Raw genomic sequence first — 57,671 nt, forward strand, 5'->3', positions numbered from 1 at the left:
AAGTACACCGAATGGAACAAATCGTCCACTTCTTGGAAATTTTAAATTAGCCATTGCTTACCCTCCTTTATATTTATAAAGCAGTCTACTCAAGAAATCCCAAGCCAATTGTACTTAACCGTCATAATTTCTGAAATCATCCTTAGATTCATAGATTGTATCCGAAGAAATGCTATTCTTATGACCACACTCTGTACATTTCCAAACATAGTGATGGTCATCAAAACCCGGCTGCTCGCTCAGGCAAGCATTGCAGCGATCGCAAAACCACACGATACCCGGAAATCTCTCCTGCATAATGTCCACCTCCTTGTTCTGAATTTGCCCCAAGTAATTAATATGCTCCTAATGCCATATGGTGTAATAGCATGGCGCATGGAGCACCTATGAATTAAGCAACACAGTATAAATCATACTAATATATTATATAATTATAGTAATATTTCTCTGAATATTTTATCAAATAATTTCAATTCAATTCGTTCTATCCTATAGTTCATTAATATATTTTCATTAGCAAAAATACTTCTCTACAATGGCATACATCTTCCTTTCCCTGAACAACTGGCAGTATTGTGGCGATTTGGCGCAAAACCGGGCAACCTTGTAAAGTCGAAAGACACATTGAAGTCCACCCCTAAAGTTAGAGTTAAAAAAACTAACTTTAGGGGTGTTTTATTTTGACTAAATACAGCGAATCATTTAAATACAAAGTTGTACAGAAGTACCTTCATGGACAAGTATTCCAAAGTATGTCCCATATGGGCAACTGCCTGGACAATTCACCGACGGAAAACTTTTTTGGCGTACTGAAACAAGAGATGTATTATGGAGAACCTTTATGTACCTATGAAGAATTAAAGAATAAGATTAACAAATACATTAACTATTACAATACAAAACGCATCAAGCAAGAATTGGTTGGTATGATTCCGGTTGAATACCGTCTTCATACCAGCCAACCAGTTGCTTCATTATAACTCTAACTTTTTGAGGTCACCTCACGTCTTTAATACGATAAGACCAGCTATTCGAGCTTTAGCAGTATGGTGATGTACCATTGCGTTTAAACACAATGTAGCAGGACAATTTATTTACCAGAACCTTGCATCTATGACTGTACTATTAATGCACACCTTACTATCCTGCCAATACCGGAGAAGACCCGATTATTAAAGAATTTCCCACTAACTTAACTACATATGTAGATACCGCATTCGATGGATTGTTGAACAAATTTACGTGAATGATTCATACGCATTTAGCTACAAACAAGTGGAAACAGACCTCTCAAGCATGATTGAAGACTTTCGAGAGGCCTCTTCGTTTAATTTACACACTTACATCCACAAACGTAAATGTATCAACATCTAACAATCCTTGATTTGTAAGCTTTAACGAAGGAATAACTGGCAAGAACAAAAAGGATAATGTCAGCAATGAATCAAAAAAACTCCCCTAGATTCAGATTGTTGCTGAATCTAAGGGAGTTTTTATGAAATCATTTATTAAGCTCTAATAAGCTGTTTTTTTTTCTAATCCCCAAGTCCAATTTATAACTTCCGGAATATCTACTCCATGCTCACGAATGTAGCTATGATGGAAGCTGATTGTTTCATCCATTTGTTTTGCGAAATCTGCTGCTCCCATACCATATACTGCATTAGCTGCATCTTTTGCAACATGGAAACGATCCATTTCAGAATAAACACGCATATCAAATGGTGTTGTAATGTCACCATTTTCACGATAACCATGAATATATAGTTTATGATTATGACGATCAAAGAAAATATCACGAATCATTCCTTCATAACCATGGTAACAGAATATAACAGGCTTATCTTTCGTGAAATACTGATCAAATTCTTCATCCGTTAGACCTCTTGGATCAATATCAGGATGGCGTAATCTTAAAATATCTACAATATTGATAAAACGAATTTTAAGTTCAGGGAATGCTTTATTTAGTATTGTAACAGCAGCTAAGGCTTCTAAATTAGGCTCTGTTCCTGCCGCTGCAATAATAACATCTGGATCTTCACCATCAATTTCAGTGGATGCCCAGTCAATTATTTTTAAGCCGTCCTTCACTAAAATTTCCGCTTCTTCGGCAGAATAGAATTGCGGACGTGGATGCTTTGAGCAAACAACCAGATTAATTAGTTCTTCTGAACTCAAAACCTCTGCCATGACAGCCATCATTGTATTAGTGTCCGCTGGCAAATATTCTCGAATGAATTCCGGTTTCTTTTCCGCTAAATGCGTTAACAATCCTGGATCTTGATGTGTATAACCATTATGATCCTGTTGGAAAACAGTTGAAGTGGCAATCAAGTTTAATGATGGATAGTTCTTACGCCATGATTGTTCCTTAGCCTTACGCAACCATTTAAAATGTTGGGTAATCATTGAATCTACTACACGCAAAAATGCCTCATAGCTTACAAAGAACCCATGTCGCCCAGTTAAAACATACCCTTCCAAGAAACCTTCACATTGATGTTCAGACAACTGTGAATCGATTACACGACCAGCCGGAGCGATCCATTCATCATAATCATTATGTTTGGCTTCTAACCATTGACGATTCGTTACTTCAAAAACTTTGTTTAAGCGATTCGATTTGGATTCATCAGGCCCAAATATCCGGAAATTATCTGGATTTGCCAGAACTAGATCTCTTGCAAAATTGCCGAATTCCACCATATCCTGTGCGACTACTGCTCCAGGTTTCGTCGTATCAATCGCATATTGCTTCCAATCCGTAATCTTCATTGGTTTTGGATCAATGCCGCCATTTGTAATTGGATTAGCAGACATTCTGCGATCGCCTTTTGGTGAAATCTCACGAATTTCCTCAACAATTGCACCTTTTTCATCAAATAACTCTTCTGGACGATAGGATTTCAACCAATCAATCAACGCATCAATGTGCTGCATATGATGAGCGTCTACTGGAATTGGCACTTGATGGGCACGAAATCCGCCTTCAATTGGTTCTCCATCCCACTCTTTAGGGCCTGTCCATCCCTTTGGTGTACGAACGATGAGAACTGGCCAGTTAGGGAGTTGGGCTACCTCAGCCTTTTCTTGGCGAGCTTCGGTTTGTATAGCTTTAATCTGCTCAATAGCTTTATCTAATTGCTCAGCCATTAATGGGTGGACTACTTCCGGGTCTGTTCCAGAAACAAAAATAGGATCCCAGCCTAAACCTTTAAAGTATTGCGCTAACTCTTCATCTGATTTACGCTCTAAGATAGTCGGATTTGAAATTTTCCCGCCATTTAGGTAAAGAATTGGCAAGACAGCTCCATCATTGACTGGATTAATAAATACATTTGAAAACCAGCCTGCTGCTAACGGGCCTGTTTCCGCTTCTCCATCACCAATAACAGTTGCTGCAATTACATCCGGATTATCTAAAATGGCACCTGTCGCATGTGCTAATGAATATCCAAGTTCTCCACCTTCATGAATAGATCCAGGTGTTTCAGGTGCTGCGTGTGATGCTATACCTCCTGGAAAAGAGAAGATTTTACATAACTCTTTTAAACCCGCTTCGTCCTGTGTAATTTCCGGGTATATTTCAGTGTAGCTGCCATCAATATACGAATTCGCTACCATCACTTGACCGCCATGTCCGGGGCCTTCTATGTAAAACATATTTAAATCATATTTATTGATAACACGGTTTAAATGTGCATAAATAAAGTTTTGACCAGAAATTGTCCCCCAATGCCCAATTGGGTGGGTTTTTATATCCTTTTCTTGAATTGATTCTCTAAGCAGTGGGTTATCTTTTAAATACATTTGTGCTACTGAAATATAGTTAGCAGCACGCCACCACGCGTCAACTTTTGCTAAATAATCTTTCGAATCAAAGTTTGTCATTTATAAGATCTCCTTCCAATTCCCATCAAACGTTAAACCAGTTCATCTTACTTGTTATACCTCAGACCTTATTTGCCAAAGTAACTATGACAAATCTCTTTTGTTCCTTCATATACTTTGCGATAACGCGCATAAACTTCTTTATATTTTTCTACATTCTCTGCTTTAGGTATGATTTCTTCTTTATAAGAAACAAAACGCGCTGCACAATCATTTAAATCAGAGAACCAGCCACAGCCAACTGCTGCCAGCATTACAGCTCCTAAACCTGGCCCTTGTTCTGTCGTTAAGTTAACAACGGCTGTATCAAAAATATCCGCCTGCATTTGTAACCAGTCATTATTTTTGGCTCCACCGCCCACTGACACAATACGATCGAATTTCTTATCTGCAATTTCCTCCATGATTATTTTTGAGTCCATCAAAGAGAAAGTAATACCTTCTAATACACTTCTTGCAAAATGTTTTAATTGATGATGTGTATCGATTCCAATAAAGCTTCCGCGAATCTGACTATCACTATACGGTGTTCTTTCACCAACAATATATGGAGCAAAAAGAAGCCCATCACTGCCAATAGCCACAGAATTAATATCAGCTAAAAGTTCCCCAAATGATTGATTTGGTGCAAAATTTTGTTTAAACCAGTTTAAACTATTTCCTGCAGCTAAGGTGACACCCATTGAATAGTTTGCATCATCCATAGCATGATGAAACATATGCAATTTTCCTTGATAATTCTTTTTGGCATCTTCTTCATATGAGAGAAAAACACCACTGGTTCCAATAGAGCACATACCAATACCCTCTTGCAAAATACCAGCTCCAACTGCAGCACATGCATTATCTGCTCCACCCGTAATAATCTTGACGTCACGAGAAAAACCATAATATTCTTGCAGCTCGGGCTTCAAGAAACCAACGACTTTAGTTGAAGGTACGACATCTGGTAAAATTGACTTTGGAATATCAAATCTGCTTAAAATATCATGATCCCATTCCTTTGTATCCTGATTTAACATCAAGGTACCAGCGGCATCTGAAAAGTCCATATGATATTGATTAGTTAACCAGAAACGTAAATAGTCTTTAGGTAACTGTATGCGTTTAACTTTTGACCAAATTTCCGGCTCATGCTTTTGAACCCATAGGATCTTAGGCAAAGTAAACCCTTCTAATGCAATGTTTTTAGTATGGGAAAGAATCAGTTCCCCTGCTTTTTCTTTAATTTCCTTACATTGTTCGGTGGTACGAACATCATTCCATAGAATGGCCGGACGTAGTGGCTTATCTTTCTCATCTAACAATACCAAACTGTGCATTTGCCCAGAAAAGCTAATTCCCTCTAACAACTCTTTCATATCAGGAACCTTTTCTAAAAGCTCAAGCATTACATGATTGGCAGCTTCTATCCAATGCTTTGGATTTTGCTCACTAAATCCTATTTGCGGGGTATCCAATGGATATGTTGCCGTCGCTTCTGCAACCAGATTTCCATCTTTGTTTACTAATAATCCCTTTATTGCACTAGTACCTAAATCTAGCCCTAAGACGTATGCCATTTTTTCACCTCTAAACGATCATTCTAATACATGAGAGATAAACAGTCTGTTTATCTCTCATTCTATTTATCTTCCAAATGACGAACTATGCTTATTATTCTGCATCGTCAGTAGAGCTAGTTTTTACTTTACTTTTTCCTTCTCCATATTCTTTCAAATCATCAGCTTTAACATATTTAACGTCAATTGGAATTGTAGAATCAATTTCTTCACCATCGATTACTTTTACTAGGTTTTCAATTACTTGATAACCAATTTGATAGGCATCCTGATCAACAATAGCAGTAATACGGCCATCTTCAATACCTTTTAACCAAGTATCAGTATAGTCAAATCCATAATGAAGAATTTTTCCAGCTTTTCCTTGTGATTGAATTGCACTCATAACACCTACATCTGGACCTTCAGAACCAAGTGAGAATACAGTTACTAAATCTTTATTCGCAGAAATATAACCTTCTAATTGCTTCTTAGATTCAGATGGTTGGTCATTATCCTGGATAGTAGCTAAGAATTTGAAATTCTTCGCGTCAGCTCCATAAACTTCTTCAAAGCCTTCTTTTATCCCTTTTTCACGGTCAATCATCGTCGGCTGTGCCACGTCTACACAAACAATTGCAATTGAACCGCTTGTAATCCCTTTTTCCTTCATTTCTGTAGCTGCTTGAACCCCTAATTCTTTACCGGCAGATACGTTATCTGTTCCAACATAAGCTGTACGATCTGCCTCATTTTCTAAATCTGCATCAAAAGTGATTACAGGGATATCTTTATCCATTGCTGCTTTGATTGGAGAAACAAATGCTTTCTTTTCAATAGGCGCAACTGCAATACCTGCAACGTCTTTTGCTGTTGCTTCCTTAATAAATCCAATATGTTTTTCTTTCTTACTTGGCTCAGCGGATGGGGAGGTTTTCGTTACTAATGTGTAACCGTATTCTTTCGCTGCATCCTCTGCTCCTTTTTTCATCGGATTCCAATAGGCACCCGTATCTACGATAGGAACAAAATACAAGGACTTATCCTCAGCTCCACTCGCAGTGTTTTCTTCTTTCCCACATCCAGCTAATAACAATGTTGCAATAGTGAGTCCAGTAACTAGTTTTTTCCCTTTTTTCAACATGATAGACTATCTCCTTTACCTTATCTATTTGAGTAGAAATAAACTCCAATTCTTATTTGTTACCCTTTTGCTCAAAACAAGATCAGCGACTTGCTTTACGTTTGAAGTAATCTATGATGATTGCCAGGATGATTACAAGACCTGTTACCGTATCCTGCAAGAAAGAATTCACTCCCATAAGAGTTAATCCGTTTTTGAATACCTGCAAAGTCATGATCCCAGCTACAGCTCCGCCAATAGTACCAATACCGCCACTAAATGATGTACCGCCCATTATCGCAGCTGCCATGGCGAATAAATCCAAACCATTGGCATCTTTTGAAGCACCGCCATCTAAATTAGACACAATCAATAGACCGGCAATTGCTGCTAGAATACCCTCAATAATGAAGACCTTGACAATATGAAGGTCCGTATTGATACCAGATAGGCGTGCTGCCTCCTGATTAGAACCAACAGCATATGTATTTTTTCCAAGACGTGTCTTTTTCATGATAAAGACAAATAATACGATTATCACAATGAATATCAATGTGTTACTTTTTACAGTTTCAGTACCAATAGGTGTTTTGGCCAATCCACTTAACCACTCTGCTTCTGAACCAATAAATTGTTCGTTCGTGAAAAATCCAAGCATACCTTTAATTACATAGCATGAACCTAAAGTCAAAATAAATGAAGGTAAGTCGAACTTTTTGATTAACAAAGCATTCATCGTTCCTAATATTGCACCTGTCATCAATGCAAGGAGGATCACAACAGGCGCTGGAAGCCCGCTATTAGCAGCATATAAACCTACCATACCAGAGGCCATTGCTACATAACCAATCGATAAATCAACATAACCACAAATCAGAATCATGGCATATGCAACAGTTAAGATTCCTACAGGTGGTATTTGTTGCAAGAAATTCTCAATATTGTATGAACTAAGAAAATCACTATTTGCGATTGAAAAGTATACCAGTAGAACGATTAAAACTATATACACTGAATAATTCATAAATAGGGATTTTAAGTCTATTCTTTTTCCCGCTTTTTCCATGTTTTTGCTCCTATCATTCATAGTAAGTATGATTTGATGAACGACTCCCTAGGATAAGAAATTTATCATTGACTCCCAGTTGCATATTTCATAATCAATTCTTGTGCTTCATCTTTTCTATTCTTATAATCAGAAACAATTAACTCACCCGTTATCTTTCCTTCATGGAAGACATGAATGCGATCGCAAGTACCCAATAATTCAGGAATTTCCGATGAAACAATCAAAATGGTTTTCCCTCGAAGAGCAAGCTGATTAATAATTGCATAGATTTCTGATTTTGCACCTACATCAATTCCTTTTGTCGGTTCATCGAAAATATAAATTTGATTATCCGCATTTAACCATTTAGCCAGTACGACTTTTTGTTGATTTCCCCCTGATAAACTAGAAACTGGATTATCGATGTCACTAACTTTTATATTCACCTCTTCAACGGAATCATTGGTGATTTTGACTAATTGCTTCTGATTGAGAAGGAATTGTTTCAAGCTAGTAATTGTGATATTGTCCTTAATTGATAGTCCCAAGAAAAGCCCTTGGTGCTTCCTATCCTCCGTCAATAATCCAATCCCATTCTTAATTGCATCTACTGGAGATTTTATGGTTACTTTACGGTTATCAATAGTGATTTCTCCGGATTTTAGGCGATCAGCTCCAAAAAGCAATCGCATCGTTTCAGTTCTACCACTACCAACCAACCCCGCAAATCCTACTACTTCTCCACGCTTTGCTTCGAAGCTCACATCATTTACTTTCCCGGCCTTACATGTGAAGTTTTTCACATGTAAGCGCACAGGTCCAATATCGGTAGGTTGTTTGGGATATAAATCCTTTATTTCCCTACCAACAAGCATGGATATAATTTGGTCTTCTGATAAACTCTTTACTTCCTCCGTCGCAATGTAATTTCCATCACGCATGATTGTAATCCGTTCACATAATTCAAAGATCTCTCTCATGCGGTGAGAGATATAGATACTCGAAAAGCCTTTCTCTTTTAGGCGACGGATAATAATAAATAATACTTCTACATCTTTATCAGAAAGAGACGTTGTTGGTTCATCAAAAATAATTACTTTAGCATTCAAGCTCAAAGCTTTTGTAATTTCAATCAACTGCTTATTTGCCGTAGAAAGAGAGCTTACAAGATCTGTAGGTTTCACCTTAGCTCCAACCATATTCAGCCAGTACTGTGTATCTTCATATAATTTTTTAAAATCAATTATCCCAAGAAACTTATTGATATACGGCAAACGTCCGATGAAGACATTTTCTGCAACTGATAAATCCTCTGCTAAGTTTAATTCCTGATGTACAAAAGCAATTCCTAATTCGGATGCAAGATCTGGTGTCATTTTGCTTATCTGTTTTCCTTCAAAAGTAATTTCACCAGCATCCTTATCTAATAGTCCCGCTAGAATATTCATCAAGGTAGACTTGCCAGCACCATTTTCACCCATCAATGCATGAATTTCGCCCTTACGGACTTCAAATTGAGTATTCTTTAATACATGAACCTTGCCAAAACTTTTTTCAATACCAGTCATTGAAAATAAAATCTCATCTTTCATGGTATCTTAATCCTCCTTTCTCAGAAAATAAGTAACTAAGAGCTACAATTTATTTATTTTTCTTGATACTTGAAGTAATCAAATTTAGCTTCTAGCTCATAACCAGAATAGTCTACGTTCACCATTCCTACAAATGCACCTGTAAAGAAACCGCCATAGCTTTGATTCACATAATCATCAGATAGGATCTTGGCATCCAATTGGACAGGAATATCTATCCACGTTAATCCGTCAAATGAATAAGCATATGTATAATAGCTCTTCTTCACAACCGTCTTAAAGTAAACATATTGAACTTCTTCTGGAATGGCAATTGCCCTTTCCTTTAAATAGCTAGTGAGTACACCACGATTATTCTCAGTCACTTCAATTACACGACCATTAAGCTCGTTCCAGGTTACTTGAACCATGGACCAATGCTGACTATTGTAGTAATTAGTCAGTCCAGCCATTTGTTGAAAAGTTGTTGGGTGATAGCTTAATTTTGTTTCTGCTTCAAATTCAAATGCCTGCCATCTTCTAGCCACAAGTGAATTTTCATGCAGATTAGTTAAGCTTCCAGAGCCCATCAATACAAGATGACCATCTTTGATTTTTCCAATTTGTTCTGTAAATGGTACACGTAGAGTGTTAAAGTGAATGTTTAACTCTGGTTGATCAAAATCATCCATCACCAAATAGTTAGAAGGATAACTATTTGGCACCACATTTTTAGGCGGTTCCACTTCAACGCATCCTTGTTTTCCACCAACAATCATTGGCCATAAATCTTTCGACCATTCAACTTTTTGAATCGCAGTTTCTCTTCCTAACGTACACCAGCCACGAGGATCATGGCTAGATTCGTAAGAATGGTGCCATGGACGTCCCGTTAAATGGGCGAAATACCATTCTCCATCCGGTGTATCCACTAAAGACCCATGCCCACATTTTTGCAAAGGATGATCAGGATGATTAAAAGCGGTCAGGAACGTATCTGGTTGACTTTCATATTCACCATAAATCGAAGAAGATCTAGCTACAACTTCTTGGTGTGTATAAGTTGTTCCGCCTTCGGCACAGAAAAGATAGTACTTTCCGAATAATTTATACAGATGTGGACCTTCAACCAGTTTTACATCCGTACCCTTCCATATAATCTTTGCGGTTTCTGGAAGTAAGCGTTCATCCTGCACAGAATACTCCGTGCACTTAATACCATTAAATGGATGATGGTATTCTCGATGATCCCATTCCATTTGCAGCAGATATTTCCGCCCGTCATCATCATGAAAAAGGGAAGCATCAAAGCCTACTCCATTTAATTTGATTGGTTTACTCCAAGGGCCATGGATATTTTCTGAGGTGGTCAGATAGTTTGTACAATCCTTAAACGCACCGTTTACCACTTTCACATCAGTATAAACTAACCAAAATTTCCCGTCAGCGTAAGATAGATCCGGCGCCCATATTCCCCCAGAATCCGCATTTCCTTTCATATCCAGCAATTCAGTAGTTGATAATGGATGCGAAACTAATTGCCAATGAATCAAATCCTTTGATTCATGAATCCTTACACCTGGAAACCACTCAAAAGTAGAAGTCGCAATATAATAGGTATCTTCTACGCGAATAATAGAAGGGTCTGCATTAAAGCCTTTTAAAATAGGATTTGTAATTTTCATGATAAACTCCATTCTTAAGTTCTTTATACGCTATTCCATAAAGACGGTACCCTGTTAAATCAATACTATATAATAGGTTTAAAAGATTAAGTAGCTTATACACTGTGACTGGAGATGTAAATCCTTTTTAGTATAGATAGTCATTTAAGCGAGATTTCACGTATTCAATATGACTGGATTCCAATTTGATGTCATCTAATTTTAATGCGTATTCTGTCAGGCTTTCTAAGTCTTCCTTGCCATTAACAATGGAAGCTCCAATTCCTTCATAGAAAGAGGCATAGCGTTTTTCTTTCAAACTATCAAAGAAGCGATCTTCTTTTAATTTAGCCGCTGCTTTTAGTCCTCTAGCAAATGTGTCCATACCGGCAATATGGGCTAAGAACAAATCTTCCATTTCAAAGCTGGAACGACGCACTTTAGAGTCAAAGTTAATACCACCTGGTGCAATTCCTCCATTTTCTAGTACACCATACATGGCCATCGTAACATCATAAACATTTGTTGGGAATTCGTCTGTGTCCCAACCTAGCAGAACATCACCTTGGTTCGCATCGAGAGATCCTAAGGCATTATTTATGCGTGCAACTTCAATCTCATGTTCAAATGTGTGGCCAGCAAGTGTAGCATGGTTTGCTTCAAGATTCAGCTTAAATTCACCAGTAAGATCATATTTTTGGATAAACTGTAATGCGGTAGCAGCATCAAAATCATATTGGTGTTTAGATGGCTCTTTTGGTTTAGGTTCAATCAAAAATTGTGGTTTATGATTAATCTTTTCTCCATAAGCTACAGCCATCTTGAATAAACGCGCAATATTATCTTGTTCAAGAGCCATGTCTGTATTCAATAGTGTTTCATAGCCTTCACGGCCGCCCCAGAACACATAATTTTCGCCGTTCAACTTTTTGGAAATATCAAGCCCTTTTTTGACTTGTGCCGCTGCATAAGCAAATACATCTGCATTATTAGTAGAAGCTGCTCCATTTACATATCTTGGATGACTAAACATATTTGCGGTATTCCACAGTAATTTGATTCCAGTTCTATCCATTTGTTCTTTTATCAAATCAGTAATTTCATCTAGATTTCTATAGAACTCTTCTAAAGAATTACCTTCCGGCGCAATATCCACATCATGGAAGCAAAAATATTCAACGCCTAGTTTCTCTAAAATTTCAAAGAAAGCGACCACACGGTTTCTAGCTGTATCCATTGCTGTTTCACCAAACCAAGTTCGTTGATTTGTAGGCAAACCAAATGGATCACTACCATCTTGTGTCATTGTATGCCAGTATGCGACCGCAAATCTCAAATGTTCTTTCATTGTTTTGCCGGCCACAACCTCTTCTGGATTGTAATAACGGAAAGCAAACGGGTTATCTGAGTTTTTTCCCTCATACTTGATTTTTCCTACATTCGGAAAATAAGTCATCTGAAATCCTCCTCCCAAACTAAGCAAGTTAGTTTGTTTATATGTTTTACTAACTTGATTGTAGTCGCTTTCATTTTAGTAGTCAAGCAATTTTCGCACTATAATAAATTTATACTAAATTACTACTTTTCCAACAAATGACTAGTAAATTACTACTTTTCCAACAAATGACTAGTAAATTTATGAAAAATCTATTAGTATATTAGTTAGTATGTTTAATAAATAAATTAACAAAGGAGGTGTTTATGATATGGAAAACTCTCATTATATTATACGTACTCAAAATGAATCCCTTTGTCTGGAGACGATTATTAATAATCTAGGTGTGTCACGAGCTGAACTGGCTACCATAACTGGTTTAACTAAAGCTACTGTCTCTAGCATCGTTAAGAAATTACTGGATGACAATTTAGTCACTGAAACAGGCAGTGGTCAAAGCAGTAATTTAGGCGGACGTAAACCCATCAAGCTACAATACAATGGAAAATCCGGTCTCTCTATCTCTATTGATGTTGGATATAATTACATTCGCGCCTTATTAACTTATCTTGATGGTGAAGAAATTTCCTACATTGAGAAGAAACCAATTACCTTAAATGAAGACACCGTCAGATCTTATTTTTCTGAGATATTCTCTTCTTTTGATAAGATAAAGCCTAAATCGCTCTACGATATTATTGGTGTAGTAATCGCTGTTCATGGACCTGTTTTTAATGGAAATATTATTTTTACTCCACATTACAATTTAGATAAGATTCGATTCCGTGAAATAACTGAAAGCCTAATTGATTACCCTATATTTCTAGAAAACGAAGCTAACTTATCAGCGCTAGGTGAGTATACTTTTACATCTGAATCCTCTAGTTTAATCAGTATTAATATTCATGGAGGTATAGGTGCCGGTATCGTCCGAGACGGAATTATACAAACTGGTTCGCATGGGTTCGCTGGAGAGATTGGCCACCAAATTATCTCTGCTGGCGGTAAGAAGTGCAAATGCGGGAATCTCGGGTGTTTAGAAGCCTATGCCTCAAATAAAGCTTCCTTTGAATATTTTGCACAATTAAAAGATATGGATTATGTCAATGCAATTATTTTAAGAGAATACTATAACAATGGGGATACTGATGCCAAAAAAGTCGTCAAGGAGAATACACGCTATTTAAGTTTCGGTATAAATAATATGATTGCCCATTACGACCCTGAGGTTATCGTTTTAAATAGTTCTCTTTACCGCGAAATTCCTGAAATGATGACAATGTTAAAAAATAATCTATATAGCACTTTTTCTAAATGTATAATTGTTCGAAACAGCAAACTTAATGAACGAGCTACTCTTCTAGGAGGCTTAGCCTTAAATCTCCAAAATTTCCTTGGTATTAAACATATGAAATTCAATACAAAGGCTTAGTGGAATTTTCAGATGGACCTAATGGATTTCTTTGCGTTTGCTCTCGTTCAAATGATTTTCCATAGGTAAAAATGCCCAAGTAGTCAACTATGCAGACTTGTTTGGGCATTTTCAATTAGATTCCCAGAACTTGCATGCATCAAGGCTCAAGCGACTTTACCATGTTCATTAGGCCACACAATGGATAACCAGATAAAAGAGCTGAAAATGCTATGAGGGCATAAATAAAACGTTCGCTTCCGATCCCTGTTAGCCATAAATTCCATGTACCGCAATTTTCATAATAATTGCCCTCGAATTTACTGACAAATCGTAAAGTTAATCTCATTTCACCCCTCTCTTCACTTCAATTTCAAATATTATATATAGCAAGGCCCTTCTTTTCACGTTTTCGCATGCAAAAAAGCCGGTGAAATTTTACTTATCGTAAACACTTCACCGGCTTGCCTTTTTGCTAAAACACAGTTACTCTCCGCTTTATATGTCCATTCATATCCCTTCGTTTCGAATTTACCAATCGAATAGTTTATAGCCACTTTTTCATAAGTTTGGATGGCACATTATTACAATCACAAACGAATGAAGGCAAAATTAAAAGACCTAAACCCGGTTGAATAACGGACTCAGGTCCTCAAAGCAGCATGACTATTTATTTCTAACTTTCTTGGGTCAGATCAAAAAAGGGCTGACTTCCTTATTTTAATATAAGCTTCGCTACACTTTCCACGTGTGTGGAGTGTAATTGACAACACATGGGATGTTGGTGATGTTTTTAAATAACCTAAAAGAATATATAGAAAGCGTAAGTTGGCTTCTAACAGCCAAATTATTTGCAAGTCCCAAATGTCTCTTATGTTGCTTCACCTTTAAATTGCCAATCTTACTTTCTATTGATCTTATTGATATAGCCGATTCAACAATATACTGAGTAAAATCTTTGAACTTTTCATTAGCTATATTAAAAACAGGTGTTAATCCTACTAAGCTTCGATAAAGGTATTATGTGAGTATATAAAAAAGAGGAAGGTCAAAATTGTAACTCTCCTTTTTTATAAGGTAAAATAAATATAGAACATACTGATATATTTTTTTGCGAAAGCAAAGGGTTATGGAAAGAAAAAATTATACAGGGACAGGAGGGGTAGAACATGCAACAGAAAAAGAAAAAAATTCATTTTGCTTGGTGGGTATTGTTTGGGTTAGCCATTATGATGGGTGTTGCACGTGGTGGCATAAATAATGCTGCTAGTTTATTTTTAACACCTGTGTCAGAAGATTTAGGCGTTGGTATGGGACAACTTACCCTATACTTGAGTGTCTCTTCCATTGCGATGATGGTATTCTTGCCGTTTGCCGGAAAGATAATGGGTAAATACGATATTCGTATGGTCTTGATTGTATCCATTCTGTTACAAGGTGGTGCATTTGCGTTATTTGGAATGATGAATTCGGTATGGGGCTGGTATTTATTAGCGATTCCGCTGTCTGTCGGTAGTGTTCTTGTGACACAATTGGCAGGTCCCGTTCTTATAAACCAATGGTTTAAAAAACGAAACGGACTAGCCCTTGGTATTATGATGGCAGCGAGCGGTATGTTTGGGGCGATCATTCAACCGAATGTAGGAACGTTAATTGCCTCACAAGGTTGGAGAACTTCTTACATCATTGTTGGGATTGCGGCGATTGTCATTGTAATACCAGTGGTTTTACTGTTCATTCGTATGTCACCACTACAAAAAGGTCTATTACCTTATGGCTTAGACAAGGTAGAAGCTAACGATTCGAAACAAGATGCACAAACGGTAGAAAACAAAGGTGTCACAGCCGCAGTGGCGAAAAAGTCATTGGCCTTTTATGCTCTATTATTCTTTTTATTCTTAATTACCGCGGTTGCAAGTTTTGCTCAATTTATTGCCCCTTACGCACAAAGCATTGGGTATGATGTCCAGTTTGCCGGAAATGTCATGGGTGTGTTCATGTTTGGTGTTTTAGTTGGATCATTGGTGTTCGGTTTCTTGACCGATAAAATGGGTGCAAAGAAAACCACCTTTTTCTCCATGTTCGTCGGATTGATTTCCGTTTTCTTATTGATCTTCATACCAGACAATCCAATGGTATTTTCAGTGGCAATCGGATTATTTGGATTTGTTTCTTCATCAGTTGGAACGCTAGGACCGTTATTGACTACTTCTATCTTCGGCACGAAAGAATATGGCGCCATTTATGGAACGGCAGCATTAGGATTAGCATTAGCAGGTATTACGGCGCTCCCTGCTTATGGGTTTGTATTTGATGCAACGGGCAGCTATCTATACGTGTTATATGCTGTTGCAGGGATGATTCTGTTAAGTGTCTTGTTAATCATCATTGCGTTCAAAGGTAAAGAAAAATTAGAAAAAGCGGGTCAATGGAATTAAGCGATATAGTTAAGGAGTAAGCGAAATCACATCTGTGGTTTCGCTCTTTTTGATACCCTCCTTTTTCACTTGTCTATTAGCAGTTTGCTTTAAACCCAAAGGGAACGTTTTCTTTAGAGCAAGGAAAACGGAAATATTCCCGAATAGAAATCAGCAAAGGGGAGCTAAGAATGAGAGTAGATATAAATACATAGAAAAATATAGCTTGCTTTTATGGGTCTGTATTGGACTTGAAAGGCGAAAGAATTATGAGGATACGACTACCAAATTTTTTTAAATAGTATTACCGATTGAAATCATTAAGAAAATTTTCTACTGCTATATATTGAAAAAGTACAGTACTTAAATCTAATTACAGGGAAAAGAAAAAAGCAGCGCCAAAGGGCAACTGCCTTATTTCAATACTAATTTTGCTACACTTTCCACGTGTGTGGAGTGTATGTGGCAACACAAGGGATGTTGGTGGGTTTATCAACATCTTTACCTGTTTTCGTAAGGATTGTTGCTTTTGTCTAATATTTATTCGAGATATGAAAACAGGCACCTTCAGAAAGAAAGTCGGTATACTTGCTCTTAAACAAACGCCCCCGATAGTTCAATAAGGAAAAGAGAAGCAATCTTATTCAACAATTGCGCCTTTTAATTGAATAACAATCAGCTTTTAAGCTCATTTTCTAATTTGTCTAAGAAAGTATTTTTTTATTTTCAGCAACGTAACGGAGGCTAGCGCTTTCTATTTCAATAATCAACTTTAACAGAGCTATTAATTTTAATAAAAAAACCTACGTTTAAGTAACGTAAGTTTGATTAACTATTAATTTTGCTGAATTTTATATTTGAAAATAAAAATCGAAAGACTAAAAAGGACAGCTGCATAAACTACCACAACATATAAATGGGGAAACATTGCGCTAAAGTCTTCTGCCACAATTGCTCGAACTAAATCAACAGCGTGGACGAATGGCAGGGCATAAGCGACTTTTTCAAAAGCTCCTCCAACTAACGATAAATCTAACCATGCGCCAGATAAAAATGCTGTTAAGTTAGTTAATAAAGCTCCGCATAAGCCTACTGCTGCCTTTTCGTTAAATAAGGAGCCACATAACAGTCCGATTCCTATGAAAATAGTAGATGTAATGAGTAAGGCAATAAATGCAAATACATGGTTGAAAGATAGCTCCAAACCTAAAAAGTAAGCGGTTATAAAACAAGTAATACTTTGAAGCACAGCAAATATCCCTAAAGGAAGCGTATATCCAATAATAAAATCACTTGCTTTCATAGGAGTAGTTAGCAATCTTATTAAATAAGAAGTAGAACGGTCTTTTCCTAACGTTTGTGCTGCAAAGAAAGCAATGAAAGAAAGGCTAAATACTGCGATGCCAGGTGTCAAATGTTCAATATTAAAAAGTGCTTCTGGAACATTGCGATTAATCGCAGTTAAAATCATAAGTAAAATGATTGGAAAGACTATACCAAAAAATAATGAAATCGGGTCACGTACAATTTCTTTCGTACAACGTCCAGCAAATGCCAATGCCCTCATTATAATTCGCCTCCTGTTACGAAATGCACAAATGCATCCTCAAAGTTTTCTTTACTTGCTGTTGTAAGGAGCTCGTCTACTGTACCTAGTGCCTTTATTTCGCCATCCCTCATAATACAAATGCGATCACACAATGCTTCCGCTTCTTCTAAATAGTGCGTCGTAAGTACAATTGTAGTCGTCTCTCTCAGTTTATTAATCATTGCCCATAGTTCCTGGCGGCTAATAATATCTAACCCTAATGTAGGTTCATCTAAAAATAAAATTTTTGGATCTGCAATGAGAGCCATTGCAATACTTAACTTTCGTTGCCAACCACCGGATAATTTTTTACCACGTTGATGTTCGTAAGGCTGTAGTGAAAACTGGCTAATTAAAGCCTCCGTTTTTTCAATGGACTCATCCTTCGAAAAGCCGTGAATGCGTGCCATTAATAATAAATTTTCGCGCACAGATAAATTTGGTGCAATGGACGTTTCCTGAGGTGAGACAGCGAGTAATCCCCGAATACTTGGCAACTCTTTACTAAGCGAATGCCCAAGTACAAGCGCATCTCCTGAAGTCGGTTTGGCAAGGCCACTTAACATATTGATAACTGTCGTTTTACCAGCACCATTTACTCCAAGGAGTCCGAATAGTTCACCTTGGTTAATCGTAAGTGTCATCGGAGAAACAGCAACTTTTTCTTTAAAGCGTTTTGATAAACCTTGAAGTTCAATTGCAGCACTCATTAATTTATTCCTCCTCTTTTTGATGATTTTTCACCATATTTAAAAACTGTTTAATCATTTTTTCAGGTGCTAACGCCAACCCACGATCCTCATCCCCTATAATAACGACTGAATCACCTGGGGTAATTTGAAAAATTTCACGGGCTTTTTTGGGAATTACAATTTGACCACGTTCCCCTACTGTTGCTGTCCCAAAAAAATGCTGGCCTTTGGGTGGAATATCTATACCCATTTCTTCTGGGTTATGGTTTACTAACGCATCTAAGGTTACTCCGAAGAAATTGGCAATATTCATACTATGGTGTAAATCTGGTGTCGATTCGCCTTTTTCCCATTTTGCAATTACTTGACGTGAAACATTTAATTCTTGGGCTAATTGCTCCTGAGTTAGATTATGACGTTTTCTCATCGAGCATAAATTCATATTAATCATACTTTTCATCCTCTCATATGTAATTATAAATACTATTTTAGTAGTAAATCTACCAACGGAGTATAACATTAATGTTATTATTCGTAGCAAAATGTAAAATGAAAATAGATGTGAATGATAAACCCCACATTCTAACAAACCGTAAAATTTTTAAGACTTTAGCTCTGTTAAAATTGAATGTTAAGAAAAAGAGGGATAGCCTCCTTTACGGCTATCTACAATTATTTAATAAGAAAATTAAATCTACTACTAATTACCACTTAAAATCTTCTCTCATTTTTCAACGTTGAAATTTAACATATCCTAATTAAAATATCTACCTGAGATGCTGACTAAACAGCATCTCAGGTAGATATTTTATAATTCCGTACTTACTTACGATACGGTCTTACCTGATGTAATGCTATACAAGTAAATATTTACTTGACAATATGGACCGATTGTTGAACATAAGTTTAATATCGATCTTCAACTAACCTGCCCCGTTTGTTCAATAAGAAATTCAACACAAAAAGGCATTAATCCTTCTTCTTGGATCAACGCCCCTGTTAGTTTAAGTACAAACATTCACAATGTTTATTATGTGAATTGGCATAATTCCATCATTTTTCTGTATAAAAAGGAAAGGCAGCTAAAATATAGCTGCCTTTAAATGAAAAGAGAGGTTATCCATAATCTTCAAAGAAAAATCCCTCTATTGAGGAGATTGTCCAAGACCATTCAGAATAAAAAATATGGCTTCCTCAATTTCATTTTCGCTAACCGAATGTTTATTTAACAATGCAAAATTAGAAATAAATAATCCACCTATTACAGTGCCTAGCATTTTTAAAATTATTTCATTCGGTATATCTCTAATTTCGCCCCGTTGTTTAAACGCTTCAATCACTTTTATTAAGTGATTGGATCCAACTTCTAAAACAAAGGGAAGGAATTCGTTTCTAAGTTCCTCTTTATAAAATATTTCCTTAATGAACACCTGAAATATTTCTCTATTTTCCGCAAGAAAAGCACTACGATTTGTTAAAAGAACTCTTAAGAATTCCTCAAAAGAACGCTTATCATTCATTAATTCCCTAATGAGTTCATCTGCCATCGTAGGAAAAAAATCTTTTAGAAAAGGAACCATTATAGATAACAATAAATTTTCCTTTGTTCCATAATGTTTGAAAATTGTTCCTTCTGCTACGCCTGCTTTTTTAGCTATTTCAGATGTTGATGTATTTGAATATCCTTTTTCCGCAAAAGAGGTGATAGCAACCTCAATAATTTTCTTTTGCTTAACCGTTTGTTTATTGGATTTTTCAAGTATTTTAGCCATTTCATCCAGTAGATTATTATTAACCATTTAAATCACCATCTTTGCGTAAAGCTGTATCGCTTCCGTATTATAGCTTACGATACTTTTTCAAAGCAAACAAATTTAAAACGATAAATACTGCTGCAAAAGCCAATAGAATATATAGATTACTACTAATTTCAGATAAACTTAAGCCCTCGTACATTACTCCTTTTAATGCATCTGCTGCATAATACAACGGCATAAAGTTTGCGAATACTTGTAGCCAATCCGCCATTCCCTCAATGGAGAAAATACCTGAGAAGAATATTTGTGGCACAATAATAATTGGTATGAACTGAATCATCTGAAACTCGGAACTTGCGAAAGAAGATAATAATATTCCAAGTGACAAGGCTACAAGGGCGATGATGACATTGATTAACATAACAGTCCAAATGGAACCAACTAAAACCATATCTAATACATTTATCGCAAACAAAACGATTATAACTGTCTGTATCAATGCCAGTAAACCATAGCCAACAAGGTATCCTGCGACAATCTCTCCTCTTTTAATAGGGGTTGCTAATAGTCGTTCCAACGTGCCAGTTGTTCTTTCGTTTAATAAGCCTATGCCAGAGATTAAGAAGACGAAGAAGAAGACAAAGAACCCGACTAAAATAGGACTAAAGGTATCAAAAAGCTCTGTTTCACTGCTGCCATAAACATAATTTGTGTTCAAGGAATCTTGTGAGAGCAATTCACTCTGTATTGCGTTAGTCCCCATCAATTTTAATTGCTTTGCTTGAGTATCAATTTGCTTTACTTTCATTTCTAAGCTTTTTGCTATTGTCGGATCATCATTCAGTAAAGTTAAGGTTGTTTGATCGCCTTCCACTTGTAAAAAACCATCTAAATCTTTATCAAGTATCATATCCTTAACATTAGAAACTTTGTTATATTCTTTTACTACAATATCTGCGTCTTCTAATTTTTCGATGATTTGCTGATTCCCATTAGCAACTCCTAAAACAGGATCAACGGTATTTCCATTAAAGACTAGGTTCATTAGTGTTAATACTAATAATGGAGCAACAAAGAGAAGAGCCAATGTACGCTTATCTCTAAGTATTTGCAATAAAATCCTCTTAATAAGTGCTACTGTTCTCATTGTACTTTCCTCCCAGCATCCAAAAATACCTCATCTAAACTATTGACATTATATTGTTCTTTCAATTGGCGAGGTGTGCCAGATGCTATGAATGAACCATCTCTAACCATTGCGATATAATCACATTTTTCGGCTTCATCCATTACGTGAGTCGTTACAATAATCGTTTTGCCTTCCTCGTTTTTCAATCTTAACAGCTCATTCCAAATACTTAATCTTAATTCAGGATCTATTCCCACAGTAGGTTCGTCTAATATCAAAACTTGGGGATCCTGAATTAAAGCGATTGCAAGAGATAATCGACGTTTCATACCACCTGAGTACGCTGACACTCTTTTATTAAGATCTGCGGTCAAGTTAACTAATTGTGCTGCATAGGCAATCCGTTTCTGTTTTTCAGTTTTGTTTAATTTAAAGAGCGATGCGAAAAACATAAGATTTTCTTTACCAGTAAGTGCTTCATATAAGGCATCTGATTGTGCCATATAGCCAATTTTTTGCAAGATGTTTAAATTAGGCATTTTTTCACCTAATAAATGGACGTAACCTTCATCAGGAAAATCCATTCCAACAATCAACTTTATCAAGGTTGTTTTTCCTGCTCCTGAAGGCCCTATAAAACCATAGATACTACCTTGTTTAATATCTAAGTTGATATCTTTTAATACCACTTTTTTGCCGAAACTTTTCGTTACTGCTTGTATTTGAATAGTATTAGTTTCATTCATTATGTAATCCTCCTTTCAAAAGTGAGCGTTTACTCACTTAGGTTGATTATAATTCCAAGTTAACTGGTTTTCAATAAAAAAGTGAGTAATTACTCACTTTTTTTAAAGGGTTTATATATTATATTTCTTATGCAACTAACCTGCCCTTTAGCTCTATAAGAGGTTCAACATAAAAAGGCATTAATCCTTCTTGGATCAATGCCCTTGATCGTATCAGAAAAACTTTTTATATAACTCCCTTCGCAATGCCCCACTTAAATAAGCGTAAATTTTAGTCGTTTCGCTCTTTTCGTGTCCCATCAAATTTTGAATGACTTCTAAAGGTGCCCCATTATTCAATAAAGTAGTGGCATAACTATGTCTCAACTGATGGGGGTGAATACTTTTATTGATGCCAGATCTTTTCGATATCTGTTTTATGATATATCTCATTTGAGCTATGCTCATACGATGAGGAGCACGTACGGTTACAAATAAAGCTTCTTGATCATCTGTTCTCTCATCCAGGTACCTCTTCAACCAGATATCACACCTAGTATTAAAGTAAACTTCTCTTTCTTTATTTCCCTTACCTAAGACAATTACGGACTGGTTAGAAAAATTAATAGATTGTCGATTCAAATTAACGGCTTCCCCAATTCGACAACCGGTTGAATACATAAACTCGAACAATGCATTTTCTAATGTTGTATCACAAGCTTCTCTTAAATGCTCAATTTCTACTTCAGTTAAAAACTTTGGTATGCGGACATCTAGTTTCGGTTCCTTAATTTTCGCGGCTGGATTACCATTCAGGACATTTACATCTTGAGCCCATCTAAACAACGACTTTATAAAACGTATCCTATGACTCAGGCTAGCAGCCTTTAATTGATCAGCAACATTCCCAAGATAAAGCTTTAATGAATCGGTGGTTATTTCATCAAGGGATCGATCACCGAGATTCCGGATTAACAAGTTTAATTGGACATTATAGGCTTTTAAAGTCTGAAATGAATATCCTTGGATCTGTTTATCAGCTTTATATAAATCCCACGCTTCAGATAGTATCATCCTATTACTCTCCTAATCTATTTTTATCAGTATAGACAAATAGAAAGGAAGTAATACTCCAATTTTATTAAATGATTTCTTATGAAACTTTTTTATAAAAGATAAGATTTATAAGGTTTTATTTAAAAACCACGAGGGCAATTCTATTACTTAACTCCACAGGTACTACAAATTTTTGTAGAAAAATTACTTGTAAATCTAGTGAGGAAATTAGGATTAAGTATCACTTCGTAATTCCTTTGTAAGAAACGAAAAAAGGCAGTGCCCCCTATTTAGAGGGCTTACTGCCTTATTTTAAAATAAGTTGCGAGACACACTCTACGTGTGTGGAATGTATGTGGCAACACAATGGGATGTTGGTGGGTTTATGTTCAACAGCTTCTCTCTGCAGACATTAATAGTTAAAAATTAAATTACAGAGATCTGCACTTATAGTTGAGTAAGGAAAGGTACAATAACAATCGTTACAGAAGAATTTAAATATAATTAACGAAATATATTAAATATAAAAATATTTTTGTCTATTTATTCACATAAGCTTGAAATTATATTATTCTAATATAGTAAAGGTGATTAGGTTTTTTCTTTTGTTGTTCTCAATACTTCCTACTATCACTTTAATAAAGTTACTAGCTCTTCTTTTGTTCAAACATATCCATTTAATCAGAATGGCCATTAGCAGGAACCTTACAAGTAATATATAGAAATCCCTACAGTTTGAATCTACTACTTAAGTAGATAGGAAATATTTCCTTTTTTATTCTAGCTTTCATTTCTTTTTTTCATTGTTATTTATTTTCTTCCCTTTAAGAATAAATATTTCACAACAAAATAACACCGCTCACTATAATTTAAAAACATCTATGAAAGGAAGAACATCGTGCCTAAAGTTAAATTATTTATTATTGGAGCAGCTTCTACAGCAATTCTTGTAGGATTATTTTTAGTGTTTTTCGGAGACTCTGAAGCAAAAGAAACGATTATAGCCCCACTAGGGAAAGACATCTATAAAATTACTGAATTAGAGGTTGGAGCTATACAAGATATCGTTAAAGAGACTTACATAGCAGGTAACCCAGTGACAACTACTATTAAACCTGTTGATAAACAAGGGAACTTTTTCTATAACGAGGTTATGGGAATGCAAAAGGTAGTTGAATTGAAATATAAGGCCATAGTTAGATGGGGGTATAAAGGTGAGTTTGATGAAAAAACAGTAGAATACAATGAGAAAGAGAAGATACTAACAATTAAAGAGCCTCAACTAACTGCATTTTACGCAAAAGAATTAGTTGAATCTGATGAAAATTTAGGCTGGGTACAATCCATACTCTCTCCGACTTCCTATGATGAAGCAAAAATATATGATGAACAAGCTAACACAGTTATCGAGCAGACAATTAGAGATAATATTCAAACAGGTAGAGAAAAAGTGCAAGGTCATTTAAAAGACGAAATAAACAAATTAATTGAAAATGAAACAATCAAAGTTCCTATCAGAGATATCAAGTTCGAAGAATCGGAAGAAGAGCTAGATTTAGTTAACAAAGAACTAGAAGATCTTTAAATCATTAACAAGAATCTGGATAAAAAACTGAATGAAAATAAGGATAATAAGGCAGTGCCCTGTGGGGCACTGCCTTATTTCAATACTAATTTTGCTACACACTCCACGTGCATCGTTTGCGGGAACATATCCACAGGCTGCACTTCCACCGTTTGATATCCATGCTCCTCCAAATACATTAAGTCACGTGCCAATGTTGCTGGGTTGCAGGAAACATAGACGACTTTTTTCGGCTTCATTTCTGCGATGGTGTTTAAGAGATTTTCGTCACAGCCTTTACGTGGTGGATCGACAACTAATACGTCTGCTGTGATTCCTTCTTCGTACCAGGCCGGGATGACGGTTTCAGCACTGCCTACCGAAAAGTCGACATTGGTGATGCCGTTTAGTTCTGCGTTCTTTTTGGCGTCTTCGATTGCTTCTGGGACGATTTCGACTCCATATACCTTTTTGGCTTTTTGTGCTAAAAATAAGGAAATTGTACCGATTCCGCAATAAGCATCAATAACCGTTTCGTTACCTGATAGATTCGCATACTCCAGCGTCTTATCATAGAGAACCTTCGTCTGAGTAGGATTCACTTGATAGAAGGAACGCGGAGAGATGGCAAATTTAACATCACCGATATAATCATAGATCACTTCTGCTCCCCATAATACTGTTGTTTTCGACCCAAGAATAACATTTGTCTTCAAGGAATTCACATTCTGAATAATGGATTTAACCCCAGGAACTGCATCAATAATCTCTTTGATGATTTCTCTCGCATGCGGGAGCTCAGGTGTTCTTGTTACAAGGACAACCATAATTTCACCAGTCACTTGTCCATGACGTACCATAATATGACGAAGCAATCCTTTATGATTCCGTTCATCATAGGCACGGACACGGTACTTTTCGCAAATATTCTTCACTGTGCGGATCGTATCGTCGTTTTCTGAAACCTGAATCAGACATTCATCCATATTAATAATTTCATGTGAACGTTTAGCATAAAAGCCGGCAACTAAGCCGCCTTCCATTTCTCCAACAGGTACTTGGGCTTTATTACGATAGTTCCATGGCTGTTCCATACCAAGTACTGGATGGACCGGTACATCAGGCAGTTTTCCGATTCTCGCCATAATTTCCCGAACCATTTTTTCCTTTGCTTTCAGCTGGCCTTCATAGGATAAATGCTGAAGCTGGCAGCCTCCGCACTGACGATAAATTGGACAGGGAGGCTCTACTCGATCAGGACTTTCTTCCAATAGCTCCATCAAGCGGCCAAAGGCATAGCCTTTATTAATTTTGGTCACTTTAATGCGGGCTTTTTCTCCCGGTAAACCAAACGGAACAAAAATAGGATACCCTTCCACTTTTGCAACTCCGGAGCCTTCATGAGTCAGATCTTCAAATACAACATCTATATAATCATTTTTTTGAATTGGCGCTTTTTTCTTTTCAGTCATTCTTTGCTAACCTCGATTTTTTATTGAGTACTCATGATTGTATCATAAAACAGGACAGACAGATAATCCATGGATTTTACCATAAAGTGAAACTTTGCTCAAACGGGTTTTCATTCATCTCCCATTGAGGAGTAATTGACTACTCGGGTTCTGCTGGCGCTTATCTTCCAATTTAACTTCTGCTTACGTTTAATATAGAGGTGTCTATGCTAGTTTGAACGGGATAAAAAAACCAACCTCTTAAAGAAGTTGGTTTAAATCTGGCTTCTCAAATACGGCATCGTCTGAAACAAGTATATGCCGATCTGTTATTTTCTGCTTTTCGTGTACGCTTTCCGGCACGAATACATCCAAATGACGATAGAGGTTAACAAATTCAGCAGGTGCCAAACCGCCAAACTCTCCATCTAAATTTAACTGCAGCTTTTCGGATGAATGTACTTTAATGCGGTTCGCCTTCACATATATCACAGACGGATCATGAATATGCTCTCCTCGTAAAGCCAACGCTGCGATCCGTACAAAATCTGGCAGGTTAATTTTCTTTAGAATTAAAAGCGTAAACATACCATCATTGAGGGAAGCATCTGGTGCTAAGCGTTCAAAACCAGCAACTGAGTTCGTGTTAGCAACAAGGAAAAGCATTGCATCACCTTCAAACAGTTTACCGTCATATTCTATTGACACCGGAGTCGCCTTAAGAGACGGAAGCAACATTTCCAACCCTTTCATATAATAGGCCAGCTGTCCCAGTCTGGTTTTCAGCTTGCTTGGCACTTCATATGAAAGCTCGGTTAAGCGGCCACCAGCTGCTATATTGATGAAATAACGATTATCCATTTTTCCAATATCAATTGGAATCGTAAGCCCTTCTGCAATAGTTTCAGCAGCTTCAAGTATCGATTTCGTTGATATACGTAAAGCGCGAGCAAAATCATTTGTGGTACCTACTGGGATAATTCCCAATTTAGGTCGGTATTCCTGTTCGGCCAATCCATTTACCACTTCATATATCGTTCCATCTCCACCCGCTGCAATAACCACGTCATAGCGCCTTTCCACAGCAATTTGTGCCGCTCTTGTCGCGTCGCCCGCTCCAGTAGTTGCATGACAGGAAGCTTCATATCCAGCCTTCTCTAAAATTTCCAAAACCTCAGGTAACTGTCTTTTAAATGCTTCTTTCCCGGAGGTAGGATTGTATATTATCCTTGCCTTTTTCATAATCAATCATCATCCTATATTACAAATTCGGAGTTAATATATCTGTCAAAAAAAATACCTCTACTATTATACATCCGTGATAAAACAATTGCTAATTTTACTTATCTTCGGGCAGATTTGATGATACACTGATCAAAATGGCATCCCCATTACTGCCGACTTTTATATTTGCATATTTAGCATTCTGTTCTACTTCTATCCCCGTGCCTTCTTCAATGAAAAAATTCTCAATGCCATAGGTAATCGTATTTCCATTTGCTTTTCCTGTAACAATCACTTGATGGTCATCTGTTCTTTCTTTTTTAGCTTCTTCTATAGTATCATATATCCCTTTCATTTGATAAATCCCTTTTGAATTCTTTTCCACAAGCACATATACACGATCATAACGTTCATCGGAATCTATCTGGCTAATATTATAGGATAATTGAACATAATCCCCCTGTATAATAGAACGCGGGTCAACCGGCTCTACTTTTAGGATAATATCTGTCCCATTCCGTAAGATCGTTTCCTTCTGAAAAATAATCACGATCAGGATGATTAGCTGAACGAATACAATTGGTACCCATTTACGCACACTCCTTAGGACAAATTCGAATCGCCCCGTGCTATTGTTTCTTTCTGTTTTCTTATCCAGATAAATTGCTATAAAGAAGAATATTGCTCCTACAATCGCAAAGGTAATCGACTTATGGAGCAGTGTCCAAAATAAATCATAGTATTTATAAGCGAGGTATCCGATCAGATAAAGAATAGCGGCATACTCTAACCAGTGATTTCTTTTATGTACAACACGGTATGTAAAATAAACCAGGAAGAAAAGATAACTGAAATTGTAAAGGTAGTAAAGCACACTGTTTTCCGAGAAAAATGTAAGAATGAGCCAAAGTGTCAGAATCGCAACCAGGTTCCATCCTTTTGTATATGGATTTTTTAGCCAAAAGTAAAGTCCAAAGGCTAATGCAATCAGTAGTATGACGACCAACTCACCTGATATTCCTGAGAATAATTCATAGAGCAGAAGTACCACTGCATAAATCGTCCCACCTAAACCCAATGGGTATATGATTCTCTCTCTTTCACGCCAGGTTGTATAGCCAATCAGGAGTAAATAGATGATTAGAACAACGCTTGAGTGATACCACAGAATCGAAGATGAAATAAGCCAGCCCGTCAACATCACTGTGTATCGAAGAATGGAATGCTCCCTGCCAATATGACTACCAATTGGAACGAGAATGACCATACTCACCATTAACCATGCGATATCCTCACCTAATCCAATCAAATAAAGCATACCGATTAAAGAGGAGGATAAAAGTAAAACTGCCAGGAAAACAAAGACTAGCTTAATAAGTGTTGGGAGAAAGTTATTTTCATCATTTGTTTTGGAAGCAGTGAATTTAGCCAGCCATTTAGAGCCCAAAATAATGAGGGTGATTGCAATAAGTAACCCAACAAAATATGCTAAGAATCCATTTATCCATGATGAAACCATGATAAACTGCGCTATGAGATTAATTGAAATTCCTAAAGAAACAATGACAATAACTACTTTATTCTGTCTGTTATTCATATAGTCATAGAAAATCCAGCCCGAAATGAGGGCAACTGCCAGATAGACAAAGATCCCGATATAAGAAAAAGCATGCTCCTCATTAAATAAATAGATAGATGTCCACCGGATAGTCAGTTCAATAGATAATAACTGAATCCAGGCGCTGGATAAATAAGAAATAAGCCTTGGTCCTCTTTTTGAGAAGCCATACAGACAAGCAATGTTTAACATAATGACTCCCAGAAGAATTAATGTGTGCTCTGTATCACTTCTATCAATCCAGCTATTTAAAGGAAAGAAATACGTGTATACCGTTATATTCAAAAGTATGTAGGATTGAACAAAAAATATCGGATATTGGGTAAACACAGCTAACAGAACAGAGGGAATCAGCCACACTAAAAATAATGTATAGCTATCAGCGTGTGAATTATATACCTGCCCCAAAAGTGCTACCACTACTCCAAATGCGATTGATCCTCCCCAGAATATCCAGGCTCCTACGTCCTGCTGATGCTGCTTCCATTTTGAAAAGCCATAGCTTACTCCGTAAAATAAAAGCATTAAAATTACGATTAATGCTATTTTCACATAGCGGTCCATTCCTCCCCAGTTGGCCGCAAAAAAATAAATGATCGCGCTCAACCCAAAGAGCAGCCCAATCAGGTAACTTGTTTTCGTCATCTTTTCATACTTCAATCCTTTCACCCCTTTTCTCTATCATGTATATTCTTTCTACTCATCAAAAAAACCTCCACCTTACCAAAGTTGTTAACACCTAAATAACTGACTAATCTGAAAATATGTATATATCTACCATATCAAACTTTCCGACAGAGAGGAACCTAAAAAAAGCCGACAAAGACTGTTGGCTTTCCAGTGATACTTAAAAAGCCTCCCATACATATAGGGAGGCTGTCAGTTACCATTTATCTTTTTTGAAGCTCTTCCATGATCAATTTATTGACCATTTGCGGATTGGCTTGCCCTTTTGTTGCTTTCATCATTTGTCCAACAAGGAATCCAACCGCTTTTTGCTTACCATTTTTAAAGTCCTCAATGGATTGAGGATTCTTATCCAATATTTCTGTGACGATTGTACGTAAGGCTCCCTCATCAGAAATCTGTACAAGGCCTTTTTCCTTTACAATCGTTTCAGGATTTCCACCATGCTCCACTAATTCTTTAAATACAGTTTTAGCAATTTTCGAAGAGATTGTACCATCCGTAATCAATTTGATTAAGCCAGCTAATCCTTCTGGAGTAAGAAACGTGTCATGCAGTTCTTTTTGAGACGTTTTTAAGTAAGCTGAAAGCTCACCCATAATCCAGTTGGAAGCCTGCTTAGGTTCAGCACCGGCAGCCGTTGTTGCTTCAAAGAAATCGGCTGTTTCCCTTGTAACAGTTAGCACACCCGCATCATATGCCGGCAGTCCGAAATCTTCTGTATAACGCTTGATCCTTGCATCCGGCAATTCAGGAATTTCCGCACGCACACGGCTTTTCCATTCATCATCGATATATAATTCAACTAAATCTGGTTCAGGGAAATAACGATAATCATCAGAGCCCTCTTTAACACGCATCAAAAGGGTAGCACCTGTCGCTTCATCAAACCTGCGAGTTTCCTGCTGGATTTCTCCGCCTTCATTCAGTACTTCCGCTTGTCTTTGTTGTTCAAACTCAAGTCCTTTACGAACAAAGTTGAAGGAGTTTAAGTTCTTCAATTCCGTCTTCGTACCAAACTCTTCCTGACCATATGGGCGTAAGGAAATATTCGCATCACAGCGTAAGCTTCCTTCTTCCATCTTACAATCAGACACACCTGTGTATTGAATTATCGTTTTTAGTTTATCAAGGTAAGCATACGCCTCCTCAGGTGTACGAATATCCGGCTCAGAAACAATCTCGATAAGCGGTGTTCCCTGTCTGTTATAATCACACAAAGAATAGCCATCAGCAGTGTGTGTCAATTTCCCGGCATCTTCTTCTAAATGAAGACGAGTAATTCCGATTTTTTTCTTCTCACCATTTACCTCAATTTCAATCCAACCATTTTCACCAATCGGTTTATCAAACTGTGAAATTTGATAAGCTTTCGGATTATCCGGATAGAAATAGTTTTTACGATCAAATTTTGTATCAGTCGCCACTTCACAGTTCAGTGCCATTGCTGCTTTCATAGCATATTCAACTGCTTTTTTATTCAACACCGGTAAAACACCTGGATATCCTAAGTCGATAACGGATGTATTCGTATTAGGCTCCGCTCCAAATTGGTTCGGAGAGGAGGAGAATATTTTTGATTCGGTTTTTAATTCAACATGGACCTCAAGCCCAATGACTGTTTCGTATTTCAAATTACTCCACCTCCTGTAGAGACGGTTTTTGTTTATGAAAATCTGTTGCCTGTTCATAGGCATGGGCAACTTTATAAACCGTACTTTCGTCAAAATGCTTCCCAATAATTTGTAAACCAAGCGGTAAGCCTTTACTAAATCCATTAGGAACGGAAATTCCCGGCACTCCAGCAAGATTGACAGGGATAGTTAAAATATCATTCATATACATCGTCATCGGATCATTTGTGTTTTCACCCAATTTAAATGCAGGTGTCGGTGTAGTTGGTCCTACAATGACATCATACTGATCAAATACGTTTTCAAAATCCCGTTTAATTAATGTACGTACTTTTTGTGCTTTCTTGTAGTATGCATCATAGTAACCGGAGCTTAATGCAAAGGTACCAAGCATAATCCGTCTTTTTACTTCATCCCCAAAGCCCTCGGCTCTCGATTGTTTATACATTTCAAGCAAGTTCTGTGGGTTTTCCGTTCTATGTCCATAACGAACACCGTCAAAACGAGAAAGGTTTGCAGATGCTTCAGAAGAAGACAATAAATAATACGTTGATAGAGCATATTTAGAATGCGGCAGAGATACCTCTTCATATGTTGCTCCCAATTTCTCCAGAACTGCCAATGAATCGAGGACTGACTGACGTACTTCCTCAGTCACGCCTTCGCCAAGATATTCTTTCGGAACAGCAATCCTAAGCCCCTTTACATCACCAGTTAATGCCCTTGTAAAATCTGGCACCTCAATATGCGCTGAAGTTCCGTCCATTGGATCCAGTCCGGCTATGGCATTTAATAAATAAGCATTATCCTCTACATTACGTGTAATCGGCCCAATTTGGTCCAATGAAGAAGCAAATGCTACTAAACCATAACGGGATACACGTCCGTATGTCGGCTTCATCCCTACAACCCCACAGAAGGAAGCCGGTTGACGGATAGAACCGCCTGTATCTGACCCCAGGCTAAATGGGACTTCACCAGCCGCAACCGCAGCCGCTGATCCACCTGAAGAACCTCCAGGCACACGTTCTAAATCCCATGGATTAGCTGTTTTTTTGTAACCTGAATTTTCTGTGGAAGAACCCATCGCGAATTCATCCATGTTCAACTTACCAATTGTGATGGTTTGCTCTTGTTTTAACTTTTCCACAACTGTTGCATCATAAATCGGGTTAAAATTGTCCAATATTTTGCTGGCACAGGTCGTGCGAAGATTCTTAGTTACAATATTATCTTTAATTCCAATTGGCATTCCAAATAAAGGACCGCCGATTTCTCCGGAAACTAGCTGTTCATCCAGTTTTTCAGCTTCTTTGTATGCATTTTCCTCATTTAATGTTAGAAATGCATTTACATTGTCTTCAACTTTTTTTATTTTAGAAAAGGATTCTGAAACTAGATCTGTTACTGATAATTCCTTTTTACGAAGCGACTCATGCAAGTCCGCTATTTTACGATCAAATAAAGACATGATTTTCCCTCCCTGACTACTCCATTATTCCCGGTACACGTATTTGTCCATCTTGATGGTCAGGAGCATTTTTCAGTACTTCTTCCCTAGGCAATCCTTTAGATGCCTTGTCTTCTCTCAAGACATTCTTCATATGTAAAACATGTGTAGTAGGTTCGATATTTTCAGTATCTAACTCATTCAATTGTTCAGCAAACGTAATAATTGAATCCAACTGTTTTTGTAACCTTTCAGTTTCTTCTTCTGTAATAGCTAATCTTGACAAATTAGCAACATGATTTACTTCTTCTTTTGAAATGCGAGTCATTTCATACACCTCCATTTTGCTACGTGCTCCAAATACAATTATTATGATAATACCAAACTTTCGCGCGTTAAAGCAATCGGAATTAACCACAGAAACTAGCTTATAGACAATTAAATAAAGAAAGATGGAATTATTCCCCTGATCACCGAATTATTGCCCGGGAAAAGTTTGTCGTGATTTGAAAAATCCATTAATCTCAATTGTTGATAAAATACGACATACTACACCTTTTTATAAATCAATCTTCCTTCTTTGACCAGTCACTTATACATTTCTTTCAAAGACCCGATAGATAACTCAACCTTTTTCCACCTATGACCTGTTTTTTGTCAGCAGAATAGCTCGAAAATACTTCGGTTATTCAAATAGTTTGGAGATTCATTTTCCAAATATAAAAAAAGGAATCTGAATAAGTTTCAGATTCCTTTTGTATATTAGGCTTCTTGGAATTGCTCTTCTTCCGTAGAACCTTTTAGGGCCGTTGTAGAAGAAGTTCCTCCAGTAATAACCTGTGCTACTTCATCAAAATAGCCAGTTCCTACTTCACGTTGGTGTCTTGTTGCTGTGTAGCCGTATTGTTCGCTTGCAAATTCATTCTGTTGCAGCTCAGAATAGGCAGCCATTCCGCGCTCTTTGTATCCTCTTGCTAATTCAAACATGCTATGATTCAGGGCATGGAATCCGGCAAGTGTAACGAATTGGAATTTGTAGCCCATTTTCGCGATTTCCTTTTGGAAGTTTGCAATGGTATCATCATCCAATTTTTTCTTCCAGTTGAAGGATGGTGAACAGTTATAGGCTAATATTTTATTTGGATATTTTTCATGGATGGCATCGGCAAATTTCTTCGCATCCTCAAGATTAGGCTCAGATGTTTCACACCAGATTAAATCTGCGTATGGTGCATAAGAAAGTCCCCGTGCAATTGCTTGATCAATGCCTGCCTTCGTACGATAGAATCCTTCAGGAGTTCTTTCACCTGTGATAAATTCCTTATCAGTAGGATCAATATCACTTGTGATTAAGTCAGCTGCATCCGCATCCGTGCGGGCAATCAGAATAGTTGGGACACCCATTACGTCTGCAGCAAGACGAGCTGCAATTAGGTTTTTCACTGCTGTTTGCGTTGGAAGAAGTACTTTACCGCCCAAATGGCCGCATTTCTTTTCAGAAGATAGCTGATCTTCAAAGTGAACACCTGCTGCACCTGCTTCAATCATGCCTTTCATCAGTTCAAAACAATTCAACTGACCGCCAAAGCCTGCTTCAGCATCAGCAACAATCGGTTGGAACCAATCGATATCTTCTTTACCTTCTGAGTAGTGGATTTGATCCGCACGTTGAAGCGCCTGGTTTATACGTTTTACGACAGCCGGTACGCTATTGGCTGGGTATAAAGATTGGTCAGGATACATATTTCCGGAAAGGTTCGCATCTGCAGCAACTTGCCATCCGCTTAAGTAAATCGCTTTTAATCCTGCTTTTACCTGTTGGACAGCCTGATTACCTGTTAATGCACCTAGCGCATTAATATAATCCTCTGTTTTAAGGTAATTCCAAAGCTTTTCGGAACCTCTTCTTGCTAAAGTGTGTTCAATTTGCATGGAACCACGCAGTTTTAATACATCTTCTGCTGTATAAGAACGTTCAATTCCTTCCCATCTTTCATCTTTCCACTCAGCCTCTATTTGTTTAATCAGTTCTTCTCTCATCTTTTGTACTTCCTCCTTTTATATGAAACCTAATGATTTGTTTTATAGAATTTCGTAGGCAGGTAAAGTCAAGAAGTCATAATACTCATCACTGATAATCAATTTATCAAAAAGCTCTGCTGCTTCGGTGAAACGCCCATTCTCAAAACGTTCTTCACCAAGATCCTGTTTAATCTTTTGCAGCTCTTCTTCTTTTAATGTTTTGTACATCTCCATATCAATCTTGCGTCCATCATCCAATACACCTTTAGGATGACGTAACCATTGCCACACTTGAGCTCGGGAGATTTCAGCAGTAGCTGCATCCTCCATCAGATTATTAATCGGTGCTGCACCTCTTCCATTAAGCCAGGATTCTATATATTGAATTCCAACATTAATATTAGTCCGAACACCTTGCTCTGTGATGGAGCCCTCTGGCACCTCGAGGAGATCAGTTGCTGTAACCTGAACATCGTCACGCTTTTTATCGATTTGATTCGGCTTCGGCATATAGTGGTCAAATACTTCCTTTGCCACTGGTACAAGAGCAGGATGGGCGACCCATGTTCCATCATGGCCATTTTTCGCTTCGCGTTCCTTATCAGCCTTTACCTTGGCAAAGGCCTCTTCATTTGCTTTTTCATCATTTTTAACCGGGATTTGTGCAGCCATGCCGCCAATAGCTGGTGCATTCCGTTTATGGCAGGTTTTAATGGCCAACTGGGAATAGGCAGACATGAATGGCACAGCCATTGTGACAACAGATCGATCCGGTAGAATGATAGAATCATGGTTTCTGAATTTCTTCAGATAGCTGAAAATATAATCCCATCTTCCACAGTTTAAACCGGCTGAATGATCCTTCAATTCATACAGAATTTCATCCATTTCAAATGCTGCAAGGATGGTTTCAATGAGGACAGTTGCTTTAATGGAACCTTGTGGAATACCTAGGTGATTTTGTGCATAAACGAAGACGTCATTCCATAAGCGTGCTTCCAGATGACTCTCTATTTTAGGCAAGTAAAAGTAGGGACCGCTTCCATTTTCGAGTAAGGTCTTTGCATTATGGAAGAAGTAAAGTCCAAAGTCAAAAAGTCCACCGGAGATCGGCTGTCCTTCCAACGTGACATTTTTTTCTTCCAAATGAAAACCTCTTGGTCGAATGATGGGAACAGCAGTTTCTTCATTTAATTTATATTTTTTACCGTTTGGATTTTCAAAAGTAATTGTACGGTTTACAGCATCGCGGAGATTAATATGGCCTTCAATATTGTTTTTCCATGTTGGGGAGTTGGCGTCTTCAAAATCAGCCATAAAGCATTTAGCGCCTGAATTTAAAGCATTAATCACCATTTTCCGATCTACAGGTCCTGTAATTTCAACTCTTCTATCCTGCAGGTCCTGTGGTAAAGGTGCAATTGTCCAATCACCTTCACGAACACTTTTTGTCTCCGGCAAAAAGTCTGGAAGTTTACCATTATCAATTTCTTCTTGGCGCTTGGTACGCTGCTCAAGCAATTCCTTTCGCCTTGATCCAAAGTGCCTTTCCAGATTCTCAATGAATTCAAGAGCTTCCGGAGTCAATATCTCATCAAAACCATTCTCCATTTTTCCAAGAATATTGATTCCATTCGTTTGTACTGCCATGTAAGACATTCACTTCCTTTACCTGTATGTTTTGTTATAAAACAGAAAAATTATTATATTTTGTATTATATAACAGTTTGTGGTTTTTGCAAACTATTTTGCAGTAAAATTTTGCATATTTTATAAAATAGGGTAAAACATCTCACAAACTAAGGAGAAATGTAATATTTAGAGATTACAGGTATAGTATGAATTTCATAGACAATAACCATTTTGATATTCTTAACTTTATCTTGAACACAAGACGACTGATTGATAATCTCGCTCAATCAAAGTAACAATCGCTAAAAAACTATGATTATCACTCATTAGGATCTATTTCCGCTCAATAAAAACCTATTCGCTCATAAATTTCTGTTTCCGCTCAATTCCTACCAAAATCCGCCCAATAAAGTGCTCTTTCGCTCATTTCTCCATTAAAAGTCTTAGTTTTCTTACCCAAGAAACTCAAAAGCTTATTATTTTTGATAGTTTGCTTAAAAAATTTGATTTCCCCCTCAATCAAATTTTTTATGTTAATAGACTCTTATTCCCCCTGTTAATAAAAAAGCTCCCCACCGAAAACAATCGGAGAGGAGCTTTAATATAGCCATATATATTAATAGGTTTCAGATGTAGTTTTAGCTTGCATATGCAATGTTAAGTAGTCAGGACCGCCTGCTTTTGAATCTGTACCGGACATATTGAAGCCGCCAAATGGTTGGTAGCCGACTATCGCACCTGTACAGCCTCTATTAAAGTATAGGTTTCCAACATGGAAATCTTCACGGGCTTTTTCTTGGTGTGCACGATTTCTAGTAATTACAGCGCCTGTCAATCCGTAATCTGTATTATTAGCTATTTCAATTGCTTCATCAAAGTTACGGGCTTTGCTGAATGCTACAACAGGACCGAAGATTTCTTCTTTCATAATTCGAGCATCAGGTGCCAAATCGGCTATAATGGTCGGTTGAACAAAGAATCCTTTGGAATCATCCGATTCTCCGCCTGTCATGAGGCGACCCTCATTTTTGCCAATCTCAATGTACTCGGTTATTTTCTTGAATGCAGAAGCATCCACGACTGGTCCCATAAATGTAGCAGAATCGGTCGGATCTCCTACAGTCAATTCTTTTGTCAATTCAATCGCTCTGTCCAGTACTCTATCATACACATCTTCTACAATAACAGCTCTTGAACAAGCAGAGCATTTTTGTCCGGCAAATCCAAACGCTGACGCAACGATTGACTTGGCAGCCAATTCAAGATCAGCATCTGAATCTACGACAATTGTATCTTTACCGCCCATTTCAGCGATAACACGCTTCAGCCAAATTTGGCCTTCCTGTACCTTAGAAGCTCTCTCGTAAATCCTGGTTCCAACTTCACGGGAACCTGTGAAGCTGACAAAACGAGTTTGCGGATGATCAACAAGATAGTCTCCCACTTCACTTCCATTTCCAGGTACAAAGTTAATAACGCCTGCAGGAAGACCGGCCTCTTCCATAACCTCTACGAACTTAGCAGCCACGACCGGTGTTGTGGAAGCTGGTTTTAGCAATACTGTATTACCCGTAACAACAGCTGCTACGCATGTACCGGCCATAATCGCAAATGGGAAGTTCCATGGGGAAATAATAATTCCCACTCCCAGTGGTATGTAGTCATATCTATTATATTCATTAGGACGGCTTTGTACCGGCTGCCCATTCTTTAATTTCAACATTTGTCTAGCATAGTACTCAAGGAAATCAATTGCTTCAGCTGTATCCGCATCCGCTTCAACCCATGGTTTTCCCGCTTCTCTTACCATAATGGCAGAAAATTCATGCTTTCTGCGGCGAATAATGGCAGCTGCTTTAAATAAAACATCTGCACGCACTTCAGGTTTCGTTTTACTCCAAGTCTTGTAAGCTTTTAGTGCCTCCTGCATTGCCTTTTCTGCTAAATCTTTATTTGCCTTGGAAACGCGGCCTACTACTACTTTTTTATCTGATGGGCTAATGGAAACAATTTTATCATCTGTAGATACTCTTTCTCCACCGATAATCAAATCATAGTCCTTGCCAAGATAGCTATCTACTAATCCCAAAGCATCCTCAAACGCTTTTTTGTTTTCGCTTACAGAAAAATCAGTAAGTGGTTCGTGCTTATATGCTTGTACCATTTGATTCCCTCCCTATATTTCTGTAGTAACCCCTTTTTATTCTACTCTATTGGAAGCTTGTAAGTCATCTAATATAGTTTATATTCAAAATCTTCACAAGAAACTAACTACATATCTATATCCACAAAAAAAGCTACCACAATGGGTAGCTCTGTTTATTCATTATATATATACACATCTGGTTCTTTGGAATTTGCCTTTTTCACAATGAGTGATTCCTGTCCATTGGAAGATGCAATTTTTGTCTCCACCGATAAATATTCAGGGAAACTCGATTTCACCAATCCAGCCACATATTGTGTAAATCCAATAACCTCTGTTTTTCCGTAAAACTGCATATCTATGGAGATGGTCAGCTTTTGCAATTCTTTATTCACATAAAAGGCTTTTCCAATTACTCCATTAAAATTAGGGAAGTATTCTTCAACATCCTGCTTAAAATTAGCAAAGGTCGTTGCATCATCACGGAAATCCTTTGTTGCTTTATTGGATGGGAACAAATAATACTCTTCTTGTACGTTTGTCCATTTGGAAATCTTATTACTTTTCTCTCCTACTTTTGTATAAGAAATAAAATTCCCAGGCACAACCGCATCCTTGCTTCCTTGTTCAAATAAAGCAACCATAATCGGAACGGTTTCTCCGCCTTCCATTGTTCTAATTCGTTTCACAACTTCAGCTGCAATTTTTTGACCTTCTTCAAGCAGTTTATCTTCTTCAATTTTTATTTCGTACGTTTCCCCATACTTTTCCTTTTGATAATAAAATACTGAATTCAAGGCAAGCCCTATCGAAATGCCGCCCAACTCAACTTTATTATCATCTGTTTTGATCAGATAATCATGCTCTAAAATATGGGCAAGATATTCTGGATTTTTCTCATATCTTTCCTCAATATCACCCTTCCCATCATCTAAAGGGTTTAAGCCGACGTTGTCCTCAGCAGTCAGTTTGTTCTCTTTCAACTGCCCTTTTGTATATTTACGATTCAGCCAGCTTTTAATCGTTTTCGTGTCCAATAACTGACCTTCTCTAAAAATATATTCCTCCGTTGAGAATGGGTCATGAGACAATCTCATCAGCCCTGTTTCAAACTCTTCCAAATCAAGTCGCGTATTAATGTTTGAAACCACAAGACCTCTGGAACTGCTTATCTGATAAGGCAGCATCGTTTGATAATAATTGTCGGAGATTTGATATTCGGGAATAATGGAAGACTCTTTCTTGGAATCTTTCTCGGTATTATCCTCTACTACCTCATCCTTATCAAATTGTGGTGCGCAGCCTACAAGCATAAGTGCCAGTACCATGGTTATTGCTATCAAACGCTTCATCCCTACACCTCTATCCCTGCTTGCCCAGTTCTTCCAGTAAATTGCTTTCATCCCATATTTCAATTCCTAAATCCTGGGCTTTTTTTAATTTTGATCCGGCATCTTCTCCGGCTATTACTAAATCTGTCTTTTTACTTACGCTACCCGTTACAGTTCCACCTAAAGCTTCAATCAACTCTTTTGCTTCAGTTCGTCCGTACTTTTCCATCTTTCCTGTAAGTACAATGGTTTTTCCAGAAAAATAACTATCTGTAGCTTCAGCGATATTTTTCTTTTTACCTTTATAGAGCATATTAACCCCAGCATTTTTTAATTCATCGATCAATTGCTGGCATTCTTCCTGATTAAAATAAGTCACAACCGCATCAGCCATTTTGTCCCCAATTTCATTAATAGCTGTCAATTCAGCTACATTTGCCGACATTAGACGATCCATGTCTTCAAATTCTTCCGCGAGGATTCTTGCAGCCTTAGCACCAACATGGCGGATTCCCAGTCCAAATAAAAGGCGCTCCAATGAGTTGCTCTTAGATGCTTCAATAGCGTTCAAAAGATTGTTCGCTGATTTATCCCCCATACGCTCCAAATTAATCAGCTGGTCATATGTCAATTTATAAATATCCGCTACATCCTTAATTAACGATTCATCGAATAATTGAATGATGACTTTTTCACCCAGACCATCAATATTCATGGCATTTCGTGAAACAAAGTGAATCATCCCCTCTTTAATCTGAGCTGGACACTTTGGATTGATGCAGCGCAAAGCTACCTCTCCTTCCAAACGAACAAGCTCACTATCGCAGTCAGGGCAATGCGTTGGCATATGGAATTCCTTTTCTTCCCCTGTCCGCTTATCAAACAGAACATTGACAACCTCCGGAATAATATCACCGGCTTTTTTGACGACAACATGGTCTCCAAGCCGAATATCTTTTTCACGGATTAGGTCCTCATTATGAAGGGAAGCCCGTTTAACTGTTGTACCTGCTACTCTTACCGGGTCCAATAAGGCGGTTGGCGTAATAACGCCTGTACGACCGACAGTCAATTCAATATCGCGAAGAATAGTGATGACTTCCTCTGCAGGGAATTTATATGCAATCGCCCATCTTGGACTTTTTGCAGTATATCCTAATTCCTCTTGTTGAGAAAGTGAATCGACTTTGATGACGATTCCATCAATATCATAATCAAGCTCAGGCCTTTTGGCTGACCATTCCTCAATATACTCTAATACATCTTCAATCGTAGCACATCTTCTGCGATGCGGATTGGTTTTCAATCCTAATTTTTGAAGAAAGTCAAGTCCTTCACCATGGGATTCAACACCTGTTTCTCCTGTTTCACCAATCCCATAAAGGAAAATATCCAAATTCCGCGAAGCAGCTATGCGTGGATCAAGCTGACGCAAGGATCCTGCTGCTGCATTTCGTGGATTGGCAAATGGCTCTTCCCCATTTTCTTCCTTCTTTGCATTTAAGGAAACAAACGATTTCTTTGGCATATATGCCTCACCGCGTACCTCAAATGTAACTGGTTCATTCAATCGGAGTGGGATGGAACGAATGGTTTTAAGATTAGCAGTAATATCCTCACCAATTGTTCCATTTCCTCTTGTAGCCCCTTTAACAAATAGCCCTTCTTCATAACGCAGGGAAACTGCCAGTCCATCTATTTTCAATTCACATATATAAGAATATCGGTCTGTACCAAGCCCTGAATTTACTCGGCGGTCAAAATCGCGCAAATCACTTTCGTTAAAGGCGTTACCAAGACTTAGCATCGGTGTAATATGTTCTACTTTTGCAAACGTATCAAGCACTTGTCCACCAACTCTTTGAGTAGGTGAATCTGGGGTTTGCAGCTCCGGATATTGACTCTCCAATTCCACCAACTCTTTATACGTCTGATCATATACAGAATCAGGAACTGATGGCTGGTCGAGAACATAGTATTCATATCCATATTGGTTTAATAGTGATTGAAGCTCAGCCACTCGTTTTTGCGCTTCTTTTATATCCATATTTCCAGCCCTCTCTACTCAATGTTTCTCTTGCGGACTATTGTTTTGTGATTGGTGCAAATTTGGCAAGGAGTCGTTTGATACCCATAGATGGGAATGCAATATCCAGCTCCAGACCGTCTCCGCTTCCTTTTACGCTGACAACTGTACCTACGCCCCATTTACCATGGGCCGCTTTATCGCCAACCTGCCAGTCGAGTTTTTCTCCGCCGGACTCATTCATCATCGATCTTCCGACAGTTTTAGGTCTTGCTGCACCATTGATTCCTGAATTGTTAAGACCGGCACCATTTATACCCGTTCTAGTTCTTGTACCTGAACCTGAATGCATAAAGGAAGGTCTTGACTGCCTTTGCTCTTCAGGCGGATTTAACAGTTCAATTAAATCCTGTGGAATTTCTTTAATAAAGCGAGATACAGGGTTCAGATTAGTACGTCCATATAATGTACGCATCTGTGCATTCGTAATAAATAATTCACGTTCAGCCCGTGTGATCCCAACATAAGCAAGCCGTCGTTCTTCTTCCATTTCCGCTTCTTCCATTAAGGCACGGCTATGCGGGAAGACACCTTCTTCAAGTCCAATAAGGAATACAGCAGGGAATTCCAGCCCTTTTGCCGAGTGAAGTGTCATTAATACAACGCCATCTGTCACGGCTTCATCCTCATCCATACGGTCAATGTCCGCAACAAGAGCAAGGTCTGTTAAGAAGGCAACCAGGCTCTTATCATCACTGCCCTTTTCAAAGTTTTTCGTAACAGATAAGAACTCATCAATATTCTCTAGGCGTGTTTCTGCTTCAATCGTCTTCTCAATTTCCAACGACTTTCGATACCCTGATTTTTCAATGACTTCTTCTATTAATTCTGTAACAGACAGGAATTCCTGCATTTGCGTATAGTTTTTAATTAGGTCCCTGAATTCAGCAGCCCCATTATAAGCTTTACCGCTAAGTCCAATAAATTCAAGCTCCATCATAGCCTGATACATAGAAATATCATGATCGGCAGCATAATTAGCAATTTTATCAACTGAGCTTGCTCCAACTCCACGCTTTGGAACATTGATGACCCTGCGCAAGCTAATATCATCGTCCGGATTGGCAATGAGTCGCAGATAAGCAAGAATATCTTTAATCTCTTTACGATCATAGAACTTAATACCGCCAACAATCGTATATGGAATATTGGATTTAAGCAGAACTTCCTCCATTACCCTTGACTGAGCATTCGTACGGTACAAAATGGCAATATCAGATAGCTTCTTCCCTTGCTGTTCTGTCAGCTCTTTAATCTTTCCAGCAACGAACTGCGCTTCACCTTGTTCACTGTCCGCACGGTAATATGCCAACTTATTCCCTTCCAGGTTTTCTGTCCACAAATTCTTTTCCTTACGATTCAGGTTGTTGTTAATTACTCCATTGGCAGCCGCTAAAATCCGTTTTGAGGAGCGATAATTCTGCTCAAGCAAAATAACATTGGCATCAGGATAATCCTTTTCAAAGGAGAGAATGTTGGCAATATCAGCACCACGCCAGCGATAGATGGACTGATCGGAATCACCAACTACACATAGGTTTTTAAAACGCTGTGCCAATTTCTTTACAAGCATATATTGTGCACGGTTCGTATCCTGATACTCATCCACGTGAATATATTGAAACTTTCTTTGATAGAATTCCAGTACTTCCGGAACCTTATCAAAAAGTTCAAATGTCTTCATAATCAAATCATCAAAGTCCAATGCCTGATTTTTACGGAGTCGCTTCTGATACTCTGTATAAAGATCAGCTACTGTTTGCTCATAGTAATTGCCTGCACTGTTCGCAAATTCCTCATAGTTGATCAATTCATTTTTGGCAGAGGAAATGGACCCAAGAATCGTCTTAGGATCGAATTTCTTCGTATCAATATTCTTCTCTTTCATTATTTGCTTAATAACCGTTTGCTGATCACCTGGGTCAAGAATTGAGAAATTGCGATTCATACCAATTCGGTCAATATCACGGCGCAGGATTCGCACGCACATTGAGTGGAAAGTAGAAATCCAAATATCCTCTGCAGCGCCGCCTAGGATTCCCTGAATTCTTTCCTTCATTTCTCTTGCTGCCTTATTGGTAAACGTAATGGCAAGAATATTCCACGGTGCTACTTCTTTTTCTACAATTAGAAAGGCAATGCGGTGGGTAAGTACCTTTGTCTTCCCACTGCCCGCTCCGGCCATAATTAGCAAAGGTCCATCCGTAGCTTGTACAGCCTCTTTTTGTTTATTATTTAATCCCGTTAACAGTCGATCTGTTAAGAATTGCATTATGACACCACCCTAACGAACATTTGTTCTTATTATACTTCATCCAATGGCTTTAACGACAATTTTATTTATTCTTTTTGGCAGAATCTACTGTCAAGAGAGCCGTTTTTAAATCCTCATAGACGAGGTTTCCGACTACAATTACATCTGACAAGCTGGACATTTCCTCAGCTTTTTCGATGCTTGTAATCCCTCCGCCGTAGAATAGCGTTGTATTCATCAATGTATTTTTAACGGTCTTGACAAGTGCTGGATCCCCATACTTTCCGCTGTATTCCAAATAAAAAATAGGCAAATTTAATACTTTTTCTGCCACAAGAGCATAGGCTGCCGCATCTTCTTCCGTCAAATCGGTATTGGCATCCGTTAAATCTGCTGCCTTACAATCAGCATTCATGATGCAATATCCTTCCACATGCATTTCGTCCCAATTAATCATGTGGCCAAATTCTTTAATTGCTTCTTTATGCAAACCAAGAATCCAATCCGGATTCCTGCTATTTAAAACAGATGGTATAAAATACAAATCAAATCCCGGGGTTATGGATTCTATATTTGATACTTCAAGCACACAAGGCAATGTATAACGCCTAACGCGGGCCATTAAGTCCAGAACATTTTCTAGTGTAACACCATCTGTTCCTCCGACAATAATAGCATCCGTACCCGATTCACAAACCTTTTCGAGTGCTTCATCTGAAATTTCCTTATTAGGATCGAGTTTAAACACATGTTTCCACTCGCGAAAATCGTACATGCAAAACAGCCCCCATTCTAATTTCCATTTAACCATTATAGCATTCCTTTTAGAGTTCCCAAAGAGTTAGAAAATTCATATGCACAACTGTTATCTAACTGGTTATAAATATGTGTTCTACTCTGGTGCGCGCCTACTTAATTGTCAATTAGATGATACGTTCCCAGCCTGAGTACATATAAAAAAGCAAGCAACCGATGTGCATATTCCACGCGGTCTGCTTGCTTTTATTTATTTCAGGCATTATCTTCTTTTAATCTTCCCAGTGCCATTGAGTACGCATCATTCCCATAATTCAAACAACGTTTAACCCTTGAAATAGTTGCAGTGCTTGCTCCGGTTTCAGTTTCAATCATATGATACGTTTTACCTTCTTCAAGCATTCGGGCAACCTCGAGGCGTTGGGCAAGAGATTGTATTTCATTCACCGTACATAAATCATCAAAGAAACGATAACATTCATCGAGATCTTTCAAGGATAATATCGCGTTGAATAATTGATCCAACTCTTTCCCTTTTAGTTTGTTAATTTGCATATATCCAGGTTCCTCCTAATCATTTGAGAGTTTGACACTATTATTTAAGCCCGGTTGATCCGGAATAATATTAATCCATGTTTTTCCCTGCACCAATTTTACTTCCGTTTCACCGGATACAGGTACAATTCGACCATCTTTACTTACCCATTGAATCTCCAGGCGTTTACCTTTTTGCAGTAAGTATGCATCTCCGCCCGCAGTTAAATCAATACTCCTGCGGCCTTTATCATCAATCACCTTATGAATAGCTTCCACAATAAGGATATTATCCAGTAGAACGGGATCTTTCGTATCTTGATCTTCCGTGCGTACTCCCGCTGTATGGCGTGTATACTTTTCACTCGCCGAATCATACTTATAGGTCACATCATAATCTAGAGATCCATAAGATAGAGCAGCAACTTTATAGTCCTCACCGGAAATTAATCCTGTTTCATCGTCGGAAAAAAAGCTATACGGCGGGGTATTCTCTTCCATTGAATAACCTTCTTTTTGTGCACCCTCTAAGATATTTTCATAGGTGATATAGGAATTATGCGGCGCTTTTCGATCAGAAGATCGTTTGAAGAGTGTCCCGTCATGGTTAAGTCCGTTCAAGTGGTCTATATAATCAGATTGAATCAGCTTTTTCGCATCAGGACTCCAGCCATGAAAAATATACAGGCTTTCATATCCTTTGGCAAGCTCTATATAATAATCTCTCGCACTTCTAATTGGCCCAATGTTTTCGGGAAATTCGCTTTGGTAGATAGCCAAAAACCTAGTTATATTACTTTCAGCTAAAACCTCATATACGACATCTGCTTTAGATAGGCCAGACTGTGGTCTTGCTTTGGGATGATTATTGACCATAACCGATACAGCCCTGTGGTTGACCTCTTCGTCCGTTCCCACACCCGTTAACGGATACGTATTCACCGGCTTAGCAGCTACCTCTTCTTTATCAGTTTGAGGTTTATCAATAATGGTTTCTTCCTTATTCCCTGAACACCCTGCCAGAAGGACAAAAACTAAAGCCACCATGAACCCAGCTTTCCTCAACATGCCCTACACCCCTTAAAGTGAAATTAACCCACCATGATCTACCTTTTATTTTTCTCTATTCTTTATTATTTTAACGCATTATAGTCGGAAAGAGTACAGATTTATTCATAACGTCATATAATCCTGCCTGTGTTACCCTTATATAAGGTAAATGAGTAGAGGAAAAGAACAGTAAAGAATAAATCGGATCCTCGAATGGGTATCCCTTTTCAGTCAATATTTCTCGCAATCTAGTTTCTTCTTCTATTAAAATCGGGAGTTCTTGATTAGACATCATTCCTTGCAGCTCCAGAGGCATTTCGAACAATATTTCACCTTTCTCTGCAATCACAATTCCCCCACCGATTTCTTTCATTCGGTTAAAAGCCAGTCTCATATCTTTCTTACTTTTTCCAATCAACAATATATCCCCAGAGTTAGAAAAGGATGAAGCAAATCCATACAAACGGTTGGCAAACCCCTTTAATATCGTATTGATTCTGAATTTACCATCTCTTGTTAGGTACGTAAAAAAGCTCTCATCATGGTCTTCATCCAAAACTTCTCTTGAAATATCAATATGAATCGAATATGGCTTAGTGATGACGCTATTTTCCATATTGATGCCAAATGGCATTGAGTATTGGAAGTCGTAATCTGTAAGCTCCCAATCAAGCTCCAGAGGGCTAAGGCCAAAGTCTTTCCAGGCGATCGATGTTCGATTCGTTTCAACCTGTCTTCCATCCCTTTTCACCCACTGCCCTTTTGATAAAACAGAGTGAGGAGTAGGCTGATCCTTGGCAGACAGGAAGTTAATATTGGCTACTCGTCCTGTCGCAATATTTCCGTGTAAATAATCGATATTATAATAGCGGGCTATATTTAAGGAAGCCATATTATACGCATCAATAATAGGCACACCTTTTTCAATTGCTATCGAGATTAATTGATCCGTAAATCCATCTTTATAAAATCCAGGTGTTGAACCATCTGTATTAAAAAATAATCGATCATAGGAGTTCAATTCGTATTCTTTTAAATCATCCAAAATACGGGGTAAATCCGGACGAATGGATGAATGCCTCAAGGACACATCATATCCCTGCATCAGTCTGCGAATGACTTCTTCTCCTGTCATAGCCTCATGATCACAATCCGCACCAAGCAGCATTAATTTAGATAATGTTTTTTCAGAAGCGCCCGGGAAATGTCCTTCAATTTTCTTTCTCATTCTTTTTGCTTCCTGTATCCAGTGAAGCATCATGTCATCTCCATCAAGAAGACGCGGCCATCCTGTTAGCTCTCCAGCCTGCAGGACTCCATCGTGCTCAAGCCAGCTCTTTACATTAGAATGCGAGAATACCATCTCTTCATTTCTCAGCTCAGTTTGAGAATCCAATCTGGCCCACCAATACATGCTGATTGGAAGATGACGTAATTCCTTCAGCAGTGCAAACGCTTGTCTATTGTCCAAAAGAGTAAACAAAAGCATGTTATCATTGATTAAGGTGGTTGTTCCATATTGAGCAGCATGCATGCCAAGAGTAGCCGGATTATATAATTGATATGGATGGGCATGCGGTTCAATATAACCTGGTACCAGGTATTGATCCGTACAGTCTACAATCTCATACCCGTCCTGTATAACAGGCATGTTATCCCCGACATATACAATTCGATCTTCATAGATCCATATATTCGCCTTCATCCACTTTTTAAACACCTGATTCAAATACACGGCATTCGTTAAAACAAGAGTTGGCGCTACTTTACCATCTATCACATGAACATGCTCGCGCAGTTGTTTATTTTTCCATCTATATCGTTGTCCAAGCATAAAAATACCCCCTTCGCAAAACATCATTTCTTATATTTAAAAAAACGGAAGCATCGCCCTTCCATTTTTAAAATTAAAATGTAAGCCTTTTCAATATACTAACATATTTTTATTATTTAGAGCATTAAAGAATGAAATTAATTTGTAATTCTTTACATTTCAGCATTATTAAATAACTATAAGTATTTTTGGATATATGACTTTTACGTATAATCACATTAAAAAGTTCCCTTTAATAAAGGAAAAAGATTGGACAACCCCCAAATAGACTCTTCCCTTGCCCCTTTAAACTAAACCTGTAAAGCCGCATTATTTATTTTATCGCTCTCAAGATGCAGGAAGAAAAAACATGTGGATAGGAACTATCCTATATTTCTTCAGAAAACATCATTTCTATTTAAAAGATGATATCTTTTTAGTGATTTTTGTCGCAGAAAATCAATTAATGATTTTTCTAGTCTAATATTTAAGAATATTATTGTTTTTTAAAGGTATATGAGCGAAATTGTTAAACTATTGAGCGATTTTAAAAATAAATGAGCGAAAACAAAGATTATTGAGCGATTTTAGAGGATTTATGAGCGAATTTCAGAGAATAGAGCGAATTATACTGTGATTGAGCGATATTAATAGATTTTACGCGAATTCCCTTCTGATTTGTTGAAGTTTGTTTGAAGCGATTTAAAATTTATCTTATTACTAAACATAAAGTGATTGGATCACTTTTTGCCAATGTTAACCATGCTCCTCTGCATACCTTTTTGGCATATGAAAAAGGCCGACCTCTTCAGGTCGACCAGTAGCCAATTTAATGTTCCTTGCATTACTAACTAGCTAATAAACAGCCTCTAACCGTTATATTTTTCAATAGCACGCTCTCCAATATCATGGCGATAATAGAGACCATTACATTGAATTCCCTCTAGCTCCCGATAAGCCTTTTTCTGGGCAATCTCCAGTGTTTTACCGAGTGCAGTTAGTAAGAGGACTCTTCCTCCATTTGTCAAAAACTCACCCAGTTCATTTTTATTTGTCCCTGCGTGATAAATATGTGTATCGATATCAACATACTTTAAGCCTTTTATAATACTGCCATTTTCATACTCACCTGGGTAGCCATTAGCTGCCATGACGACTCCAAGGGCGCTTTCTTCAGACCATTCCAAATCCATATCGACAGAATTCAGAACGTTTTCAACCACATCCATAAAATCTGACTTTAACCTTGGTAGGATGACCTGTGTTTCCGGGTCACCAAATCGGGCATTAAACTCAATCACCTTTGGACCCTCAGCAGTAGCGATTAATCCGGCATAAAGGACCCCGGTGAATGATTTACCCTCTTTCACCATTGCCTTTGCTGTCGGTATCAGAATTTTCGCTAACGCCTGGCTAACCATGTCTTGACTGATGTGCGGAACAGGAGAGTAAGCTCCCATTCCACCTGTGTTCGGACCTTTATCACCATCAAAAGCACGTTTATGATCCTGAGCAATTTCCATCGGATAGACCTTTTCTCCATTTACAAAAGCCATAAAGGAGAACTCCTCCCCAATCAAAAATTCCTCAATCACAACTTTTTTAGAAGACTCTCCAAACCTTTGATTGAGCAGCATTTCTTTCAAGGCACTGAGCGCATCCCCTTCCGTCATTGCGACGACTACACCCTTGCCTGCTGCAAGACCATCCACCTTAATAACAATTGGTGCACCCTTTTTCTTTACATATTGGACTGCCTTTTCATAATCCGTAAATGTTTCATATTCTGCTGTAGGAATATCATATTTTTTCAGCAAATCCTTCGTAAAAGACTTACTTCCTTCTATTATGGCGGCAGCTTTGGTGGGTCCGAATACGATTAGGTCATGGTCCAGAAATTCATCTACAATTCCGTTCACTAAAGGAGTTTCCGGACCTATAAATGTTAGTTCTATTTCATTTTCTTTCGCAAAATCAACTAATCTGGTATGATCTATCTCCTGGATATCCACAATCTCAGCAACATCTGCCATTCCGGGATTGCCTGGTGCTACAAATACTTTTGTAACGCGCTTGCTCTCAGCAAATTTTCTGGCCAATGCATGTTCGCGACCTCCACGCCCTATAACAAGTACTTTCATCATCTCGTGTCTCTCCCTCTTAATGTTTGAAATGCCGTACTCCGGTAGTAACCATCGCAATACCATACTCATCTGCTTTTTTTATAGAGTCCTCATCTCGCTTTGATCCGCCTGGCTGAATGATAGCGGTAATCCCGGCTCTGGCCGCGGCTTCCACTGTGTCATCCATTGGAAAGAATGCATCTGATGCGATAATGGCGCCTCTCGCTTTTTCACCAGCCTGTTCTAAGGCAATCTTCGCAGCGCCGATACGATTCATTTGACCAGCACCTACTCCCAGTGTCATTTGCTCATCTGTTACGATGATTGCATTTGATTTAACATGCTTTACGAGTTTCCATCCAAATTGAAGAGCTTTCCATTCAGCTTCAGTAGGTTCTCTTTTTGTAACAACCTGAAGCTCTGCATCCTGTATAGTTGCCTCATCTGACTCTTGGACAAGTAAACCGCCTGTAATGGAAGATAGTTTTTTCTCCCTTTTCTCTCTTCCCTCAAATTGAATAGTAAGTAAGCGAATATTTTTCTTAGATGTTAAGACCTCTAATGCCTCGTCAGTAAATGATGGGGCAATCACAATTTCCAAGAAAATTTCATGAAGCAGTTTCGCCGTTTCAGCATCTACTTCCCGATTTAACGCAACAATACCGCCAAAGATAGATGTAGGATCCGCTTCATATGCCTTTTGGAATGCTTCATAAATAGTGTCTCCAGTTCCTGCGCCGCAAGGATTCATATGCTTCACAGCAACAGCAGCCGGCTGTTCAAATTCCTTCACGATTTGCAGGGCAGCATCTGCATCATTGATATTGTTATAGGATAATTCCTTACCATGCAGCTGCCTGGCTGCTGCAATTGAAAAAGTAGAGCCAAGTGGTTTTGCATAAAACGCAGCTTTTTGATGAGGGTTTTCACCGTAGCGAAGTGGTTGCTTTAACGTGTATGTAACAGTATAGTTTTCAGGCTGATCCTCTTCTGCCAAATTTGTCATGTATTCAGCAATCAGGGCATCATAAGCCGCTGTATGGCGAAAAACCTTTGCCGCCAGCTTTCTTCTATCCAATAAGGAAAGTTCTCCATTACGGAAACCATTAAGTACTTTTCCATAGTCAGCAGGATCCACCACAACTGCTACAGACTCATGGTTTTTAGCAGAGGCCCTCAGCATTGCAGGACCGCCAATATCAATATTCTCGATTGCCTCTTCAACTGTCACGCCTGGTTTAGCAATCGTTTCTTGGAATGGATAAAGGTTCACACAAACTAGCTGAATAGGAGCAATCCCTTGTTCTTCAAGCTGAGCCATATGGGATTCATCGTTTTGTTTTCCAAGGAGACCCCCATGAATATAGGGATGTAAAGTTTTTACGCGCCCATCCATTATTTCCGGAAAACCTGTCACGTCACTGACGCTGATAACTGGAATACCATGATCCGACAATGTTTTTTTGGTTCCACCTGTGGAAATAATCTCAAAGCCCAGCTCCGTAACTCCTTTGGCGAATTCTACAATCCCCTCTTTGTTTGATACACTGATCAATGCCCGCTTTTTCATACTTTCTCCTCCTGTTCGTTGCTTAACTGCTCTATAATGCGTGGATATAGGTTATGCTCTACCTGCTGAATTTTCCTGTGGATCTCCTCCACGCTCTCCCCTTTATGTATCGAGACGGCTCTCTGTGCAATAATCGGTCCCGTATCCATGCCTTCATCTACATAATGAACCGTAACCCCCGTCACTTCGACGCCTGCTTCTATCGCCTGCAAAACGGCATTTTTTCCTGGAAAGGCTGGCAATAAAGAAGGATGAATATTAATAATGTGATTAGGATAGGCCCTTAACAGCACTGAGCCAATTAATCGCATATAGCCTGCCAAAATAATCATCTCGACTTCTTTCGCCTGCAACTCCTGTAAAATTTGCTGTTCATAATCCTCTTTCAAAGGAAAATCCTTTGGAGAAAAGGATAATACCGGAATATTTAACTTTTCCGCCCTATCTATACAGTAAGCACCTGGATGATCACAAATCAGCAATTCTATCGAGGCATACAATTTTCCTTTTTCCACCGCTTCTGCTATCGCTTGAAAGTTACTGCCATTACCTGATGCAAATATAGCAATTTTTTTCATAGCTTCTCCCTTAGTCTTATATGATTTCAACTTAATAAGCTACTAAATTGTCTTTGCCTTTTTGTAAATCAACGGAAATGCACGCCTTCTTTTTGAATCACCCGACCGATTCTTTTTGCGTCTTCCCCCAATTGATTCAGGGTACCAATTAGCTCACTCGCTTTTTCAGCCTGTACAGCTAGAACCATGCCAATCCCCATATTAAAAATCGAATACATGTCATCCTCTTCAAGTGATCCTTTATCCTTTATAAGGTTGAAAATCGGATTAATTTCCCATGTTCCTTTTTTAATTTCCGCCCCAAATCCATCCGGAAACATGCGCGGTATATTTTCGATAAATCCTCCTCCGGTAATGTGGGCGATTCCATGAACTGAGCCGGACTTCAAAACTTCAAGGATGGGTTTTACATAAATCTTAGTTGGACGCAGTAATTCTTCTCCAAGCATACAATCCAACTCTTTGATAAATTGATCCAATTTCATTGACGATTCATCAAGTAATACCTTTCTCACTAGCGAAAACCCATTGCTATGAATCCCACTTGAAGGCAGCCCAATTAATACATCGCCATCTCGTACAAGGCTTCCATCAATCAGCTTCCTTTTTTCTGCCGCACCAACCGTAAAACCAGCCAGATCATATTCATCTACAGAATACATTCCAGGCATTTCAGCCGTTTCACCGCCAATTAAGGCACAGCCTGCCTGCTCACATCCATCCGCTATTCCTTTTACGATTGCCTCAATTTTTATCGGTTCTGCTTTTCCGCAAGCAATATAGTCAAGAAAATATAATGGTTCTGCACCTTGGGCAATAATATCATTTACACACATGGCAACGCAGTCAACACCAATTGTATCGTGCTTATCCATCATCATAGCGAGCAACAATTTAGTCCCGACTCCATCTGTTCCCGAAACGAGTACAGGCTCCTTAAGGGACAATGCCGACAAATCAAACATACCTCCGAACCCGCCCAAAGCACCGAGTACCTCTGGTCTTTGTGTACGGCTTACATGCTTTTTCATACGTGAGACGGATTCATAGCCTGCTTCAATATCCACTCCTGCACGTTTATATGCGTTCGCCAAAGTGACCATCCTTTCATACTTCCTGTCAATAATCTATTGCCGTTACTTTATTTTTTCATATGCCTGATCATCGGTGGCATAAATTTCAGTTGGATAGTTCCCCGTAAAGCATGCCATGCATTGACCTCGATACTCGCCACCAAAAGGCCTGCCAATTGCCTCAACCGTCCCCTCCACACTTAAAAAGGTCAGAGAATCTGCTCCGATCATCTCCCTGATTTCCTCAACCGAGTTAAACCCGGCAATCAGCTCTTCTTTGGACGATGTATCAATTCCATAAAAACAGGGATTTTTGATTGGAGGAGAGCTAATGCACACATGTACCTCTTTTGCGCCGGCTTCTTTAAGCATCGTCACAATCCTCCTGCTGGTCGTTCCCCTTACAATCGAATCATCCACCATGATGACCCTTTTGCCCTCGACCACACCGCGCACTGGGGCCAGCTTCATTTTCACCCCTTGCTCACGTAGAGATTGGGATGGCTGTATAAAGGTCCGTCCCACATATCGATTTTTAATTAACCCCATCTCATATGGAATCCCGCTTACTTCGGCATAACCGATAGCTGCCGATATACTTGAATCCGGTACACCTGTGACAACATCCGCTTCAATTTGCGCTTCAATAGCCAGTTGTTTCCCCAGGTTCTTCCTGGCCGTATGAACGTTAATACTATCTATATTGCTATCGGGTCTTGAAAAATAAATATACTCCATACTGCACATGGCTCTGCCCTGTGATTCAGCAAAATACTCTGATTGGATGCCGTCATCATTAATCGTCACCAGCTCTCCGGGCCGAACATCCCGAATATAATCAGCACCTATTAAATCGAAGGCACATGTCTCAGATGCAGCTACATATCCTTCACCGATTCGTCCGATGGAGACAGGACGCAATCCATGTGGGTCCACAGCAATCATCATTTCTGTTTCTGTCATGACCAGAAATGCATAGGCCCCTTGGACGAACGATAAAGCCTGCTTTATTCGCTTCTTAAAACAAGCTGAACCAGAGCGCCTAATTAAGTGGGCCAGGACCTCTGTATCCGAGGTTGTATGAAAAATGCTCCCATCTATTTCAAGCTGATTTTTTAATTGGGTTGCGTTTACCAAATTTCCATTATGAGCGAGAGCAAAACTACCGACAGTCTGAGAATTAAACAAAAATGGCTGAACATTTGCCACTCCGCCTCCTCCTGCTGTCGCATAGCGAACATGGCCGATTGCGCTCCGTCCCTTCATATCCTCAATGATCTTTTGATTGAAAACTTCATTCACAAGTCCTTCTGCTTTATGCGATTTCAATACTTGGCCATCTGTAACGACCATTCCCGCTCCTTCCTGTCCACGATGCTGCAGACTGTGTAAACCATAATAGGTTAGTTGAGATGCTTCAGTATGTCCCCAGATTCCAAACAATCCACATTCTTCATTTAGTCCACGGATTTCAGCAAGCATGGTATGGCTCCCTTCCAGGCTATCAGTAGTTGTTTTGCTTCAATATCAATAACTGTCTCTTCCTGGCCGGCATGAATAACGTATTTTTCTGTATCTGTTACAATACCTATTTGAACCGCTTCCGGAATAATTTCTTTGAAAGGTCCGACTTGTTCAGGCGATACAGTCACAAGGAAACGGGATTGTGATTCTGCAAACAACCGGGTGGCCAAATCCCCCTCTAAATTCACTTCAAAACCAAGGTTTTCTGCGCCAAACAATCCTTCTGCAAGTGCTATGGATAATCCTCCTTCTGCCAGGTCATGAGCTGACTTTATTACACCTGCCTGAATCGCTTTCAACAGCTTTTCCTGCCGGTCTTTTTCAACCTGAAGATTCAGATGGGGCGCTTTACCAAAAATCCGTCCATCATTCATGAATTTTTGCAGCTCACTACCGCCGAATTCAGCATATGTTTCTCCTATTAAGTAGATTAAATCTCCCTTTTCTTTGAAGGATTGAGTGGTGATATGCTTGAGATTATGAACAAGTCCAACCATGCCAACGACCGGTGTCGGGTAGATCGCTTCTCCATTTGTTTCGTTATACAAGGAAACATTCCCACCAATCACCGGTGTCCCTAGTACACGACATGCTCCACTTAATCCATCTGCCGCTTTTTCGAGCTGCCAGAAAATTTCAGGCTTCTCCGGATTCCCGAAGTTCAAACAGTCTGTAATCGCCAACGGTTCACCGCCTGAACAAATAATATTACGTGCTGCTTCAGCCACCGCAATTTGACCGCCTGTTTCCGGGTCTAAATAGAGATAGCGGGAATTGCAGTCTGTTGTCATCGCCAACGCTTTTTCCGTGCCGCGAATACGAACGACGGCTGCATCAGAACCTGGCCCTACAACCGTATTCGTGCGTACCATATAATCATACTGGTCATAAACCCATTCCTTACTCGCTATAGTCGGTTGTGCCAATAACGATAGCAGAGTTTCTGTATAGTTGTTGATGACAGGTGGTACTTCATCTTCCATCGCTTGAAACTCTTGAAAATAATTAGGCTCTTTGGACGGTTTATAGTAAACTGGCGCCTCCTCAGCTAGTGCATCTGCTGGTACATTTGCCACCACTTCGCCTCTATATGTTAAGCGAATCATTTTATCTTCCGTTACAGTGCCCACATCGACCGCTTCAAGGCCATACTTTCCAAACAGCTCTTCGATTTCTTGCTCCCGTCCTTTTTTGGTTACAATCAGCATTCTCTCCTGTGATTCAGATAACATCATTTCATAAGGTGTCATTCCTGTTTCTCGCTGAGGAATCCTATCTAAATTCATTTCAATTCCGGATCCCGCTTTGGAGGCCATTTCTGCAGAGGAACTGATTAATCCAGCTGCGCCCATATCCTGTATTCCTACAAGTGCATCCGATTTTACAAGCTCCAGGCATGCTTCAAGTAAAAGCTTTTCCATGAATGGGTCCCCTACTTGTACGGCTGGCCGTTTGGAATCAGAATCATCTGTTAATTCCTCCGAGGCGAAGGTTGCTCCATGAATGCCATCACGACCTGTTTTTGCCCCGACATACATAACTGTATTTCCAACTCCATGCGCCTGACCCTTCTTAATATCCTCATGATTGATTAAGCCGACACACATCGCATTTACAAGAGGATTCCCCTCATAGGAAGGATCAAACTGAATCTCACCACCAACAGTTGGTATTCCGATACAGTTTCCATATCCGGCAATCCCAGCTACAATTTCCTCAAACAAATACTTCATCCGTGGAGTTGTTAATTCTCCAAAACGCAAGGAGTTCAGCATGGCAATCGGTCTAGCCCCCATGGAAAAGACATCGCGGATGATTCCACCCACGCCTGTGGCTGCACCTTGATATGGTTCGATTGCGGAGGGATGGTTATGGCTTTCAATTTTAAAAACAACCGCTTGCCCGTCACCAATATCCACAATACCCGCACCTTCTCCGGGCCCTTGCAGTACACGTTTACCTGTTGTTGGGAACTTCCTTAATACAGGCTTTGAGTTTTTATAGCTGCAATGCTCAGACCACATAACTGAAAACAAACCAGTTTCTGTATAGTTTGGCAAGTGCCCAAGAATTTTTTCTATCTTGGCAAACTCATCATCCGTCAATCCCATTGTGGCATAAATTCGTTCTTCTTTAATCATGGTTGGACTTGGCTCAAGCATTAACGACATTTGTTTCCCTCCAGTATTGAACAATCGATTTGAATAACTTGATTCCATCGGCACTGCCAAGTAAGGAGGAAACAGCCCTTTCCGGATGGGGCATCATCCCAAGAACATTGCCTTGCTTATTCATAATTCCCGCGATATCCTGATGACTGCCATTTGGATTTCTATCATACGTAAACAGAATTCGATTTTGTGTCTTTAACTGTTCCAGCGTCTCCTCATCACAATAGTAATTTCCCTCGCCATGAGCAATCGGGATAGTGATTTGTTCATTTTTGGTATAGGAGCTCGTAAAAGGAGTTTCGTTGTTCACAACATTCAACTTTTGCGGT

At 38.6% G+C, this 57,671-nt stretch carries 44 protein-coding genes and 1 pseudogene (2 of these 45 cut by a window edge); 4 read left to right on the forward strand and 41 right to left on the reverse strand.

Going from position 1 to position 57,671, the window contains the following annotated elements; translation table 11 throughout:
- Positions 1–54, reverse strand: partial view of a hypothetical protein gene (locus A8L44_RS15565; protein WP_066108394.1) — the 5' portion only. It extends 192 nt beyond the left edge of the window; 54 of the gene's 246 nt are visible here — the first part of the coding sequence; its start codon is at positions 52–54; its stop codon lies beyond the left edge, outside the window.
- A gap of 60 nt (positions 55–114) precedes the next feature.
- Entirely contained in the window at positions 115–297 is a 183-nt protein-coding gene (locus A8L44_RS15570; RefSeq protein WP_066108395.1) for a Sec23/Sec24 zinc finger-containing protein, read from the reverse strand.
- Between the two features lie 383 nt (positions 298–680).
- Here A8L44_RS15570 and A8L44_RS15575 point away from each other — a divergent pair, with 383 nt between their 5' ends.
- On the forward strand, positions 681–980 hold the full coding sequence (locus A8L44_RS15575; protein ID WP_066108397.1) for an IS3 family transposase: 300 nt from the start codon (positions 681–683) through the stop codon (positions 978–980).
- A 352-nt stretch (positions 981–1,332) separates the two neighbouring features.
- On the opposite strand, the pseudogene A8L44_RS19405 reads toward A8L44_RS15575, so the two are convergent.
- From A8L44_RS19405 to xylA, 8 genes and pseudogenes are all read right to left on the reverse strand, one after another.
- A pseudogene (locus tag A8L44_RS19405) lies at positions 1,333–1,449 on the reverse strand (adenine deaminase C-terminal domain-containing protein); the annotation flags it as partial.
- 66 nt (positions 1,450–1,515) lie between these two features.
- Complete coding sequence (locus A8L44_RS15580) at positions 1,516–3,894, reverse strand: phosphoketolase family protein (RefSeq protein WP_066108398.1); 2,379 nt, start codon at positions 3,892–3,894, stop codon at positions 1,516–1,518.
- A gap of 68 nt (positions 3,895–3,962) precedes the next feature.
- Positions 3,963–5,456: a xylulokinase gene (gene xylB / locus A8L44_RS15585; protein ID WP_066108401.1), complete on the reverse strand. Its 1,494-nt coding sequence runs from the start codon at positions 5,454–5,456 to the stop codon at positions 3,963–3,965.
- A gap of 94 nt (positions 5,457–5,550) precedes the next feature.
- Complete coding sequence (locus A8L44_RS15590; RefSeq protein ID WP_066108405.1) at positions 5,551–6,579, reverse strand: sugar ABC transporter substrate-binding protein; 1,029 nt, start codon at positions 6,577–6,579, stop codon at positions 5,551–5,553.
- 82 nt (positions 6,580–6,661) lie between these two features.
- On the reverse strand, positions 6,662–7,624 hold the full coding sequence (locus A8L44_RS15595) for an ABC transporter permease (RefSeq protein ID WP_077248174.1): 963 nt from the start codon (positions 7,622–7,624) through the stop codon (positions 6,662–6,664).
- Positions 7,625–7,689: 65 nt separating this feature from the next.
- Entirely contained in the window at positions 7,690–9,198 is a 1,509-nt protein-coding gene (locus A8L44_RS15600) for a sugar ABC transporter ATP-binding protein (protein WP_066108411.1), read from the reverse strand.
- Positions 9,199–9,251: 53 nt separating this feature from the next.
- On the reverse strand, positions 9,252–10,862 hold the full coding sequence (locus A8L44_RS15605; protein ID WP_066108416.1) for a glycoside hydrolase family 43 protein: 1,611 nt from the start codon (positions 10,860–10,862) through the stop codon (positions 9,252–9,254).
- A gap of 127 nt (positions 10,863–10,989) precedes the next feature.
- A complete protein-coding gene (gene xylA, locus A8L44_RS15610) occupies positions 10,990–12,297 on the reverse strand; it encodes a xylose isomerase (RefSeq protein WP_066108417.1) in 1,308 nt (435 codons plus the stop codon).
- 250 nt (positions 12,298–12,547) lie between these two features.
- Between xylA and A8L44_RS15615 the strand changes: the two genes are divergently transcribed.
- The gene (locus tag A8L44_RS15615; protein WP_066108420.1) at positions 12,548–13,708 is read left to right on the forward strand and encodes an ROK family transcriptional regulator; all 1,161 of its coding nucleotides are present in this window, start codon (positions 12,548–12,550) and stop codon (positions 13,706–13,708) included.
- Positions 13,709–13,847: 139 nt separating this feature from the next.
- Here the strand turns inward: A8L44_RS15615 and A8L44_RS15620 are convergent, their stop codons facing one another.
- Positions 13,848–14,036: a hypothetical protein gene (locus A8L44_RS15620; RefSeq protein WP_066108423.1), complete on the reverse strand. Its 189-nt coding sequence runs from the start codon at positions 14,034–14,036 to the stop codon at positions 13,848–13,850.
- Between the two features lie 820 nt (positions 14,037–14,856).
- On the opposite strand from A8L44_RS15620, the gene A8L44_RS15625 reads away from it, so the two are divergent.
- Entirely contained in the window at positions 14,857–16,125 is a 1,269-nt protein-coding gene (locus A8L44_RS15625) for an MFS transporter (protein WP_066108425.1), read from the forward strand.
- Positions 16,126–16,939: 814 nt separating this feature from the next.
- Here the strand turns inward: A8L44_RS15625 and A8L44_RS15630 are convergent.
- The 7 genes from A8L44_RS15630 to A8L44_RS15665 all read right to left on the reverse strand — a co-directional run bounded on the left by A8L44_RS15630 (position 16,940) and on the right by A8L44_RS15665 (position 23,069).
- Entirely contained in the window at positions 16,940–17,671 is a 732-nt protein-coding gene (locus tag A8L44_RS15630) for an ABC transporter permease (protein WP_066108426.1), read from the reverse strand.
- Positions 17,671–18,402 (reverse strand): ABC transporter ATP-binding protein, encoded by a 732-nt coding sequence (locus A8L44_RS15635; protein WP_066108428.1) that lies wholly within the window; start codon positions 18,400–18,402, stop codon positions 17,671–17,673. The genes A8L44_RS15630 and A8L44_RS15635 overlap by 1 nt, the downstream gene beginning before the upstream one ends.
- 4 nt (positions 18,403–18,406) lie before the next feature.
- Positions 18,407–18,835: a helix-turn-helix transcriptional regulator gene (locus A8L44_RS15640; RefSeq protein ID WP_066108432.1), complete on the reverse strand. Its 429-nt coding sequence runs from the start codon at positions 18,833–18,835 to the stop codon at positions 18,407–18,409.
- Positions 18,836–19,529: 694 nt separating this feature from the next.
- Positions 19,530–20,183 carry a TetR/AcrR family transcriptional regulator gene (locus A8L44_RS15650; protein WP_066108434.1) on the reverse strand — a complete coding sequence of 218 codons (654 nt, stop codon included), beginning with the start codon at positions 20,181–20,183 and terminating at the stop codon, positions 19,530–19,532.
- Positions 20,184–20,223: 40 nt separating this feature from the next.
- On the reverse strand, positions 20,224–21,288 hold the full coding sequence (locus A8L44_RS15655; RefSeq protein ID WP_066108436.1) for an ABC transporter permease: 1,065 nt from the start codon (positions 21,286–21,288) through the stop codon (positions 20,224–20,226).
- The gene (locus tag A8L44_RS15660) at positions 21,285–22,016 is read right to left on the reverse strand and encodes an ABC transporter ATP-binding protein (RefSeq protein WP_066108437.1); all 732 of its coding nucleotides are present in this window, start codon (positions 22,014–22,016) and stop codon (positions 21,285–21,287) included. The genes A8L44_RS15655 and A8L44_RS15660 overlap by 4 nt, the downstream gene beginning before the upstream one ends.
- 213 nt (positions 22,017–22,229) lie before the next feature.
- Positions 22,230–23,069 (reverse strand): tyrosine-type recombinase/integrase, encoded by an 840-nt coding sequence (locus A8L44_RS15665; protein WP_066108443.1) that lies wholly within the window; start codon positions 23,067–23,069, stop codon positions 22,230–22,232.
- An 880-nt stretch (positions 23,070–23,949) separates the two neighbouring features.
- On the opposite strand from A8L44_RS15665, the gene A8L44_RS15670 reads away from it, so the two are divergent.
- Complete coding sequence (locus A8L44_RS15670; RefSeq protein ID WP_066108446.1) at positions 23,950–24,636, forward strand: hypothetical protein; 687 nt, start codon at positions 23,950–23,952, stop codon at positions 24,634–24,636.
- Between the two features lie 74 nt (positions 24,637–24,710).
- Here A8L44_RS15670 and rlmD read toward each other — a convergent pair whose 3' ends face one another.
- The 23 genes from rlmD to purQ form a co-directional block, all read right to left on the reverse strand.
- Positions 24,711–26,087 carry a 23S rRNA (uracil(1939)-C(5))-methyltransferase RlmD gene (rlmD, locus tag A8L44_RS15675; RefSeq protein ID WP_066108449.1) on the reverse strand — a complete coding sequence of 459 codons (1,377 nt, stop codon included), beginning with the start codon at positions 26,085–26,087 and terminating at the stop codon, positions 24,711–24,713.
- A gap of 240 nt (positions 26,088–26,327) precedes the next feature.
- A complete protein-coding gene (locus tag A8L44_RS15680) occupies positions 26,328–27,308 on the reverse strand; it encodes a diacylglycerol kinase (RefSeq protein ID WP_066108453.1) in 981 nt (326 codons plus the stop codon).
- 97 nt (positions 27,309–27,405) lie between these two features.
- Positions 27,406–29,568 carry a GDYXXLXY domain-containing protein gene (locus A8L44_RS15685; protein ID WP_066108460.1) on the reverse strand — a complete coding sequence of 721 codons (2,163 nt, stop codon included), beginning with the start codon at positions 29,566–29,568 and terminating at the stop codon, positions 27,406–27,408.
- A 230-nt stretch (positions 29,569–29,798) separates the two neighbouring features.
- Positions 29,799–31,229, reverse strand: coding sequence for an Asp-tRNA(Asn)/Glu-tRNA(Gln) amidotransferase subunit GatB (gene gatB / locus A8L44_RS15690; RefSeq protein WP_066108463.1), 1,431 nt, complete (start codon positions 31,227–31,229; stop codon positions 29,799–29,801).
- A gap of 1 nt (position 31,230) precedes the next feature.
- Complete coding sequence (gene gatA, locus A8L44_RS15695; protein WP_066108465.1) at positions 31,231–32,700, reverse strand: Asp-tRNA(Asn)/Glu-tRNA(Gln) amidotransferase subunit GatA; 1,470 nt, start codon at positions 32,698–32,700, stop codon at positions 31,231–31,233.
- 16 nt (positions 32,701–32,716) lie between these two features.
- On the reverse strand, positions 32,717–33,007 hold the full coding sequence (gene gatC, locus A8L44_RS15700) for an Asp-tRNA(Asn)/Glu-tRNA(Gln) amidotransferase subunit GatC (protein WP_066108467.1): 291 nt from the start codon (positions 33,005–33,007) through the stop codon (positions 32,717–32,719).
- A gap of 434 nt (positions 33,008–33,441) precedes the next feature.
- Positions 33,442–34,719, reverse strand: a complete 1,278-nt coding sequence (gene aceA / locus A8L44_RS15705) for an isocitrate lyase (RefSeq protein ID WP_066108470.1) — start codon at positions 34,717–34,719, stop codon at positions 33,442–33,444.
- Positions 34,720–34,761: 42 nt separating this feature from the next.
- Positions 34,762–36,351 (reverse strand): malate synthase A, encoded by a 1,590-nt coding sequence (aceB, locus tag A8L44_RS15710; RefSeq protein ID WP_066108474.1) that lies wholly within the window; start codon positions 36,349–36,351, stop codon positions 34,762–34,764.
- A 598-nt stretch (positions 36,352–36,949) separates the two neighbouring features.
- Entirely contained in the window at positions 36,950–38,497 is a 1,548-nt protein-coding gene (pruA, locus tag A8L44_RS15715) for an L-glutamate gamma-semialdehyde dehydrogenase (RefSeq protein WP_066108479.1), read from the reverse strand.
- Positions 38,498–38,652: 155 nt separating this feature from the next.
- Positions 38,653–39,831, reverse strand: a complete 1,179-nt coding sequence (locus A8L44_RS15720) for a CamS family sex pheromone protein (protein ID WP_066108482.1) — start codon at positions 39,829–39,831, stop codon at positions 38,653–38,655.
- A 10-nt stretch (positions 39,832–39,841) separates the two neighbouring features.
- The gene (gene ligA / locus A8L44_RS15725; protein ID WP_066108485.1) at positions 39,842–41,857 is read right to left on the reverse strand and encodes an NAD-dependent DNA ligase LigA; all 2,016 of its coding nucleotides are present in this window, start codon (positions 41,855–41,857) and stop codon (positions 39,842–39,844) included.
- Between the two features lie 37 nt (positions 41,858–41,894).
- The gene (pcrA, locus tag A8L44_RS15730; protein WP_066108490.1) at positions 41,895–44,168 is read right to left on the reverse strand and encodes a DNA helicase PcrA; all 2,274 of its coding nucleotides are present in this window, start codon (positions 44,166–44,168) and stop codon (positions 41,895–41,897) included.
- Positions 44,169–44,232: 64 nt separating this feature from the next.
- Positions 44,233–44,925, reverse strand: a complete 693-nt coding sequence (locus A8L44_RS15735; RefSeq protein WP_066108493.1) for a heptaprenylglyceryl phosphate synthase — start codon at positions 44,923–44,925, stop codon at positions 44,233–44,235.
- A 236-nt stretch (positions 44,926–45,161) separates the two neighbouring features.
- A complete protein-coding gene (locus A8L44_RS15740) occupies positions 45,162–45,461 on the reverse strand; it encodes a YerC/YecD family TrpR-related protein (RefSeq protein WP_066108496.1) in 300 nt (99 codons plus the stop codon).
- A 15-nt stretch (positions 45,462–45,476) separates the two neighbouring features.
- Positions 45,477–46,508: a DUF3048 domain-containing protein gene (locus A8L44_RS15745; protein ID WP_066108499.1), complete on the reverse strand. Its 1,032-nt coding sequence runs from the start codon at positions 46,506–46,508 to the stop codon at positions 45,477–45,479.
- A gap of 70 nt (positions 46,509–46,578) precedes the next feature.
- Entirely contained in the window at positions 46,579–48,324 is a 1,746-nt protein-coding gene (locus tag A8L44_RS15750; RefSeq protein ID WP_066108501.1) for an adenine deaminase C-terminal domain-containing protein, read from the reverse strand.
- Between the two features lie 848 nt (positions 48,325–49,172).
- Positions 49,173–50,444, reverse strand: coding sequence for a phosphoribosylamine--glycine ligase (gene purD / locus A8L44_RS15755; RefSeq protein WP_066108608.1), 1,272 nt, complete (start codon positions 50,442–50,444; stop codon positions 49,173–49,175).
- Between the two features lie 19 nt (positions 50,445–50,463).
- A complete protein-coding gene (purH, locus tag A8L44_RS15760; RefSeq protein ID WP_066108505.1) occupies positions 50,464–51,996 on the reverse strand; it encodes a bifunctional phosphoribosylaminoimidazolecarboxamide formyltransferase/IMP cyclohydrolase in 1,533 nt (510 codons plus the stop codon).
- The gene (gene purN / locus A8L44_RS15765; RefSeq protein WP_066108508.1) at positions 51,993–52,574 is read right to left on the reverse strand and encodes a phosphoribosylglycinamide formyltransferase; all 582 of its coding nucleotides are present in this window, start codon (positions 52,572–52,574) and stop codon (positions 51,993–51,995) included. Before purN ends, purH begins: the two co-directional genes overlap by 4 nt.
- Before the next feature lie 68 nt (positions 52,575–52,642).
- A complete protein-coding gene (gene purM, locus A8L44_RS15770; protein ID WP_066108610.1) occupies positions 52,643–53,668 on the reverse strand; it encodes a phosphoribosylformylglycinamidine cyclo-ligase in 1,026 nt (341 codons plus the stop codon).
- A 42-nt stretch (positions 53,669–53,710) separates the two neighbouring features.
- Positions 53,711–55,129 (reverse strand): amidophosphoribosyltransferase, encoded by a 1,419-nt coding sequence (purF, locus tag A8L44_RS15775; RefSeq protein ID WP_066108511.1) that lies wholly within the window; start codon positions 55,127–55,129, stop codon positions 53,711–53,713.
- Entirely contained in the window at positions 55,105–57,342 is a 2,238-nt protein-coding gene (gene purL, locus A8L44_RS15780) for a phosphoribosylformylglycinamidine synthase subunit PurL (protein WP_066108514.1), read from the reverse strand. The genes purF and purL overlap by 25 nt, the downstream gene beginning before the upstream one ends.
- On the reverse strand, positions 57,326–57,671 hold the 3' portion of the coding sequence (gene purQ / locus A8L44_RS15785) for a phosphoribosylformylglycinamidine synthase subunit PurQ (RefSeq protein ID WP_066108516.1). 338 nt of this gene lie beyond the right edge of the window; only the last 346 of its 684 coding nucleotides appear in the window; the start codon falls outside the window, past its right edge; its stop codon occupies positions 57,326–57,328. Before purQ ends, purL begins: the two co-directional genes overlap by 17 nt.

The organism is Bacillus sp. FJAT-27986, assembly GCF_001685035.1.
Lineage (GTDB): Bacteria > Bacillota > Bacilli > Bacillales > Pradoshiaceae > Pradoshia.

Bases quoted from the DNA above. Each gene is read 5' to 3' on its own strand.
- A8L44_RS15570 (WP_066108395.1), bottom strand. From the start codon at position 297: ATGCAGGAGAGATTTCCGGGTATCGTGTGGTTTTGCGATCGCTGCAAT.
- A8L44_RS15580 (WP_066108398.1), bottom strand. From the start codon at position 3,894: ATGACAAACTTTGATTCGAAAGATTATTTAGCAAAAGTTGACGCGTGG.
- xylB (WP_066108401.1), bottom strand. From the start codon at position 5,456: ATGGCATACGTCTTAGGGCTAGATTTAGGTACTAGTGCAATAAAGGGA.
- A8L44_RS15590 (WP_066108405.1), bottom strand. From the start codon at position 6,579: ATGTTGAAAAAAGGGAAAAAACTAGTTACTGGACTCACTATTGCAACA.
- A8L44_RS15595 (WP_077248174.1), bottom strand. From the start codon at position 7,624: ATGGAAAAAGCGGGAAAAAGAATAGACTTAAAATCCCTATTTATGAAT.
- A8L44_RS15600 (WP_066108411.1), bottom strand. From the start codon at position 9,198: ATGAAAGATGAGATTTTATTTTCAATGACTGGTATTGAAAAAAGTTTT.
- A8L44_RS15605 (WP_066108416.1), bottom strand. From the start codon at position 10,862: ATGAAAATTACAAATCCTATTTTAAAAGGCTTTAATGCAGACCCTTCT.
- xylA (WP_066108417.1), bottom strand. From the start codon at position 12,297: ATGACTTATTTTCCGAATGTAGGAAAAATCAAGTATGAGGGAAAAAAC.
- A8L44_RS15615 (WP_066108420.1), top strand. From the start codon at position 12,548: ATGGAAAACTCTCATTATATTATACGTACTCAAAATGAATCCCTTTGT.
- A8L44_RS15620 (WP_066108423.1), bottom strand. From the start codon at position 14,036: ATGAGATTAACTTTACGATTTGTCAGTAAATTCGAGGGCAATTATTAT.
- A8L44_RS15625 (WP_066108425.1), top strand. From the start codon at position 14,857: ATGCAACAGAAAAAGAAAAAAATTCATTTTGCTTGGTGGGTATTGTTT.
- A8L44_RS15630 (WP_066108426.1), bottom strand. From the start codon at position 17,671: ATGAGGGCATTGGCATTTGCTGGACGTTGTACGAAAGAAATTGTACGT.
- A8L44_RS15635 (WP_066108428.1), bottom strand. From the start codon at position 18,402: ATGAGTGCTGCAATTGAACTTCAAGGTTTATCAAAACGCTTTAAAGAA.
- A8L44_RS15640 (WP_066108432.1), bottom strand. From the start codon at position 18,835: ATGATTAATATGAATTTATGCTCGATGAGAAAACGTCATAATCTAACT.
- A8L44_RS15650 (WP_066108434.1), bottom strand. From the start codon at position 20,183: ATGGTTAATAATAATCTACTGGATGAAATGGCTAAAATACTTGAAAAA.
- A8L44_RS15655 (WP_066108436.1), bottom strand. From the start codon at position 21,288: ATGAGAACAGTAGCACTTATTAAGAGGATTTTATTGCAAATACTTAGA.
- A8L44_RS15660 (WP_066108437.1), bottom strand. From the start codon at position 22,016: ATGAATGAAACTAATACTATTCAAATACAAGCAGTAACGAAAAGTTTC.
- A8L44_RS15665 (WP_066108443.1), bottom strand. From the start codon at position 23,069: ATGATACTATCTGAAGCGTGGGATTTATATAAAGCTGATAAACAGATC.
- rlmD (WP_066108449.1), bottom strand. From the start codon at position 26,087: ATGACTGAAAAGAAAAAAGCGCCAATTCAAAAAAATGATTATATAGAT.
- A8L44_RS15680 (WP_066108453.1), bottom strand. From the start codon at position 27,308: ATGAAAAAGGCAAGGATAATATACAATCCTACCTCCGGGAAAGAAGCA.
- gatA (WP_066108465.1), bottom strand. From the start codon at position 32,700: ATGTCTTTATTTGATCGTAAAATAGCGGACTTGCATGAGTCGCTTCGT.
- gatC (WP_066108467.1), bottom strand. From the start codon at position 33,007: ATGACTCGCATTTCAAAAGAAGAAGTAAATCATGTTGCTAATTTGTCA.
- aceA (WP_066108470.1), bottom strand. From the start codon at position 34,719: ATGAGAGAAGAACTGATTAAACAAATAGAGGCTGAGTGGAAAGATGAA.
- aceB (WP_066108474.1), bottom strand. From the start codon at position 36,351: ATGGCAGTACAAACGAATGGAATCAATATTCTTGGAAAAATGGAGAAT.
- pruA (WP_066108479.1), bottom strand. From the start codon at position 38,497: ATGGTACAAGCATATAAGCACGAACCACTTACTGATTTTTCTGTAAGC.
- A8L44_RS15720 (WP_066108482.1), bottom strand. From the start codon at position 39,831: ATGAAGCGTTTGATAGCAATAACCATGGTACTGGCACTTATGCTTGTA.
- ligA (WP_066108485.1), bottom strand. From the start codon at position 41,857: ATGGATATAAAAGAAGCGCAAAAACGAGTGGCTGAGCTTCAATCACTA.
- pcrA (WP_066108490.1), bottom strand. From the start codon at position 44,168: ATGCAATTCTTAACAGATCGACTGTTAACGGGATTAAATAATAAACAA.
- A8L44_RS15735 (WP_066108493.1), bottom strand. From the start codon at position 44,925: ATGTACGATTTTCGCGAGTGGAAACATGTGTTTAAACTCGATCCTAAT.
- A8L44_RS15740 (WP_066108496.1), bottom strand. From the start codon at position 45,461: ATGCAAATTAACAAACTAAAAGGGAAAGAGTTGGATCAATTATTCAAC.
- A8L44_RS15745 (WP_066108499.1), bottom strand. From the start codon at position 46,508: ATGTTGAGGAAAGCTGGGTTCATGGTGGCTTTAGTTTTTGTCCTTCTG.
- A8L44_RS15750 (WP_066108501.1), bottom strand. From the start codon at position 48,324: ATGCTTGGACAACGATATAGATGGAAAAATAAACAACTGCGCGAGCAT.
- purD (WP_066108608.1), bottom strand. From the start codon at position 50,444: ATGAAAGTACTTGTTATAGGGCGTGGAGGTCGCGAACATGCATTGGCC.
- purH (WP_066108505.1), bottom strand. From the start codon at position 51,996: ATGAAAAAGCGGGCATTGATCAGTGTATCAAACAAAGAGGGGATTGTA.
- purN (WP_066108508.1), bottom strand. From the start codon at position 52,574: ATGAAAAAAATTGCTATATTTGCATCAGGTAATGGCAGTAACTTTCAA.
- purF (WP_066108511.1), bottom strand. From the start codon at position 55,129: ATGCTTGCTGAAATCCGTGGACTAAATGAAGAATGTGGATTGTTTGGA.
- purL (WP_066108514.1), bottom strand. From the start codon at position 57,342: ATGTCGTTAATGCTTGAGCCAAGTCCAACCATGATTAAAGAAGAACGA.